Origin of the sequence: Vibrio sp. 10N.261.46.A3, assembly GCF_041472995.1 — a bacterium.
In the GTDB taxonomy this organism is placed as follows: domain Bacteria; phylum Pseudomonadota; class Gammaproteobacteria; order Enterobacterales; family Vibrionaceae; genus Vibrio; species Vibrio coralliirubri.
Genome location: NZ_JBFRRH010000083.1, coordinates 1 through 57,671, shown reverse-complemented (window position 1 = coordinate 57,671; position 57,671 = coordinate 1). Strand labels below are relative to the sequence as shown.

Genomic DNA, 57,671 nt, shown 5'->3' with positions numbered 1-57,671 from the left:
CGAACAAGGCGCGCGGAGCTTTTCACTGTTGCTTTAGTTGGCTACACCAATGCTGGTAAATCTTCGATGATGCGTGCAATGACCGCAACCGAAGTGGTGGGTGAAGATAAACTGTTCGCAACGCTAGACACTACGGTTCGTGCGCTTCAGCCAATCACTCAACCGCGTATTCTGGTTTCGGATACTGTGGGTTTCATCAAGAAACTGCCACACGATCTGGTTGCTTCGTTCCACTCAACACTAGCAGAAGCGCATGATGCTTCATTGCTGCTTTATGTCGTTGATGCTTCTGACGTTTCATTCCGCGCACAACTTGATGTGGTACACGACGTATTAGCTCAAGTGGGCGTTGAAGGCAGCGAAAAACTATTAGTGCTGAATAAGTGCGATAGATTGACTGAAGAGCAGCAATTAGAGCTGATCGAAGAATTCCCAGATGCGATGCTAACGTCAACTCGTGATCCTCTGGATATCACGAAACTGCACAAGTACATCGTTGGTGTTGCTGAAGAAGGCATGATCGAAGAAGAGATCACGATTCCTTATTCTGGCCAAGGCATCATTGGTGAGATTCGCTCAAACATGAGTGTGGTGAAAGAAGAGTACGACTACGAGTGTATTAAGTTGACCGTTCGCTCTAGTGAAATTGACTTAGCTCGACTGAAAAAGCGTATGCAGAAGTCTTAATCTTTTAGCTAGCTTAAGAAGAATGACCAAAAGAAAAGCGACCTGATAAGGTCGCTTTTTTTATTCGTTGAGTTAATTAACTCTGTATTGAAATGACTATGCCATTCTTTGCGTCGGTTTCCATCGTGCTAACTCTGGGTCAAGCTTGATGCCTTGTGAGGTCAGCAGGTTAACACGTGCTAAGTAAGCCGCACCGTGCATCAAATGCTTAGCTAGATCGACTGCATTACGCTGTTGGTAATCATCTAGGTAGCTGTCTTTTGCCCATGCGTTGAATGCGCCTAGTGCAGGGCCTGCCCATACTTGATAATCCATTTCACGACCTTGTTCGCCAGTGTTTGACCAGCGGCTCGAAAGCCCCAAGTACCAACGGAAGATCAGTGCCATTTTACGCTTCGGATTGCCTTCAGCACGTTCGATCTGTTTAGGATCACGCTCGTTAAAGTGCGCGACTGTACCTGCCCAGATGTCATCCAGTGTTGAACGGAATACCTGCTTCTCTAGCTTTTGACGTTCTTCAACTGGAATCGCTTCAATTGAGTCGTAGCGTGTGTAGATCTCGTAAAGCTTGTTTGCACGCATTGGGAACAAAGTACCGCGCTTAACCACTTGCAGCTTCACACCCATCTCGAACATGTCTGCCGCCGGAGCCATAGTCACGTCAGCCATTTCGGTTGTCGAAAGCAGCTTACGTGTGTGCTCGCTCGCGCCAGCCTCAACACACGCTTGGTTGATTGAACCGGTAACAATGTATGCCGCACCCATGTTAAACGTTGCTAGAGCAGCGTCAGGCGTACCTACGCCACCACCACAACCAACACGCAGCGGTGTTTTGAATTGGTACTGAGCTTGGATCTGTTCTTTCAACGCAAGAATCGTTGGTAACAGGGTAACCAGAGGGCGGTTATCGGTGTGGCCACCAGAATCCGCTTCTGCAGTAATGTCATCCGCCATTGGAACCAACTGTGCTAGCTCCATCTGTTCTGCTGTGATTCGACCTTCATCAACCAAGGCTTGCAGCATTTTCACAGGAGCGGGCTGCATGAACTTACTTGCGACTTCAGTACGGCTTACCTTAGCAATAACCTTGTTGCCAATCTGAATCTCACCTTGTGCATCACGGCTAAGGCCAGCGGCACGGTAGTGAACGATTTGTGGTGTTAAACCTAAGAAAGCAGAAGCCTCAACCGTTTTCACTTTGTGCTTCAAAAACAGCTCAACACTGCCGCGTTCTAGCGCGGGTTCGCTTGGGCTGTGAATCAAGTTAAACGCGTAAGGACCGTTTGGCAGTGCAGCTTGAATGCGGTTGATCGCTTGCTCAACGCGAGACGGGATTAAACCCGCCGCGCCAAATGAACAAAGAATGCCAGCTTGGCCAAGCGCAATCACCAACTCTTCAGATGAAATGCCATTTGCCATTGCGCCAGCGTAGTAAGCGTATTTCACGCCGTGGCAGCGACGAAAATCTTCGTCGCCTAGGCTTTGTGTACCAAGAGCGGGAGCAAAGGCGCTAACAGGTTGGCTGTTCGCCGAGCTTGCTGAATCGCCTGATGCAATCTCAGCTTGTTGGCTTACGCCCAAGCCTTTTTCTGGGTGGTTCACTACGTAACAAGCAAGGCTTAAATCTTTCAAGATTGTCGACATTGCTGCGTTATCGAAACGCGTTGTGCTCTCTTCGATCTGCCAAGGCCACGGAGATAGCTTTTCGTTATTGATTGTAGTTTGAGTTGTCATACTAAATTCTTTCCTAGTTCTCTGTCTCTGTCACTAATGGCGGCTTAAGCTCTACCGATAGCAGGGGCTTCTTCGATACAAATTGCGATGTCTTTCACTTCGTAAATACGCAGACCATCTTTGCTCAGGTTTGCGTCGCCAACGATGATGCGTTTGCCGTCTTCATCTTTAATCGCAGTGATATGTACATCCAGAGACATCTGTTTGTTCAGAGGGTTAATCTGACCACGGTATTTCCATTTCACTTCAGATTGGATTTGACCGAACTTCGGATTGCGGAAGCCAGCGCCAAGATCTTTGTTTAGCGCATAGGTTTGCATCAACTCGATGATCGCTTCGACACCTAGAGAACCTGGCATTACTGGGTCTTGATGGAAGTGGAATTGGAAGAACCAATCGCTTGGGTCAATCGTACGCTCTGCATATAGGTAGCCAAGGCCGTCTTTACCACCGTCGCTAGTGATCTGCACGGTATCGATAAAGTTCAAACGACCGCCAGCCAATTTGTAGTGCTCTTGAACTTCACCTGTAGCTGAAACGGGTGCATTGAAGTAACGCGTTGTTTTGTCTAGCAGGTTGATGTTTACATCCGGCGTGCGGTTGTTATCAACGTGCCAAGGATGAGTCACCTTACCGTTGTCCAAACCAAGTTGGTCTTTCAGTGCTGCGCCTTTGAAGTAACCAAATACCGCTGTACCTTGGTAGAAAGGCACGCCGTCAGTGCTCAGCTCGAAGCTAAAGCTCTGTACGATGTTTGTACCCATCATTACGGTTGAAAGCAGGCGAGAATCGTTGGTGATCGTTTTGCCACGCAAGTCGACGTTACGCAGCATTTTGCCGCTGCCGTCTAGGTTACGGAAAAACAGTTCTTCACCTGGGAAGCCTAGTGTGGTGCCCATGTAGCCAGAGATGAAGCCGTTTGGCTGCAGTGAAATCTCCATCAACACCGAATAAGGCATCAAGGTATGGTGGCTGTTTTCATCAAAGTACCATGCATTTTCTGGCACTTCGTATTCAGCGATACACGATGAAGGTTTCTTGAAGTCGCCACGCTTGCCGTCGATCTCAACGACACGAGTGGTTAACTGCAAGTCGCCACACGGAGTACGTGGTGGAATCATCCCACGGTAGATAGAGAAATCAGGGCCGAAACATTTTTCGATGTCGCCAGTCGCGAATTCGAACATGTGGTATGGCGTGAATGGAACCGTATCGGGTGTGCGGTTCGGGTAATCAGGCGTTACCGGAGCTTCAACGTGTTGAAGAGGAATCACGCCTTTATTTGGCGCTGTTTCTAGGTCTTCAATTTGCGCCATCAACGGCGCATTTGCTGAAGCCTGTTGGTTCACTGCTGGTGTATGGCCCAAGTTTTCAATAACAGGGGTCACGACAGCTGTTTCTAAAGACGGTAGGTAACGAGTACATTCGTCGTCTTCTTTGATCATCACACCTAAGTTTTGGAAATCAACAATCACTTTGCCGTTGAGTAAAATATCGATGTTGGCTTTCGCGTATGGGCGAGGGCTTAGACCAATCTCGGTCACTTCCATGCGGTAAGTCAGTTCTGCCGATTGTGGTAGAACTTGACCACGACAGCGTACTTGTTGAGGCGCATTTTCAAGCGGTTGGAAACGACCATTTTGAACAAGCGTGTGCATGCCAAGGTGCATCATGAAGAATTGAAGCAGTTGACCACAACCTTCTGCCATCAAAGAGCCAGCCATTACGGAGTCATCTTTGAAGTGACAAGGGAAGTACCAATGCTCAGGCTCTAGCTGCTTATGACCTTCAATCAGACCAAGTCCCCATGTGCCACCTTGTGGTTCAACACGACTAACCTTTTCGATCATCATGAACTTCTCTGAGCTGAAGCATAAAGAAGGCTGGTGGCTATTGGATTGGTGAGTTGGACCAAAACATTCTGCAATGTTGGCAGTCAGTAGATGACGCAATTCTTGGTGGTTAAACTGAGTTTTAGGGCAGTGCAACATAGGATCGAAGCGTTGCTTAGTTGCAAGCTTACGAGCCTTGATTTCATCTTCAGTGTGAATCACACCCTTGCCATCTGCCAACTCTTCATCGGTGAAGAAGCCCGCACAGCCGTTATCCATTTTCAGGATCATCTTGTCGCCAACGAAACATTCGTACGAGAAGAAGAACAGCAGCGTGTCGCCATTGCGAGCAAAGTTGTTGATTGAGATGTCGTAACGCAGTGTATCGCCACCACGAGGCAAGTCGCCAAGGAAGGTCAGCGTGCAATCAAGCAGGCGATAAACACGCTCACCTTTGTTTTCGAAATCAATACCTAAGTAGCTGATTAGCATTAGGTCACACTGACCAGATTCAACTGCAACAGCCCAAGGGATCTGACCATCAACAAGATACGGCGCATCAACTGGGATGTCGTATTCTGTGGTCATTGTGCTTGGCTTGTACTCGTTAACGGTCGCGTTTAGCTTGGTTACACGAGATACGAGTAGGTAGTCCGTGGTTGGCAAGCGAACGCGACGCGAGTAGCTATCGATGATCGCGTAATCAGGGCCAAATACGTTCGCAATATCGCCTTCAGCGTATTCAACCAGATCATCGTAATCCCAGATACATGGCTTACGGATAGGTTTTACTGGTGCTGGCGTCGCAAGTACGTTGACTGGCGTTGACGAAACCTGAGCCGGTTGAGCTTGAACAGGCTGAGCGGGCGTTTGTTGACCAGTCGTTTGTTGACTATTTGTTTGTTGGCTGGTCGTTTGTTGAATCAGGGCATTGCTATCTAAACCAGATGTCACTGCGTTTAGCTGTGCTTTTAATAACGCATCAGCCATCTGCATGCCTTGGGCACGTGTGTGCAGGAATGCTTTGTGTACCTGTTGAGCCGCTTGCTGGTTTTGAGCAAAAGCTTGGTTTTGGCTTAGATTTTGCGGCTGCTGTGAAGCTGCGTCGATTTGAGACGCGCCATTTTTAGCGGATAGGACATGAGTCATATTGCTGTGGTTACCTGTTAGCTGACTGTGGCGAGTTGGCGCCAGAGTAGGGGATACTGATGTAGGAGTTTCGATGACTGGCTCTATCGCGTTTTGCGCTAATGCATTCTTCTCTAACTCTTTTTGTGCAAGGGCTGCTTGAATGCTTGCTGTCGTTGGAACCGACGCCACTCTTGCTGCTTGTTTACCAGAAGCTTTCTGTTGAATCGTTGCCAAGTTGGTCACTGGGGTTTGGGCAATATGTTGATAGATATCACGACCACCAAGAGTCACTTGCTTAACTAATTGACGTTTAGCATCGCTCGCCAGTTCATTGCTTAAACGAACGGAAAGTGATTGAGATTCAACACTCGATTGGCTTAGTAGCAGCTGTGAACATTGTCCTTCGCTGATGTTGGCAACAATCGCGCTCTTAGAACTGACATTCGGATTCAGAGGTGCAAGGTTCAGGTTGAGCAGACCGTGTAGCAGGCTTGCCATACCAGAAGCAGCAGAGCAATGACCCACACGTTGACTTGCTTGAGTAGTCTTTGTGTTCCCTAAACTTAGAGACGAAAACTGATGAGATGAAGATTCTGGTGCATGGTTAAGCTCAAGCAGAGAAACATCGTTCGAGCTCATACCGACTTGAGTCAGTAACTCATCAACAACGGCGTTGTTATTCTCGCTTGAACCAAAAGCTAAGGCGTTGATGCTGCCGTAAGCCGCATCTTGGTTGCTCGCTACTTGGTTTTCTTCAACAAGAACAATCGCACCTGCACCTTCACCGACATTCCAACTGCCATCTTGCAGCTGTCCGAATTTTGGAGCTAGCGTCACTGGGCTTACGCTGTTCTTCAGAATCACATGTTCTGCACTGCCGCTTAGGTCAACGGCTGCAATTACAACGGCATCCATTGATTCTTGCGACATTAGGTTTTGTGCGACATCGATACAACGAGCAACCGACTGTTCAGCGGATGAAATCGTAAAGGCAGGGCCGTTAAAGTCCCACAATGAAGAGATACGCGAAGCCATGATATTACCGATGAAACTGGTGTATTGGTTCAGCTTGGCTGCGTCCATCACACTGTCCATCGCGATGGTCTCTAGCGCTTGGTATTCGTCTTGTGTTAGCTCAATACCCATGTTGGCAAAGCTATCAGCCAGTTGGCTATGCAGGTTTACGCGTCCACGGAATTGGTGCATCTCAAGCTCTGTTTCCATCGCAACTAAAACCGCAACCTTTTGGCCTGCAACAAGCTTGGCATCTTTGATGGCTTCGTCTGCAACTTTCATCAGTAGCAACTGCTGAGAGATCAAACGGTCATCTTCATTTGGCGGCACTTTGAAGCGCAGGAAATCGAGATCGAATTGATCGATGTACGCGCCATTTGGAATACCGTGTAAACCAAACTGATTCAGTAGTTCTGGATGTTGGTCTAAGCCTTTCCAGCGCTTCTTAGGCAAGGCAATGAAAGCATCGTTGTTGGTCTCAATCGCAGTGCTTAGCGCGTTGATGCTCTGCAGAGAACCAAAGTGAGACGCTAGACCAGTAATGCTTAAATTAGATGGTTGTAGGCTTGGAGACGCTGACTCTTGAGTCGGGTTTACATGACTGGTGTCTGAATACGCTTCAAGCAGTAAGTGAGCGTTACAGCCACCGAAACCAAAGACAGAAACACCCGCACAGCGCTCTGAGTTGCCCGCTTTACTTGGCCAAGATTGAACCTGCGTTGGCAGAGTCTGTGAGCCAAATAAACCTTCTGGCGACGATAGTGGCTTATCCAAGTTAATACTTGGCGGAAGCACACCTTCTTTCATCGCAAAGATCATTTTCATGATCCCTGGCATACCCGCCGCAGTCAGCAAGTGACCGAGGTTGGACTTAGCAGAGCCAATCAATGGCGGGTTCGAACCATTCAATTTGTCAGCAAAGAAACGCTCCATTGAGGTTAACTCAACCTTGTCACCTAATGGTGTACCGGTTGCGTGACACTCAATCACTTCAATGCTGTCTGGTGATAAGTTCGAAGCCTCGTATGCGCGTTCAAAGGCTTGCACTTGTCCTTTGCTGTTTGGACTTAATACGAACTGGCCACGGCCATCGTTCGACAATCCAATGCCGCTAACGACCGCATAAATGTTGTCGCCATCACGCTCTGCATCAGCTAAGCGTTTTAGCACTAACACACCAGCGCCTTCGCCAGCAAACAAGCCTTTACTGTTGCTATCAAACGGAACCGAAACACCGTGGTCTGGGTAAGCGTGGAAAATGGAGAAACCCATGTTGATGAAGAATGGGTCAGCACCGGATACCGCGCCTGCCAACATCATGTCGGCTTTGCCTGTGTTCAAGTAATCACACGCTAGTTTCAATGAATATACTGAACTTGCACATGCCGCATCTAGGCTAAGTTGTACGTTGCCTAGACCTAGCGCATCAGCCACTAACTTAGAGGCGTTATGCGCTGCAGCGCCGTTGATCGGGTTGAGGTCTTGCGCGGTTTCATTGGTTGGTAGCAATGAAAATTGGTCATTAGCCAATTTAGCTTGTAGTGCTTTCTCGACCACCGAGTGATACATCGGCAGAAACAGATCGTTTGAGCGTGTGGTTGGGAACGAAAGGGCACCCATGATCACGCCTGTGCGCTCTAAAACATCGGCATTCAGATCAATGCCTGCGTCGATTAACGCCTTACGACTGGTATCCAGAGCCCATAGGAAACTCTGGTCAACACCGTTGAACGACTCTGCTGTTAAGCGGTAGCCATTGCTGTCGAAATTGAAATTTTCGATGTAGCCGCCTTTATCACAGTAAAAGCGGTCTGACTCACCTTGCACACCCTGATAGCTTTCAGGTTTAGCACCTAACTTTTCAGCGCTTAATGTGGTTCGAGAATCTTTTTTATTCAGCAAGTTTTGCCAAAAGTCTTTTGGCGTATCCGCTTCTGGGTATTGGTTAGCAATACCGACAATCGCGATCTTATTGCACTTCACTTGCTGTTTGTTCTTAGTTTGAGCTTGAGCTTGAGCTTGACATTGAGATGGCTTCGATTGAGAACTCATACTAGCTCTCCTTGATGATTCACTGCGCTGCCTTGAGACACACCACTTAATTGCTTAGCGGTGGTGATCTGTTGTTCTAACCCTTGAATAAGAGGCTCGACAGACAGTGGAATTTGATGAGTAATGAGCTGACCAATGCATTTGATGAGCGTGACAACATCGTCACCGCCTTTGGCATTGGAAGCGATTGTGCAGTACTGGTCAGCTACGTCGTCGCTACGATTGATCTTGTCGATCAATGTGCTGGTTTGACGATCGGCACCTACTTCGACAAACAGGCGCACACCTTGTTGACGAGCACTCTGGATCAGCGCGGTGAAATCCAGCGTTGAACAGAAGGTGTCGGCAATCGAAAGGGCGATGCTGTCGCTATCGATATTGATTGGTGCGCAAGTCGGTAGACCTGCTGCGCTGATAAAGCGGATATGTTTTGGCAACTCGTCAAACAGTGGTTGCGTGTAAAACTCCTGCACTTGGCTATGCTGGCTCAACGCTGGCGTGGTGTGCATTGCAGTAACACGGTTAGCGGCAATGCCACGTTTACCCAGTTTCTTGAGCAGAGCACGACAGGTACTTTCACAACCGGCCAGTACGCAGGTGTCACCTTGGATAATCGCAAGGTAAGCGCGTGGGAACTCTGGTAGCAGAGCCTCAATCGCTTGTGCATCACTGCGAACCACAAAGCTATTCCATTGGATGCTTTCGTCGCTGTTTAGCTGCCAATCTTGACGTACTGCGGTGAGTTCGCCAGAAATAGCCGTGGTGAAGATAGGACTGGTTTGAGTCATCTCAATCAGCGCATGTGGGTTTTTCCAAACATTTAAGCTGGCCCACATGGAAGCTTCACCCTTGGAGTAACCCAAGGCGAAGTCTGGCTGCACTTTGAATTCATCACATAGCAGTTGTGTTAACAGATAACTACTGCCTACACCGGCAATTGCCAATTCACTGAGCGACATTTCTTGCGAGTCTTCAGCGTAGGTTTTCTCTGCCTGCAGCATCTCTTTCAAGTTACCTTCACGTTCTAAACGAGCAAATAACTGTGGGAAATGGTGGTGAAAATCGCGCAACATACCGGGATAAACCGTGCCAACACCAGGGTAAACAAATGCAACGCCACCTTTGCTTTGAGGCTTCGGTGAGAAACAACTGCCTGCTGGCGTTTTGTAGTGGCTATTGTCAGCCATTACTTTTGGCAACGCATTTTCTAGCGCTGTGATCTCTTGTAGTGCAGCATCAATTGAAGCTGCCTGAATCACGATATTCGCACCAAGGCCAATATTGTGTTGAGCGCTTTGGAAATGGCTTAGGTTTGAATGCATCAAGCTGGCGATAGCAAGTTCGCTGTCTGCCGCTTCGTTAACGCATTGAAGCTCCACTCTTAACGAGGTTAACTGAGAAACCAATTCGGCTTGGTCGTAGCCAGAAACCACAAACATCAAACGCTCGCTCGATAGCAGTGGCTTTGGTTCTTGCAAACCGGTCGCTTGAGTCAATATCAGGCTGGTGGCTTTTTGGCTATCGTCACTGAAAGTTAACGCAGCAACACGTGCTTTGTTCGGCTCAGTGAACCAATAATGGCTCGGTAATGAATAGCTCGGCAATGAACGGCTCGATATCGCCTCAATCATATTCAACAACTCATTAAACTGCTGCGAAGCAGATAGGGTTGAGTATTGTTGTTGATGGCTTAAATCTGAAGCGGGGCGGCGTGACATCTCTAGAGCAAGCGGAACGCTATCTCCATTATCTAGATCGAGAGTTTCGGCAAAGCCCGCTAAATTCGCGTGTGGGTGAATCTTATTCTGAGCAGCATTCAGCGCACTCAACATCAACAATGATGGTGAGTGAGAATCCAAACAGAGTTTAACAGCAGTGCCTTGATTTACAGTCTCAATCGCACGGCTAAGTGCTTGATTAAAATTGCCATCAACCACAACAGTTATCATATCTGGGAACGAGAGGAATAAGCCGGCAGAAAGCTCAGCCGCGTTTGCTGGCTGAGCTAAAAGAGCGATGCGCAATGGCATCGCTTTATTAGAAGGAACAGTCACTATGACAATTGCTCCTTTTCTGCGTTCTTAGTCGCCTCTTTCTTCGATACTGCTGAGCTAGATTTCGGCAAAAATGCGTCATTTAAACTCTTGCTGATGGTGACTTTTGCACCTTTCATTACCGCGCTTAAACGACCATCTTGGTGGTAAAGCGAGATATCAGCCTGCAGTGAACGAGCCGTGCTTTTTATTACGCTGAGCTCTAGCCAACCTTGATCACCATTGAGCATTGGTGCGTAACAAACAAACTCACCGATTGCCGACGGTAGGCTTGCCGCGCCGTATTTCAATCGAGCCCATACCAGCATGGCTTGCAACAGATAATCTTCAGCAAATGGCTGGCTATCGCCAAAACCTTGCTTAGGAATAAATGAGCCGCAGTCGCTATTTTCAATCTGAGGCAACTGGCATTGAGCCAATAAGCCTAAGTCGTCAAAGCGTTCGACTGAGGTAATACCTTGCAGTCTTGGTCCGTGAAACAGAGTGCCGTCACTGTATAGAGCTTGTGCCGTTGTTACAGGTGCTGAAGTGTTGGCTTCAAAGCGCTTTGTCGACGCTTGTTGAACATATTCAGACACTTGCACAGAGGCAACTTGCAACTGAGCTTGATACTGTGGTCGCCCTTGGCAACTGATCAACGCTTTTAGCTGACCTTTTGATTTAGCATCAGAGGAAAGAACCAGTTTCAGCTCTTGCACTTCATCAGTATCAAAAATCACACCTTTCAGCAGTTTGTAGTTGTGAACGCTAACGTTCACCCCTAACAGTTGCTCAGCGACTTCACGCATCCATTGGATGGCACACACTGTCGGTAACACTGGGTTACCGGCAATGCAGTGATCTTGAATGAAAGGCAATGCCTTTGGATCAAGATGACGTGTCACAGTAATGCTTGTATTCAGCGGACTCTCTGCAAGATGCACAGACTCCGCATTAAGCTTTTTTACAGCAGCTTCCTTGTTGTCAGAACCTTGCATGCTCGTGCCAACCAGCAATTGAATGCCAGTTTCGTTCAGTAGTTGAGAACTAAATAGCTCCGCACCTGCCTGAAGAGGAATCACGTAAACACCGCGCTCTGTAAACATACGCTTCAGCGCCGCGTTGACCATGCCGCCGTCCCACGGTCCCCAGTTGAAGCTCATCACTTTCGCTTGAGGGTTACGCGCAGACAGTTGCAGAGCCGCTTTGTTTAGGATCTCGTTAGACATTGAGTAATCACTTTGGCCTGTGTTTCCGTAGAAACCCGCCGCCGAAGAGAACATCGCAATCAGTTTTAGCTTGCTGCTATCAAGACCACCAAGAACTGCTTCTAATCCGCCCACTTTCGTGCCGTAAACCATGTTCAGTTCATCAAGCGTTTTGTCTTGAATGTGTTTGTCAGCCAGTACACCTGCACCGTGGATAAGACCTGTGATGCCTTCGAAATTCGCCAGCGTTTTTGCTACTGACTCATGGTTCGATACATCTAGGCTTAGGTATTCAGCGCTCGCGCCAATCTCGTTGAAGGCGGCAAGTGCTGCGTTGATTTCAAGGCTGCTCAATACAGGTTTTAGCAAGGCATCAACTTTCTTCGGCGTTGGTTTGTCACCTGTTGCTTGTAGGTGAGCGATAGCCGCTGGTTTTAGCTCTTTCTCTTGCTTGTCTTGAGCCCATTGAGGTAGCTCTTGTGATGTAATGTGTTTGCTACGACCTGCAAGAATGAAGTGAGACTTACATTGCTTAGCAAGTGTTAGTGCACATTCAAACGTCACGCCTTTAGCGCCACCCGTCACCAGAACTTTGTCGCTCTTGGTGAGTTGAGCGCCTGCGTTTTTGGTTTGTGCTGCACCTGGTGTTGCAGCAATCAATGTTGCACGACCAGATTCACCGTTCTCCGAATGGCTAAGGCCGATTTCAACCGTGTTGGTATCGATATCGAACAGTTCGCCAGTGATAGCTTCAGCTAGGTGACGAGCATCAATAGAAGCGTCAGCATCCAATGCTCGGCAGAATACGTTTGACCATTCATGGCTCAGTGTCTTAGTGAGACCAGACAACGCTGCTTGGTTGAGTTCTGCATTCGCTAGTTGCTTAGTATCTAGGTAACCAAAGCCACCATCGATACGGCTTAGTGTGAAGAACACACTGCGACCAGAAACGGCATTTAGTTGGCCATTTAGGTGCTTGGCGAATAAGAACGCTGTCGTCAATGAAGTTCTTGAGTCTGCATTCAAGTTAACCGCTCGCTCGTTGCTTTGTTTTGCATCAACGATAGCTTGTAGGTGAATGAAGCCTGCAATCACTTTGTTCGACGTTTTAAGGTCTGCTTCGATGTCGTTAATAACCGAAGTCACACCAGCATCGTCAACGCTGTTGAGTGTGTAGCTTGCGATTTCACTGTTTAAAGGTGATGCGGCAGAAAGAGCACTACGCACTACAGCAACTTGGATGCCGTTAGCGGTCAACTTTTCTGCTAGAACACCAGCGTTGTGACCATCATCTGTGATCACGACACAAGCGTCTTTTGAGAAACAATCGACGAGTTTATCTGCCGCTGGTAGCTTTTTTAGCGCTACCTCATTGTGTGGAGGAAGTTCCGCTGTCGCTGTTTCTGCGATAGGCGTTACTGATTCAGCTTTTGGAGTCGCTACGGGTGCAGCTGCAGATAGCTTGCTTTGCATGTAGGTAACGATTTCACCAAGCGTACGACACTCAGCTAAGTCTTCAGGGTTTAGCTCTGGCAGCGTTGGTAGCTGGTCTTGAACTGTACCTAGAATTTCAACGCGTTTGATAGAGTCGATGCCAAGGTCAGCTTCCATATCCATCGCTAGGTCGAGCATTTCTGCTGGGTAACCTGTTTTGTCGGCAACCACTTCCATCATTGTTGATTGAACATGAGCAGGGTTTAGGTCGTTGCTCGTGCTTTCTGCATTTGCTGCAGCGACTTCTGTACTCGTAGTAGCAGTAGCGCCTAGCTTACTATTCATGTAGTCAACGATTTCACCCAGAGTACGACACTCAGCCAAATCTTCAGGGTTTAGCTCTGGCAGTGTTGGTAGCTGGTCTTGAACTGTACCAAGGATCTCAACACGTTTGATTGAGTCGATGCCAAGGTCTGCTTCCATGTCCATTGCTAGGTCGAGCATTTCCGTTGGGTAGCCCGTTTTATCAGCCACTACGCTCAGCATTGTGCTTTGAACTTGCTCTGCGTTTAAACCGTTTGAAACTGCTTGCGCTGGTGCAGATACTTGAGCCGCTACTGGAGCCGAAGCTGGAAGCTTACTGTTCATGTAGTCAACAATTTCACCTAGAGTACGACACTCAGCGAGATCTTCAGGGTTTAGCTCTGGAAGAGTCGGTAGCTCGTCTTGAACTGTACCTAGAATTTCAACACGCTTGATTGAGTCGATACCAAGGTCGGCTTCCATATCCATTGCTAGGTCGAGCATTTCAGTCGGGTAGCCCGTTTTCTCTGCGACTACTTCTAACATGGTTTTTTGAACGACAGCCGCATCTAGTCCGTTGTTAGCTGCTGCTGGCGCCACTAGTTCCGTTTGTGCTGCAACTGGTGCAGAAGTCGGAAGCTTGCTGTTCATGTAGTCAACAATTTCGCCAAGAGTACGACACTCAGCTAAGTCTTCAGGGTTGAGCTCTGGAAGAGTCGGCAGTTCATCTTGAACCGTACCAAGAATCTCAACACGCTTAATTGAGTCGATACCAAGGTCTGCTTCCATATCCATTTCTAGATCAAGCATTTCCGTTGGGTAACCTGTCTTCTCAGCAACCACTTCTAGCATGGTTTGTTGAACGACTTTTGCATCAAGACCGTTAGCTTCAGCAACTGCTTGAACTGGTGCGGCTTCATTAGCTGAAACTCCAGAAGGCATCTTGCTGTTCATGTAAGTAACGATTTCACCAAGAGTACGACACTCAGCCAAATCTTCAGGATTCAGCTCAGGTAGGTTTGGCATTTCGTCTTGAACGGTACCAAGGATCTCTACGCGCTTGATTGAGTCGATACCAAGGTCTGCTTCCATGTCCATTTCTAGATCAAGCATTTCCGTTGGGTAGCCCGTTTTCTCAGCAACTACTTCTAGCATCACTTTTTCAGCATCGGCTGTTTGTACTGCTACTGGTGCAGCCACAGGAGCCGGTTGCGCTTTAACTAGCACAGGTTGAGCTGCAACAGGTGCTGCTGCTTGAGCCACTACTTGTGGTGCAGGAGTGGCTTTCTGTACTGGAGCTTGTTGAGCTGCTGTCTTTTGAAGCGGTGCAGCTTGAACTGGCGCCGCTTGTACAGGAGCAGTTTGTACTTGAGCCACAGGCTGTTGGACGATAGCTGCTGGAGTCGCTGGAGCCTGAATCGCTGGTTGAGCATTTGCTGGCGCAATGAAGGTTGGTTGTGCCGTTTGTACTGAACCTTGCGTCAGCATATTAAGTGCTGAGTTGTTGCTGTGCGCTTGCATTTCTAGGTAATGAGCGTGAGCTTTTAGCGTTTCAGCTTGGTGCTGGTGAAACATCTCCATAGAACGTTGCAGGTTCTCAGGAATTGCTACGCCTGCTGTTGCCATTTTCGCTTGCTCAGACATTAGGGTATTGAATGTGTCACCGTATTGCTGAGGAATCGCAAGGAACTGCTGATGTACTTCTGCTGCTTGTTGTTGAGCATTGAAGAATGATTGCAGTGAAGACTCATCAACCGTTACTGAAGCTGCTGGCTGAATAGTCGCTGGTGCCGGTTGTGACACTTGTGGCTGCTGAGTTGCTGTCGCTACTACTTGTGCGCTTGGTGCAGCTGACTGTTGTACATTTGAAGCTTGAGGAGCAGCCACAGGTACTTCAACGATTTCTGTTTTAATCACTTCTTTTTCCACGATTTTCTCGACTTCAACTTTCACTTCAACAATCTCAGTCTTTTCGGTGACGTTGCCTGAAGCCAATGATTGATCCATTTTCTTACGAGTAGCTGGGCTGATGTAGTTGGTTGCATTCAGCTTGATGTTCATTGGTGATGCCTTTGCCGGTTCATCGATGTCAGCTTGGTAAGGGTCAATGTTGTCTAATGAAACACCAGCCACGCAAAGTTGAACCGCAGCTAAGCGAAGTTGTTGGTCACTGTCGCCTTTAGGGCTTGGGTTGATGCTGATTGCGTAAAGTTCTTCGTTCTTATCAGCCAGTGTTTTTTCAACCAGCTTTTGAAGAATGTTCTTTGGACCGAACTCAACGAATACACGAGCACCTGCTTGATACATCGCTTCAATTTGCTCGCTGAAACGAACCGATTGCAGCATGTGTTGCTTGAACGCTTTCTTGATAGCTTTAGCGTCTTTGCTGTGTAGCTTGCCCGTTGCGTTTGAGTAAAGCGGCAGCGTTGGAGCGCTGAATGAAGCTTTATCAATTGCAGCAGCAAATGGTTTTTGAGCGTGAGCAACAAGCGGTGTGTGGAAAGCACCAGACACTGGCAGAGCAATTGCTTTGAAGCCTTGTTCAGTTAGCGCTTGTGCTGCTTGTTGAACCGTCGCAGTTGGACCTGCAATAACCAGTTGAGTCGGAGCGTTGTAGTTGGCAATACTCACGCCTTCGAATTGGCTGATGCAGCTTTCAACGGCTGGAAGCTTGTCTGCGTCTAGGATGACCGCAAACATAGTACCGCTGTCGCCTTGTTCAGGTGTCGCAGCCATCGCATCGCCACGAGCGAAAGCTAGCTGGTAGTAATCGTCTTGCGAGATAACACCCGAAGCACATAGTGCGCTTAGTTCACCAAAGCTGTGGCCTGCGACCATGTCGGCTTTGAAGCCAGCTTGAGTCATGATGTCGAACTGACCCATAGACACAGTGCCAATCGCACTTTGCGCATTGGCCGTGTTGGTTAACACCGCTTCTTGAGCTTTGGTTGCTTCTGGTGTGAAGGTTGGAATTGGGAACAGAATTTGCGATAGAGCCGTTTTCTTGTGCTGACCAAATACTTGATCCGCTTGAGCAAGCTGTTGGCGCATCTCTGGGTAATGACAAGCAAGCTCGCGACCCATGTTTAGGTATTGTGAACCTTGACCCGCAAACAGAGCTGCTACTTTACCAGTGCCGTTTTCAGCAATCAGTGCTGACTCACGGTAGCTAGTACCGTTTGGCATCTGCCAATGTGTTTTGGTTTGGCTCTCAAGCATAGAAACCGCTTGAGTCAGTTGAGCTTGAAGGTCTGCTTGGTCAGTGACAACTAAACCAAGACGAGCGTGTTTAGCGTCAATTTCGCGTAGAGCGTGTTGTTCTGCAAGCGCTTCCAGTTTGAACGCAGCATCGGTAGCTTGAGTTGAAACCTGCTTCAATTCACTGATCAATGCTTGACGAGATTCTGCGCTGAATAATAGAGTTTGTGGCACTTGGCGTTGACGGTATTTGTCACCGCGAGCGTGCTCTGGCGTGTACTCTTCCAATACAACGTGGAAGTTAGTGCCACCAAAACCAAATGAGCTAATACCTGCACGGCGTGGTGTGCCGTCGACACGTTTCATCCAAGGACGAGTTTGTGTGTTTAGGTAGAACGGAGAGTTTTCGATATCCAATTTAGGATTTGGAGCCGATACGTTGATCGTTGGCGGCAGTACCTTATGGTGCAGTGCCAGTGCAGCTTTGATTAAACCTGCGGTACCCGCAGTTGATTTGGTGTGGCCAATCTGAGATTTCACAGAGCCTAACGCAATGTGTTGCTTCTCTTCATTGTTCTCGCTGAATACCGAGTTCAAGCCACCGAATTCAGCAACGTCACCCGCTGCTGTACCTGTGCCGTGCGCTTCTAAAAGGCCAAGCGTGTGCGGTGCGAAACCAGCATCGTCGTAAGCACGTTTGAGTGCTTTTGCTTGTCCTTCAGGGCGAGGTGCGTAAATACTCTTGAACTTACCATCCGAAGAAGAACCGACACCTTTAATCACTGAGTAGATACGGTCGCCGTCTCGTTCAGCATCTTCAAGACGCTTCAGAGCAACCATGCCGATGCCTTCACCAATCATCATGCCTTTTGAGTCGATATCGAAAGGTTGAATGGTTTCATTGGTGGTAAATGCTGGGGTTTTAGAGAAGCTCATGTACATGGTTGGTGAGTTATCAGTACAAACACCACCTGTGATCATCATTTCACTGCGGCCTTCAACCAGCTCGCTTAGGGCCATGCGCATTGCGGCTAGAGAACCTGCACACGCAGCGTCTACCACACAGTTAATGCCACCAAGGTCAAAGCGGTTAGCAATACGACCTGAAATTACGTTACCCAATGAACCAGGGAATGAGTTTTCTTCCCAGTGGATGTATTGGTCTTGGAATTTTTTGATCAGCATTTCGCTGTCTTCGTCGTTGATGCCACTGCTCTTGAAGACTTTTTTCAAAACAGGGTATTGGAGACGAGCATTCAAGCTTTGAGCGATCTTCTGACCACCGCCTACACCGAGTGTAATACCGATCTTATCGCGATCGTAACCTTCAGGAAGTTTCGCATCTTCAAGTACTTCTTTTGCCACGATCAGAGAAAGTAGCTGTGACGTATCAGTCAGTTCTAGGATATTTGGCGGAAGACCGAATTCCATAGGGTTGAAGTCAACTTCTGGGATGAAACCGCCGCGCTTACAGTAAGACTTGTCTGGCGTAGTACGATCTGAATCGTAGTAATCTTCTGGGCGCCAGTGTGTATCAGGCACTTCGGTAATTGCATCGATCTTTTCGCTGATCAAATCCCAGAATTTGTTTAGGTAGCGAGAGTTCGCAAACATGCTTGCCATACCAACGATAGCAATTGGCATGTCTTTAAGGCGTTTATTAAGTCGAGTGTCGTCGACTGATTCCGGTGTATTTTTTTCGGGTTGGCTCATTATGAGTCTCCACTTGAAATCACTGAGGGCGATGTCGTGTTTTGAGGCTGCGCTTTTAAATAAATCGAAAATAAATCTGAGACAGATTTGGGCAAACGCAGCTGAAGAGTAAGGCTACCGAAAGTCGGCCACCTGACTGAAATAGGGGGTGCGAAGTACAGTGACTTGCAGGGGTTGATTACGTTTTTCATGCGAGAAGAGGGCATTCGAATGTGAGGTTAATGTCCATTTAAATCCTGTCCAAAGTACTGCTTTATGCAAAGCAGGTATCCGCAATAAAAACGTGTGATTTTGTTTAATGGTTGAGCAGGCTACCCGAGGTGAGTGGCCGATACAATGCTCCCAGAGGCCACTATGATCTGTTCAGACCAGATGATTTTACTGAACTTTTGTTTTTTGTATTTTTAATGTAATTAACTTATTGATAATTAATGGGTATAAGTGGTTTTTTAGTGTTTATGCTCTATTTTTTGACTTGGTGAGATCTATGTCAGATTTTTGTAAGTAACATTTAATAGATGTCTGTTCCGTAAGGTGGAGTGTGATCTGTGTTTTAATTTGTTATTATTTTAAAAGTTAGTTTTAAGTCCCTATATGAAGGGTGTTTCCTGCGCAAATTCTCTATGTTTATCTCAAATCATAGGTGACTTAAATTTGTTCGTTTTGATGGTTTTTTGATAAGTGGTTTGAAGAAGTGAGCGTGAGTAAATTGAAAAATCCAATCGTTGATTTGTGGCTATGTTCTTTGAGTGATTTGCGTGATGATGTAGGCAGTAAGTCACACCTCAAACAGACACTCACAGCTGATGAAATAGCGAAAGTTGAGCGGTATCGAATGCCCTCATCTCAAGTTCAAGCCCTGTATGTTCGCAACTACCTAAGAAAGGTGTTGTCTAGCTATTCTGATTTAATGCCCGAAGCGTGGCGCTTTGAATATGGTGAGAAAGGAAAGCCCAGTTTAGTCGCCGAACAGCAACTCAAGACGGGGTTAAATTTCAATATCAGTCATAGCAAAGAACATTTGTTGATTGCAGTTTGCCAACGAGAAGGGAAGCCAGTTCAATTGGGTGTCGATATCGAATATGCAAGAAGCTCGACCAATATCGATTCGATCATGAAGCACTATTTTTCAAATAAAGAATTAGCGGATTTACTTGAACTTAGTAAAGAGCTGCAGAGAGAGCGTTTTTTCGATCTGTGGGCGCTGAAGGAGTCGTACATCAAAGCGACGGGCAAGGGGCTAGCCACATCGTTGCGAAGCTTCTCGTTCGATTTCTCTAATTTGACCAAGCGAACATTTTTGACCAAGCAAGCATTGGAACTCAGTTCGTCAGGCTTTCAATCAGGCTTGTATAACGAAATCAGGCTACATAGCGGGATTGGGTTGAATTTGGATTCTGCTCAACAAGACGATAGTTCTACAGATTGGCAGTGTTGCTTAGGGCGGCTGGATGAACAGTATCGCTTTGCGGTGACGCTTGGCGGAAATTTGCTACCCATGCATATAGAGATGAGAACCTTTTCGTCGTCTCATCTCTTTACGTCTATGTAGATAAAATAAACCTAGCTCGACTCGCCAAGCATCGCTTTTAATACTTCAGCAGGCACTGGCTGCAGTTGCTTGTCTTTATCAAGGCAGACCATTTCAATATCACCAATCACGGCAGGCTTAGTCGCATCTTTACGCCACACCTCTTGTCGCCATAAGGTTTTGTATTTTCCATCGAGTTCAAAAGAGGTTCGGATGTCGCAGATCTCAGCGAACTCAACCCCATCTTGAAAAGTCATGTTGGCTTTATAGACCGCAAAACCTAGTCCGTGCTCATTCCACAATTCCGCCAGTTTATCGCTGCCCAAGACATGTTCGCGCGCACGCTCAAAGTACTTTAGAAAGTTAGGGTGATAAACCACACCTGAGTGATCGGTATCTTCATAGTAAATTTGTACTGGGTGATGGTAGATCTGACTCATTGGTATCAACTCTTATTAAGTGTAAATCTGACTAAGTTGTGCAGCACTCTACAGGATAGGTCGAAATTACTTCAAGACATCATCGGTAATGTGGCTTTTGGTCAGACCTCATTCGGCCTTATTCATTACTAATACATTGGTCAGCTTCCACCCATTTACAAATATTCTATGTGTCATTTTCCACCCATTAATTTATGCGGCGAGTTGGCGACGACTATTGGTAGAGCTGATGAAGCCTTGTGGTTAAAGGCTTGTTAATGAGTTGTGTTAATGTGGCGCGCTAATTGCCTTAGTGAAAGCACGCAGTTCCCATTGAAGGGCTGCTTTGTTTACTAAGGAGAATAATAATGTTTAAGCCTCTTACCCTGCTGTCTGTATCTGCTCTGGCGCTCACAAGTTTTAATGCTGCTGCAAACTGTGACCCTGGTGAAATCGTGATTAAATTCAGTCATGTAACCAATACCGATAAGCACCCGAAAGGCATCGCCGCTTCTTTACTGGAAGAGCGAGTAAACACAGAAATGAATGGAAAAGCTTGTATGCAAGTTTTCCCTAACTCAACACTTTACGATGATAATAAGGTACTGGAAGCCCTGTTAAATGGTGATGTTCAAATGGCGGCGCCATCGCTGTCAAAATTTGAGAAGTTCACTAAGAAATACCGCATTTTTGACCTTCCTTTCCTATTTGAAGACGTAGAAGCCATTGACCGTTTCCAAAACTCAGAATCTGGTGAAAAGCTGAAGAACGCGATGAAGCGTCGTGGCCTGCAAGGTCTTGCGTTTTGGCACAATGGCATGAAACAGATGTCGGCGAACAAACCTCTTATCAGCCCTGAAGATGCAAAAGGTTTGAAATTCCGTGTTCAAGCATCGGATGTATTGGTGGCTCAGTTTGAACAACTAGGCGCTAACCCACAGAAGATGTCTTTCAAAGAAGTGTACGGTGGCCTGCAAACTAAGGTTATCGATGGCCAAGAGAACACATGGTCAAACATCTACGGTAAGAAGTTCTTTGAAGTACAAGACGGCGTGACTGAAACCAATCACGGTATCTTGGATTACCTAGTGGTAACGTCAAACGACTTCTGGAAAGACCTACCTGAAGATGTACGCACACAGCTTGGCACTATCGTTCAAGAAGTGTCTGAGACGCGTAATGCAGAATCTTCAAAAGTTAACCTAGCGAACAAAAACAACATCATCGAAGCGGGTGGTGAGGTTCGTACACTTACGCCTGAACAGCGTGAAGCATGGGTAGCTGCACTTCAACCAGTATGGAAGAAGTTTGAAAAAGACATCGGTTCAGACCTTATCGATGCAGCGTTAGCTTCAAACCAATAACACCGCTAAGGGAGTGGCGAGTATTCGTCACTCCTTATTAAAACAATTATAAGCGGAGTCAATTATGGAAAAGCCTCAAATGGAACAACCAAATTCTAGCGAATCAGCACTGGAAACCTCTCTTTTTTCCAAAGTCGGAAGCGTTACGGATGTGATTGAAGAGTCATTAATCGCATTTTTTCTTGGCGCAATGACGTTACTTACTTTTGCCAACGTGGTATTTCGATACGCATTCAATGACAACATCTTATGGGCCCTGGAACTGACTGTGTTCATGTTTGCTTGGATGGTGTTAGTGGGCGCATCTTATGGCGTTAAAAAACATTTCCACATCGGTGTAGATGTGATCATTAACCTTGCCCCAGAAAAGCTACGCAAAGTGTATGCGCTAATCGCTGTGACAAGCTGCCTAGCATTTTCAATCTTACTTCTTATCGGCTCTTGGAATTATTGGTACCCATTCGCGACCGATCGCGCATGGTATGAGACCGACGATATTCCAATGCCAGAGATGCTTCAGTTTCTTGCTGACTGGCTAAATGAAGGCGAGCGATACGAGAAACTACCACGTTTTATTCCTTATATGGCGCTGCCGATTGGCATGGCAATGCTGACGTTCCGTTTTACTCAAGTTGCTTACCAAGTCGTAACAGGCAAGCTTGACCGCATGATTGCAGGACACGAAGCCGAAGAAGAGCTGGATGCGTTGAAAGCGGATGTGCTAGCGGGCTCTGACGACGACGCAACAGCGGTATTGAATTCGACTCCGCAGAACAAAGCGAATGAGTCGAGTACAAAATCTAACGGTAAGGAAGACTAATCATGGCAATGTTATTTCTATTTTTAATGGTAATTGCTTTCATGTTGGTCGGTGTGCCAATTGCAATTTCCCTCGGTTTATCGAGCGTAATATTTTTATTGATGCATTCAGATGCGTCATTAGCTTCAGTCGCACAAACGCTGTTTAATGCTTTTGCAGGCCACTACACACTCTTAGCGATTCCTTTCTTTATCTTGGCCTCTAGCTTCATGTCTACTGGTGGCGTGGCGAAACGTATTATCCGTTTTGCTATCGCGATGGTGGGTTGGTTTCGCGGCGGCTTGGCGATGGCGTCGGTTGTGGCATGTATGATGTTCGCAGCCCTTTCTGGTTCATCTCCTGCAACGGTAGTGGCGATCGGTAGTATCGTTATCGCAGGTATGATCAAAAACGGTTATTCAAAAGAGTTCGCGGCAGGGGTTATCTGTAACGCAGGTACGTTGGGTATCTTGATTCCACCGTCCATCGTGATGGTGGTATACGCGGCGGCGACCGATGTATCGGTAGGTCGTATGTTCTTAGGTGGCGTTATTCCTGGCCTGTTAGCGGGTGTGATGCTGATGATTGCTATCTACATTGCAGCACGTATTAAGAAGATTCCGGCGCAGCCATTTGTGGGTTGGGGCGAGATGTTCGCAGCTGCGAAAGATGCGAGTTGGGGCTTGCTGCTGATTGTCATCATTCTAGGTGGTATCTACGGCGGTATCTTTACTCCGACAGAAGCGGCGGCAGTAGCTGCGGTGTATGCCTTCTTTATCGCCAACTTTATCTATAAAGATATGGGGCCGTTTGCGGACAAGAACAATACAAAGCCTGCTTTGGTAAAAGTGTTCCAAACTTTCTTCCATAAAGACACCAAAGACACGCTTTACGATGCAGGTAAGCTGACGATTATGCTGCTGTTTATCATTGCCAACGCTCTGATTCTTAAGCATGTACTGACCGAAGAACGCATTCCTCAAATGATCACTGAGTCTATGCTCTCTGCAGGCTTAGGGCCGATCACCTTCTTGATTGTAGTGAACGTTTTACTCTTGATTGGTGGTCAGTTCATGGAGCCATCAGGCTTGCTGATCATCGTTGCGCCATTGGTATTCCCAATCGCTATTGCACTCGGTATCGACCCAATCCACTTAGGTATCATGATGGTAGTGAACATGGAGATAGGGATGATAACGCCGCCTGTTGGGCTCAATTTGTTTGTGACCGCAGGGGTCGCGAAGATGTCGATGATGAACGTGGTAAAAGCAGCGTTGCCGTGGGTTGGCGTGATGTTCTTATTCCTGATTATCGTCACTTACGTGCCGTGGGTATCAACATGGTTACCGACTACATTGATGGGACCGGAAATCATAACCAAGTAGTGGGCGGTTTAGTTACACGGCTAGTGTAACTAACGGTTTTATTATCAATGTAAATAACGGCGATAGATGAAGAGTTACACCTTTTCATCTATCGCTTTATTTTTCCCGCGCCTTATTGTGCCGCTTAAACGCCTGTCATAACCTTTCCAGCGTACTTTTTTCTTTCTTCGCTCGCGCCCAGATCTTCTTTCTACTTCATAATGGTCATCAATCAGCACTGTATCTACAATGACAGGGATGGTCGTTTTTTCATTCATATGCAACTTATCCTTGAAGTCGACATATAAATTATGGAAGATGAACCTTATCTCTGCCAGTTTCGATATACATTCAGATTAAGTTACGCTTTGCGTTTTATTTCGTGTTTGATTCTTTTATCCCACAGCTTAATTATTCACTTCGAAATCTATTGTTTTACTTAAAATTATCTTTGTCGATTTGATAACGCTGCATTTTGTCGTAAAGCGTTTTTCTTGGGACATTTAATTGAGACATAGTTAATTTTATACTCCCTTCATTCTCAATCAACGCGCGTTCGATCACCGCTTTTTCGAACTCTGCCACTTGGTCCGATAGGCTAATGCTAGCGTCAGAGTGGATCTCTGAGTTCGCACCATCACCCAGTTGAGCTAATTTTCCGAGTAAAATGAAGCGTTCAGCGCTGTTACGTAATTCTCGAACATTTCCCGGCCAGTCATGAGCCAAAAGCGCGTGCAGCTCCTTTTGTGGAAGGGCAGGGGCTGTCTTGCCATAACGCGCCGCAGCGACCAGTAAGAAGTGGTGGAAGAGTGCTGGGATATCTTCTTGTCGGCTTCTTAGCGGAGGTAAATCTAAGGTCACAACATTGAGTCGGTAATAGAGATCTTGGCGGAAAGTGCCTTCTTCTGCGGCTTTCTTTAGGTCGACTTTAGTTGCCGCAATCACTCGAATGTCTAGAGGGACTAAACCATTAGACCCAACTCTTTCGATGACGCGTTCTTGCAATACACGCAATAGGCGAATTTGTGCCTGCATCGGCATGGATTCGATTTCATCTAAGAATAGAGTTCCGCCTTGAGCAAATTCAAATTTACCCACTCGCTTGCTTTCAGCGCCAGTGAATGCGCCTTTTTCATGGCCGTAAAGTTCACTCTCAATCAGGTTTTCAGGGACCGCGCCGCAATTGACCGCGACGAAGTTTTGTTCTCGCCTACTGCTTTGTTCATGTAGAGAGCGTGCAACTAATTCTTTGCCTGTACCTGTCTCGCCAAATAGCAATATGTCGGCATTAGTGTCGGCCACGTGAGTGATGATAGACCGCAGCTCCGTCATTGATTGCGTGTCACCAATGATCCTTGGGCCAAGTGCTTGGCTGGCCTTAAGTGAACGTTTTAACTCAAGATTCTCAAGGGTGAGCTGACGTTTTTCTATCGCTCGCTTAGTGGTTTCGATTAGGCGTTCATTAGCGAAAGGTTTTTCAATGAAGTCATAGGCGCCGTATTGGATGGCTTGAACGGCCATTGAAATATCGCCGTGACCAGTAATCATAATTACGGGGATCTCTTTGTCTTTGTACATCACGGTGTTGAGCAGATCATGCCCGGATAGACCCGGTAAACAGATATCAGTGATGATCACGTGAGGTAAGCCGTTTTCTTGAATCGCGAGCAGAGCAGACTCCGCATCGGGAAAGAATTCGGCATCAATGTCGGCGAGCTCGAAGCTCTGTTCAATCGCCATTCTTAGATCGGATTCATCATCAATGAAATAGACGTGACACATAGTGATTCCTTTACTTCTTTGTATTCTGGTTATTGCTGAGTTCTTACTTGCTGTTCTTGTTCAACAAGGGGCAACTCTATGCTGAATCGAGCACCACCTTGGGGACTGCTACCGGTAACGAGCTTGCCATTTATTCCGCTGATTATTTGTTGAGAAATCGATAGCCCAAGTCCAAGTCCGTTTTTCTTGGTGGTATGGAAGGGTTCAAAAAAGTTTCCGTTCGAAGGGGAGGTGAAGCCGGGGCCGTTATCATCGACATGAATCAGCAAGGTATTGGCTTGTTGATGGTCGGACTCTCTAATCTCTAACAGAATAGCTAATTGTTTGTCATCTTGTTGCTCCATCGCCTGAATCGCGTTAGTCAGCAGGTTAATGATCACCTGTTCCAGTTGAATGGCGTTGGCGAGCACGCAAGCATCAAAGGTTTCCGGGAGTTCGTTGACTTTAACTCGCTCGCTCTTGAGTTGTGGCTTCATCAGCTCTTTCGATGAATGTAAAACTGGAAGTATTTGTAATGTGTGTAGCTCTTCCGCGGTGGATTTCTTGGCGAAGGAGCGAAGCTGGTGGCTGATTTTCGCCATACGATCAGTAAGCGCTGAGATTCGAGATAGGTTGTCGTCGACTCGATCGGTTTTATCTTTGGCCAGAAACAGTCGGCCGTTGTCGGCATAACTGCGAATCGCGGCAAGCGGGTTATTCAGTTCGTGACTGATGCTAGCTGACATCTGCCCTAGCACTGCCAGTTTGGCGGCTTGGATGAGCTCGTCTTGAGTTTGCCTCAGCACATGCTCGGTTTCGATACGGTGTTTGATCTCGACATGCAACTCCGATGTACGCTCAAGCACTTGAAACTCAAGCTTTTGTTTAGCTTCGGATTGCAGTCTATCGATCTGAGCGCGTCTTTGTTGTCGATGGTGGTTGAGCTGCATCGTTAGATAAATAATCGCAAAGATAAGGCTCAGAACCACAAGGTAAGCAACTAAGTCCCACCAAACTAAGTGGGTTGGAGAAAATACTCGGATTGTGAGTTTTGGTTCGGCTAGGAAACGCGAAGAGCTAAAGAACTGCTCTTGGACGAGTTTGTGTGGCGACTCAATACGACTGGTGGCACTGTCTAAATCGCCAGAGAAGTGCAGGCTTTCTATTTTTGTATCGAGATACTGCCTGCTTTCTTGAATTCGAGTGTGTTGCGCTTCGCTTAGCGGCTGAAGGCTTTTGAATAGCCACTCAGGGTTACTCGACATAAATACGATCTGGTCTTTATCGTCAGCAACAAAAAAACTCTGTTTGCCTTTCCAACTTGCTTCAATCAGCGATAAATCCATCTTTACGACAATGACGCCAATAATCTCGGCGGCATAGGAGACAGGATAAGAATAATAATAGCCTCGCTTTCCTGAGGTTGAACCTAGCGCAAAATATTGATTTTCATTGCCAATAATCGCTTCTTGAAAGTAAGGACGGAAAGCAAAATTACGGCGAATAAAAGAACGCGGTTGATTCCAGTTACTGGCTGCAATGGTGGTGCCGATACTGTCTAGTAGATAGGTGTCGGATGCTTGAATCACCGAGTTTACGTGCTCTAGATAGCGATTAGTGAGTTCGATTTGCGCAGAGTTACTTGGAGAGTGCAGGGCATCGACCAGCTCTTTGTCTTTTGAAAGTAGCTCGGGTATGTGCGCGAATTTGTCCAATTGACTTGAAATATGAACCGAAAAGCGGTCCAGCTTAGATTGATGATCATTTAACAAACTTTCATGGCTTGTGCTCCACACCCAATGACCGCCAAACACCATCAGTAAACTGTATGTGGCCATTAATAGTATTGGGATTCTAAAAGCTTGAAACATGAAGGCTCTCCGCTAATTTCTTTGGTAAACAATCAAGCCTGTCTTCTCTCGTTTATGGTAGCAAATAGCGGTAGTTTTTGCTGAAAGCAGAGAGTGAACAGATGGGTGTAGGTTAAGGGTTTGTAACGGGGATTGTTGAAAAAGTTATCGACTCTGAGGGGTAAAACAAGAGCAAGATCTCTTTTTAAGGTTTTTAGCAAAAAAAGCCCTCGATTCCCTTGAAAAAGTCGCTATTGTCCCCATTTCTGTTGTGCTAAGTGATGATTTGATCGTTTTTGTATCACTTAGTTGGACGAATTTAGAGCATTCATCATCATGCAGAGGTGAACGGCTCGACAGAGATTAAACAGATCGCTAGAATGTCGCGTCTAAAATTTCTGTCCTGAGGCTAATCGGAGATACCTTTCTTGTTTCTGAAAACAAGCTTTATTGCGTTTTAATCGACGTGTGAAGAACGAAGATATCGCTGATTAGTCTGGTGTTTGGTTGAATAATCAATTCAGACATCAATGCTCGATTTTAAATTAGGTGTTCGGATAGAGCACTACACAAGGATGCAGCCAACAACGTCTGCTTTTGAATTAAAGCTAAGTTACGGCTCATATGCTCAGATTACTGAGCCAGTTTTGAGGTTTATATAATGCAAGTTACTGTTGAAACGCTAGAAGGCCTAGAGCGCCGTCTTAATATTACTGTTCCTGCTGCTAACATCGAAGATGCAGTTACAGCTGAACTACGCAACATCGCGAAAAACCGTCGTTTCGATGGTTTCCGTAAAGGCAAAGTGCCAATGAAGATGGTTGCTAAAATGTACGGCAAAGCAGTACGTCAAGACGTGATGGGCGAAGTAATGCAACGTCACTTCATCGAAGCGATCGTTAAAGAGAAAATCAACCCAGCTGGCGCACCTACTTTCGCACCAGTTGAAAACAACGAAGGCGCTGACCTAGTATTCAACGCAACTTTTGAAGTTTACCCAGAAGTTGAGCTGAAAGGTCTAGAAAACATCACTGTTGAGAAACCAGCAGTAGAAGTTAAAGAAGCTGACGTTGAAGAGATGATCGAAACTCTACGTAAGCAACAAGCAACTTGGACTGAAGTTGAAGCTGCTGCTGACGCTGGTTCTCGTGCAACTATCGACTTCGTTGGTTCTATCGACGGTGAAGAGTTTGAAGGCGGCAAAGCTGAGAACTTCCCACTAGAGATGGGCGCTGGTCGCATGATTCCTGGCTTCGAAGACGGTATCGTTGGTAAAACAGCAGGTATGGAATTCGAAATCGACGTAAACTTCCCAGAAGATTACCACGCTGAAAACCTAAAAGGTAAAGCTGCTAAGTTCTCTATCAAGCTGAACAAAGTTGAAGCTCGTGAACTTCCAGAACTAAACGAAGAATTCGTTTCTAAGTTCGGCGCTGCTGACGGCGTTGAAGGTCTTAAAGCTGAAGTTCGTAAGAACATGGAGCGTGAGCTTAAGCAAGCTGTTAAGAACCGCATCAAAGAGCAAGCTATCGACGGTCTAGTTAACGAAAACAACATCGACGTACCTTCTGCTCTTATCGATCAAGAGATCGGTGTTCTACGTCAACAAGCTGCTCAACGTTTCGGTGGCAACACTGAAGCTGCTGACCAACTTCCACGTGAGCTGTTCGAAGAGCAAGCTAAACGTCGCGTAGTTGTAGGTCTTCTTCTTGGTGAAGTAATCAAGACTGAAGAGCTAAAAGCTGACGACGAGAAAGTTAAAGCTATCATCGAAGAGATGGCTACAGCATACGAAGATCCAACAGAAGTTATTGCTTACTACGAGCAAAACGAGCAAATGATGAACAACATGCGCAATGTTGCTCTAGAAGAGCAAGCTATTGATGCAATCATCGCTAAAGCTCAAGTTTCTGATAAAGAAGTTAGCTTCAACGAGCTAATGAATCAGCAACCTGCTTAATATAGTAATATCTGACGTAGAAGGTTGACGTACGGTCAACAATTCTGCTAACAATGGTCCGTATGATTTAATCATTCGGGCCATTTATTTTAGGGACATAAGAATATGAGCTACCAAGAAAAAAATACAATGCCATCGATTATGGACGCACTAGTTCCTATGGTGGTTGAACAGACTTCCCGTGGTGAACGTTCTTACGATATTTATTCTCGTCTATTAAAAGAACGTATCATTTTCTTAACAGGTCAAGTGGAAGACCACATGGCAAATCTTGTCGTGGCTCAACTGCTTTTCTTGGAATCAGAAAACCCAGACAAAGATATCTATCTTTACATCAACTCACCTGGCGGTAGCGTAACAGCAGGCATGTCTATCTACGACACAATGCAGTTCATCAAGCCAAACGTGAGCACAGTATGTATGGGTCAAGCTTGCTCTATGGGTGCATTCTTACTAGCGGGTGGTACGCCTGGTAAGCGTCACGTGCTTCCAAACTCACGTGTAATGATTCACCAGCCACTTGGCGGCTTCCAAGGCCAAGCGTCTGATATTCAAATTCACGCGCAAGAGATCCTAACGATCAAACAAAAGCTAAACAAACTATTGGCAGAGCATACAGGTCAGCCTCTAGAAGTTGTTGAGCGCGATACAGATCGTGATAACTTCATGTCTGCTGATCAAGCAGTAGAATACGGCTTAGTGGATTCAGTTCTTAATCACCGCGGTCAATAATTGCAGGGCAATTGTTTAACGCAAAGTGATTCAAATTGATATACACTCAAGCATAGAGAGTTAAGGCTAAGAGGTTAGCGAATGACAGATAAAAGCAAAGAGGGTGGTAGCGGTAAACTGCTTTACTGCTCTTTCTGTGGCAAAAGCCAACACGAAGTTCGCAAGTTAATCGCAGGTCCTTCTGTTTACATTTGTGATGAATGTGTCGATCTTTGTAACGACATTATTCGTGAAGAAATTAAAGATGTTCTTCCTAAGAAAGAATCGGAATCGCTGCCAACGCCGCGTGAGATTCGTGAGCATCTTGACGACTATGTAATCGGTCAAGAATACGCGAAGAAAGTGCTAGCAGTTGCAGTTTATAACCACTACAAGCGTTTACGTAATGGTGATACGACAGCTGAAGGCGTAGAGCTAGGTAAGAGTAACATTCTTCTTATCGGTCCTACTGGTAGTGGTAAAACACTACTGGCTGAAACACTGGCTCGTTTCCTAGACGTTCCTTTCACAATGGCAGACGCAACAACACTAACCGAAGCAGGTTACGTGGGCGAAGATGTTGAAAACATCATCCAGAAGTTGCTTCAGAAATGTGATTACGACGTAGCGAAAGCGGAACGCGGCATTGTTTACATCGATGAAATCGACAAGATTTCTCGTAAAGCTGAAAACCCATCAATCACGCGTGACGTGTCTGGTGAAGGTGTACAGCAAGCTCTACTAAAACTTGTTGAAGGTACAGTTGCTTCAGTTCCACCTCAAGGTGGTCGTAAGCATCCACAGCAAGAGTTCTTGCAAGTGGACACGTCTAAGATCCTATTTATCTGTGGTGGTGCGTTTGCAGGCCTAGATAAAGTGATTGAACAGCGTGTAGAAACAGGTTCAGGTATCGGCTTTGGCGCAGAAGTGCGTTCAAAAGACGAAACCAAAACGATTGGTGAATTGTTCACTCAAGTAGAACCTGAAGATCTAGTGAAATATGGTCTGATTCCAGAATTCATTGGTCGTCTACCTGTGACAACAACACTGACAGAGCTTGATGAAGAAGCGCTAATCCAAATCCTATGTGAGCCAAAGAATGCACTGACAAAACAGTACGCAGCATTATTTGAGCTTGAGGATACAGAGTTAGAATTCCGTGAAGACGCCCTACGCGCAATTGCTAAGAAAGCAATGAACCGTAAAACAGGTGCTCGTGGTCTACGCTCTATCTTGGAGGGTGTTCTACTAGAAACTATGTACGAACTGCCATCTTCAACTGATGTAAGCAAGGTTGTGATTGATGAGTCTGTAATTAATGGTGAGTCAGAACCACTGTTGATTTACAGCAACTCAGATAACCAAGCAGCTGTTGCAGAGTAGGTCTTTTTTAGACAAGTCACTCAAATTGAAAAAGGAGGTAAGCAATTACCTCCTTTTTTTTATTCTTCCATTGAATCCAGTCGTTTAAGCCCCATATACTGCTTTATAAGTTAAAGCGGAAGAGAGAAATATATGAACTTGGAACGTTCCGAGCGTATCGAAATCCCCGTGCTACCTCTACGTGATGTAGTGGTTTACCCACACATGGTTATTCCATTGTTTGTCGGTCGTGAAAAATCGATTACATGCCTTGAATCGGCAATGGAAGCTAACAAACAAGTACTACTTGTAGCGCAGAAAGAAGCGGACACTGATGAGCCTTCAATCGACGACCTATTTAACGTAGGTACAGTCGCTACTATTCTTCAGTTACTAAAGCTCCCTGATGGTACGGTTAAAGTACTTGTTGAAGGTCAGCAGCGTGCAAAAATTCACCAATTCAAAGAAAGTGAATTCTTCTTAGCGGATGCCGAGTACGTTGTTACCTCAGAACTTGACGAAAAAGAACAAGAAGTGGTTGTTCGCAGTGCGATCAATCAATTCGAAGGCTTTATTAAGCTGAACAAAAAGATTCCACCAGAGGTTCTAACGTCTCTGAACGGTATTGATGAGGCAGCTCGCCTTGCTGATACGATTGCTGCGCACATGCCACTTAAGTTGGTAGACAAGCAGCACGTTCTAGAAATCTTAGATGTAACTGAACGTCTGGAATTCTTGATGGGCCAAATGGAGTCAGAAATTGACATCCTGCAAGTTGAAAAACGCATCCGTGGCCGCGTTAAGAAACAAATGGAAAAATCTCAGCGTGAGTACTACCTGAATGAGCAAATGAAAGCGATTCAGAAAGAACTTGGCGAGATGGACGACGCACCTGATGAATTCGAGACTCTGAAGAAGAAGATCGAAGATTCTAAGATGCCTCAAGAAGCTCGTGAGAAAACTGAGCAAGAACTGCAAAAACTGAAAATGATGTCGCCAATGTCTGCTGAAGCAACAGTAGTACGTAGCTATATTGATTGGATGGTTGGTGTTCCTTGGGCTAAGCGTTCAAAAGTGAAAAAGAATTTAGCGAAAGCGGAAGAGATCTTAAACGAAGATCACTACGGCTTAGAGCGTGTTAAAGAACGTATTCTTGAGTACTTGGCAGTACAAAACCGTATCAACAAGCTAAAAGGTCCAATCCTTTGTCTTGTCGGTCCTCCTGGTGTGGGTAAAACCTCGCTAGGTCGTTCGATTGCTGCGGCAACGGGTCGTAAGTACACACGTATGGCACTAGGTGGCGTTCGTGATGAAGCTGAGATTCGTGGTCACCGTCGTACGTACATCGGCTCACTTCCGGGTAAATTAATCCAGAAGATGTCTAAAGTTGGCGTTAAGAACCCACTGTTCCTATTAGATGAAATCGATAAGATGTCTTCTGATATGCGTGGCGACCCATCTTCAGCGCTTCTAGAAGTTCTAGACCCTGAGCAAAACAATGCATTCAACGATCACTATCTAGAAGTCGATTACGATCTGTCTGATGTGATGTTCGTGGCAACGTCTAACTCGATGGACATTCCTGGCCCACTACTGGACCGTATGGAAGTGATTCGCCTGTCTGGTTACACAGAAGATGAAAAGCTGAACATTGCTAAGAGCCACCTATTGGACAAGCAAGTTCAACGCAACGGTCTTAAGCCTCATGAGATTGAGATTGAAGACTCTGCAATCATCGGCATCATTCGTTACTACACACGTGAAGCGGGTGTACGTAGCCTAGAGCGTGAAATCTCTAAGATCTGTCGTAAAGCAGTGAAGAACATCTTGCTAGACAGCGACCTTAAGTCTGTAACGGTTAACATTGATAACCTGAAAGAGTACTTAGGCGTTCAACGTCATGACTTCGGTAAAGCGGATGAAAGCAACCGTATTGGTCAAGTGACTGGTTTAGCTTGGACTCAAGTGGGTGGTGATCTACTGACTATCGAGACTGAAGCAATGCCGGGTAAAGGTAAGCTAACGCAAACCGGTTCACTTGGCGATGTGATGAAAGAATCGATCCAAGCGGCAATGACCGTGGTTCGTTCTCGTGCAGAAAAACTGGGTATTAACTCAGATTTCTACGAAAAGCGCGATATTCACGTTCACGTACCAGAAGGTGCTACACCGAAAGATGGCCCGAGTGCGGGTATCGCAATGTGTACTGCACTAGTGTCTAGCTTGACGGGTAACCCTGTTAAAGCTGAGGTCGGTATGACAGGTGAAATTACCCTTCGTGGTGAAGTTTTACCTATCGGTGGCTTGAAAGAAAAACTGCTTGCAGCACACCGTGGCGGCATTAAAACTGTACTGATTCCTAAAGACAATGAGCGTGATTTGGAAGAGATTCCAGACAACGTAATCGCTGACTTGAAGGTGATCCCGGTTCAGTGGATTGATGAAGTACTCAAAGTCGCGCTAGAACGAGATCCGTCAGGGGTCGAGTTTGACGTGAAAAAATAGTGATGCATAGCAAAAATAAGTAAAGAATTACGCTGATAGGCCCGAAAAGGCTTGTCAGCGTTTTTTTTGGACGCTAAGTTATTGATCAAAGCGGCAGCCCTTTTGCAATAAGGCTTGCGGCTAAATTAAAACCAAAATGGAACGTACAGTCATCAGAAGTAGTCACAGATGACACATAGGGGAAAAACAGTGAATAAAACACAACTAGTAGAATCAATCGCAGAAAACGCAGACATCTCTAAAGCTTCAGCTGGCCGCGCTCTAGACGCATTCATCGAAGCAGTTGGCACAACGCTACAATCAGGCGACCAAGTTGCACTTGTTGGCTTTGGTACTTTCAGTGTTCGTACTCGTGCTGCTCGTACAGGTCGTAACCCAAAAACTGGTGAAGAGATCCAAATCGCAGAAGCTAAAGTACCTGGCTTCAAAGCGGGTAAAGCACTTAAAGACGCATGTAACTAATTTTCACTGCTGAAACCTCCATTTAAGAGGGGAAGGCAGTAAAATGCGTTTACTGTTTGAAAAATGATGTTTCATTCTTAAACAGTATGTGTACAAAGCACATTGAACTTATTTAAATTATGCGCATCCTACTGATGCGCATTTCTTTTTCTGATAATATCGCGTGAATAGATTTTTATTTTGAAGCCAATGCTTCATATCCGGAGAGCACTTAAATTATGATGGATCGATTACGCGAAGGCGTGAATAGCATCGCGGTAAAAATTATCCTTGGGTTGATTATCCTGTCATTCGTATTCGCAGGTGTAGGCAGCTACATCACCGGTGGCGGTAACAACGCAGCAGCTAAAGTTGGCAACACAGAAATTGCTCGTGGTGAGTTCGAACAGGCTTACCAAAACGAACGTAACCGTATGCAGTCTCAACTTGGCGATTACTTCGCTCAAATGCTTGCAGACCCTGCTTACGTAGAGTCTTTCCGTAAATCAGTACTTGATCGCATGATCAATGATGTACTGCTTGAGCAGCAAGCTGAGTCTCTAGGCCTACGAATCAGTGATTCTCAAATCCGTACCATGATTCTAGAAATGCCTCAGTTCCAAACGGCTGGTCAATTCGACCAAGAAGTTTACCAAGCAGCACTACGTCGTGCAGGTTTCAGCGCAGAGAGCTTCGCTGAATACATGCGTCGTGACCTAATGCGCAACCAGCTTGTGACTGCACTTCAAGGCAGTGAATTCGTTCTTCAGGGCGAAATCGATACTCAGAGCAAGCTTATCGCACAGACTCGTGATATTCGCACAGTGACACTGTCTGTTGCTGACCTTGCAAAAGGCATCGAGTTAACTGACGAGCAAATCGAACAGTACTACCAAGAGAACCCAGCAGCTTACACTCGTCCAGAGCAAGCTAAGGTATCTTACATTGAACTTTCTGCTGAAGCGCTTAAGTCTCAGCTTGAAGTAAGCGATGAAGAAGCACAGAAATACTACCAAGAGCACCTAGACAAGTACTCAACTGAAGAGCAACGTAAAGTTAGCCACATCCTAGTTCAAGGCGACGACGAAGCGAAAGCTCAGTCAATCCTAGACGAGCTAAATGCAGGTGCTGATTTTGCTACGCTAGCGGAAGAGAAATCTGACGACTTCGGTAGTGCAGATGTTGGTGGTGATTTAGGTTGGATTGAACGCGACGTTATGGACCCAGCATTCGAAGACGCGGCTTTCGCTCTTGAGAATATTGGCGATACGACTGGCCTAGTTAAATCTGATTTCGGCTACCACATCATCAAGCTAGACGAACTAAAAGCGTCTCAAGCTCAGCCTTACACTGAAGTAGCGGCAGAGATTAAGACAGAGCTTCTAGACCAACACGCAGTTGATCAGTTCTACGAGCAACAAACCGAGCTAGAAAAAGTAGCGTTTGAATTCCCAGATTCTCTAGATGATTCTGCAGAAGCTATCAACGCGAAGATCACAACAACAGATTTCATCTCTCAAGTTGACGCTCCAGAAGTTCTGATGACGCCTGCAGTTATGCAAGCTATCTTGAGCCCTGAAGTGAAAGAAGACGGTCTAAACTCTGAAGTTATCGAAGTTGCACCTGAGCACGTAATTGTTGTTCGTGTAGAAGAGACTCGTGACGAGACAGTTCTTCCTCTAGCTGAAGTGAAAGATCAAGTTGTTGCTGCATTGTCTGCTGTACAAGCAGAGCAGCAAGCGGTTGAGCTAGGTGTTTCTCTAGTGAACGAACTTGAGCAAGGCAATGAAGCAGTGCTAGCGGACAACAACCTTGAGTTTACTGAACTTGAAACGATTGACCGTAACTCGCCATTAGCGGCATCTGTATTCGCTCTAGCGAAACCAGAAGCACGTCAAGCTGTGTTTGGTCAATCTAAAGACCAAGACGGTAACATCGTTGTTGTTGAGCTTTCTAAAGTGACTGCTGAAATCAACCCAGCTTACAGCACTCAAATTGGTGCACAGTTGGAGCGAGTTGGTAACCAGCAAGACCTGACTAACGTACTAAACGTACTTCGTAAAAACGCAGACGTTGAATACTATGTAGTAGGTCAAGGTCAGTAAGCGTTTGAATACCTCGGTAGTAAGCTCAAGTTAGAGTTGACTACCGAGAATCAACATATGATTGTTAAGCTCCAATTCAGATTTGTGAGCCAACAAACAAGCTGATGAAAATAAGATGTATAACGAAGCGGGTCACCTAGGTGACCCGCTTTATTTTTATCTGGTGATTGTGTTATCTAGCGCGGCAAATGCATAAGTTACGTTTTTTGAACAAAGGAACGATTTATGCGCACGATATATTCAACACTAATTCTTTCATTTCTGATGCTCTTAAGCCCTGCCGTGTTTGCAGACAGCCCAACTAAGGCTGAGCTTTACGATGGCATTGAGATTACGGTCAACATCAATACCGCGACAGCAGAAGAACTTTCAGCACTATTGGTTGGCGTGGGTGATAAGAAAGCCAAACAGATCGTCGATTACAGAGATCAGAACGGGGCATTTACGACTGCTGATGATTTGGTGAGTGTCAAAGGAATAGGTGAAGCGACGGTTGAAAAGAATCGCGAAAGAATTCAGCTTTGATCGGTTTTTTTATTCATTAGAAATGAAACGACAGCTATGAAGCCTCCAGCCAGTGCACCTGCTAGGTGGGCTTCAATTGCTACGCGAGCGTTAATCAGTTCGCCAGTCGTACTAGAAGGACCAATAAGCTGCTCCCAAGCGATTTTAGCGACCAATCCGAACACTAACAGCCAACTAGATTTCCTGCCGTTTAAAGCCTCTCTGAGCGCGAACAAGCCAAATAACCCATGCAAAGTGCCCGATAGGCCAACGTAGATCTGAATGCTTGAAAATAACAGAGAGACGCCGGTCACTAAACTGATCACAAGCAAAGCAACAACAAGCTGTTTTTTACTCGGTTGAAACAGGTAGCTGATGATCCACAAGCCTGCTAGGTTCATCAGAAGATGCGAGTAGTTGGTATGTGAAAAGTTTCCTGTTAGGATTCGCCACCATTGCCCTTCGGCAATCGCATTACTATCCCAAACGACCCAAGCTTGTATTGGCTCAAATTGGAATAAGACGCATAAAAGTGAAGTGAAAATTAAAACAGGGTACACATTAAATCCATGTCTCGTTATTGCCCCCAATGCAGCAAGGCTTTGAAAGCTTGTATTTGTCAGTGGGTTACACCACTCGAATCGAATGTTGAGCTTATCATTCTTCAGCACCCATCAGAAGAGCATCGTCCGATGGGAACGGCGCGTATTCTCTCGTTATCTCTAAATAACAGCGTGACGTTTGTCGGCGAAGACTTTTCAGACAATGAACAACTCAACGCATTGCTGGCAGATGAACAGTACCAACATGTGATTTTATACCCAAGCGAAAATTCTGCTTCAGTTGAGTCTGCGACATGTCCTAATAAGAAGCTGCGTGTGATTTTATTGGATGGTACGTGGAAAAAGGCATTCAAGATGTGGCAAGTATCGAGTAACTTGCATGCGTTGAACACGGTTCACTTGCCCAAAGATCTCAAGGGTAACTACCGAATTCGCAAAGCACCCAGTGAAAATAGCCTTTCAACCGTTGAAGCTGGCTATCATTTGCTTAGCTTGTTAGAGAGTGATGGCGACTTTAGCCCTTTGCTAACGGCATTTGACCAAATGATTCAATTTCAAATCAATCAAATGCCGCCGGGCGTGTTTGAGAAAAACTACTTAGATTAAGCCGTTTTAGTAAAGTGAGTCAGGAATTAAAACTCGGTATGAGCCGAGAACAGTTGCTGATGCATTTTCTGCGCAAGATCATCAGTCATCGATGAAATGTAATCGGCTATCACGCGCATCTTTCTTGATTCATCTTGATGTTGCAGCCACTGCTTCTTGATGGGCAGTGGCAGCAAGCGTTCAGGATCAGCGCTGAATGCTTCAAACATATCCATGATGATCTGTTGGCCTTTGTATTCGATGACCTGAACCTGAGGCACTTGAATCACAAACTCGCTGACAAAGTGTTTCAGCTTATCGAGTGTGCCATCCATGCTCGGTTCAAGCACCGCATTGTAAGCCAAAAGCACATTCTCAAAGTTAGCATCCACTCGCTTAATCGAGATACTGGTTAGCAGGGCGTTGACTATCCCACCAATCGCATCCTTTCGACGATACTGTTCACCAGAGAAAAGCATCTCTGTAATAGAATCTAGGTGTTCACAAATCCATGGGTCGGCCATCTCTTTCAGTTGAGGATAAGCCGATTCGACCCACTGAGCTTTGGTCACAGAGCCAAGCACAATCGCATCTTCTAAATCATGCACGCCATACGCGATGTCATCAGCCAATTCCATAATCGAACAATCCAGCGACTTATATTTGGTCTTGTTATGTTCAAGTGGCTCGGTGTGTGATTTTCTTTTCTGTTTTAGGAGTTGTTGGTCGCTGCTTGAAAGCGGTTCAAGCACCCAGTTAAACAATTCTTCATCATGATCGTAGATGCCTTTTGCTGGCATCCAATCTTTAGCTCGGAGCTGTCGTTGATGCTTAACGGGTTCAGACTGCAATTTAGCTTGAACCTCACTCAGTAGCGAAGGGTACTTAATTAGACCTAACAAAGTGCGTCGAGATAGGTTCATCCCGTGATGTTCAGTGTAAGGTTCTAGCTGTGTGACAATGCGAAACGTTTGAGCGTTACCTTCAAAGCCGCCGTGGTCGCGCATCATGTAGTTAAGTGCAACTTCGCCGCCATGTCCATAAGGTGGATGACCAATGTCGTGAGCCAAACACAGTGAATCAATCAAGCTGTCTGAGGGTAGTAGGTCTCGAAATTCGGGCTGCTTTTTCTTTAGTTGAGCGACGATACCGGTGCCAAGCTGAGCTGCCTCAAGAGAGTGAGTAAGGCGTGTTCGGTGAAAGTCGTTGACCGTGGTGCCATGGATCTGCGTTTTCGCTTGTAAGCGACGGAAGGCAGCAGAGTGAAGCACGCGCGCACGGTCACGCTGATACGGGCTGCGGTGATCATCACGTCTTATTTTGTGTTCATCGTCATTTCGATGCTGCCATTCTTGTTCGAGTACAAAGGGTGGTTCGAGTAGAGAATTCAAAATAGCACCTATCAAATTGATTTTATTTAGCTAATTAAAAACAACTTATACCCAGCTAGCTTATCTCGTCTAGTGATAATTCAAAGCTCGGCGCAAATGTGGTGAGAAAATAGTCCATTTCTGGGCTTTTGCGTTGTTCGAGTGTCTCTTCCAGTCGGCGCTTGGCTTGTTCGTATTCATGGTTGCCCGCACTGAGCTCTTCCAAGCATTTCAAATAAGCACAGATAGTATCTGCTTGCTTGACGATGCTTTGCTCTTCTTTACTCGCAGTACCAGATATTAAGAAGGGGGCGAAGTCGTCTCGGAACTCTTCTGGCAACATCGAAAGCAGTCTTTGTTCTGCTGCGGCTTCTATCTTCTTATACTCTTGTGCAATGTCTGGATTGTAGTATTTAACCGGCGTTGGTAGATCTCCAGTCAGTACCTCACTGGTGTCATGGTACATACCAAGCAGGGCTATGTGCTCTGGATTGAGTTTGCCATCAAATTTCTTGTTTTTGATAAGTGCCAAGGCATGGGCGACGAAAGCGACCTGTAGGCTGTGTTCTGAAATGTTCTCGCTTGAGACTGAGCGCATCAAAGGCCAGCGTTGGATAAGCTTCATGCGTGCGAGGTGGGCGAAGAAATGGCTCTGTTTCATAAATGTCCTATCTAGAGAGTGCTCCACTCGTATTTTGTGTTTGCGCAGGTATACGAGACAGCGGATACAAAAAAGGCTCCTAAACAGGAGCCTTTTAAGCATAGAAGTGAATGAATACAAGTTAAAGTCTTTTAAAACAGCAAATTGTAGCCATCTTTCTTTGTGCTCATTAACCTTCGATGAGGTCGTCTTGGCTGTAGGTCTGCAAGAAGCGCTCTAGACGACCAATCGCGATTTCTAGATCTTCGATGTGCGGCAGAGTCACGATGCGGAAGTGATCCGGTTTCGGCCAGTTGAAGCCAGTACCTTGAACCAATAACACCTTCTCTTGCTTAAGGAAGTCGAGTACAAACTTCTGATCGTCTTTGATGTTGTACATGTTGGTGTCGATCTTAGGGAACAAGTACATTGCGCCTTTCGGTTTCACACAAGAAACGCCAGGGATCTTGTTGATCAGTTCCCATGCACGGTCACGCTGTTCAAGCAGTCGACCGCCTGGAAGAATCAGCTCGTTGATACTCTGATAGCCCCCGAGTGCGGTTTGGATTGCGTGTTGCATCGGAACGTTGGCGCACAAGCGCATGGAGGCCAGCATTTCTAGCCCTTCAACGTAGCCTTTGGCTAGGTGTTTAGGACCTGTTAAGAACATCCAACCACCACGGAAACCACATACACGGTAAGCTTTAGATAGGCCGTTGAACGTGACCATTAGAACGTCTTCAGCAAGCGTTGCCACTGAAGTGTGTACCGCACCGTCGTAAAGTACTTTGTCGTAGATTTCATCGGCGAAGATGATCAAACCGTGCTCACGAGCAATCTCAACCACTTGTAATAGGAAATCACGGCTGTAAACCGCGCCTGTTGGGTTGTTCGGGTTGATAAGAACGATGCCGCGCGTCTTCGGTGAGATCTTCGCGCGCATGTCGTCTAAATCTGGATACCAATCAGCATCTTCATCACACATGTAGTGAACCGGTGTACCACCAGAAAGCGCAACAGACGCTGTCCATAGTGGGTAGTCCGGAGCGGGAACTAAGATTTCATCACCATTATCCAGTAGCGCCTGCATAGACATAACGATAAGCTCTGATGCGCCGTTACCAATGTAAACGTCTTCTACATCAAGGTTACGTAGGCCTTTTTTCTGGTAGTGTTGAACAACCGCTTTACGGGCTGAATAGATACCTTTTGAGTCGCAGTAACCTTGAGATGTCGGTAGGTTACGGATTACGTCAACAAGGATTTCATCAGGGGCGTCAAAACCAAATGGGGCGGGGTTACCAATATTAAGCTTCAGTATTTTATGCCCTTCTTCTTCCATGCGCTTAGCATGTTTGAGTACAGGCCCCCTGATTTCGTAGCATACGCTGTTGAGTTTTGACGACATCCCGATATTTTGCATTGCCGATTTCCTGAAATTAATTTAAATACTTTATTAAAGTACCGCAAAATGGCGTTTGATAGAATAAAAATCTGATGAATGTCGCATTTCAGTGTCACGTTTAGCCTTTTTGTTGTCACTCTTTTCTAAATTTTAATTAATCGCTTTCTTGGTTATTGGCTAAGATGAATAAAAGGGCGGGATCGCTTAAAATCACAGGAATGTTGAAAAGATATAGTACATTCTTGATCTAAGTGGGTACTGCCCATAAAGTATCAAACTAATATAATAATAATTTAGATGTGAACGAGGTCGATTTGTCACATTTCCAGCAAACTATCTCCGCTTTGATTGAGCGAGTACAAAATGCCCAAGCAAGCGAAGTTCGTTGTGTTGAAGTTCTAACGCAAAAACCATCGTTTGCATTTATAGAATGGCTTCATGCTCAACCGCTCTTTCCTAAGTTCTACTGGCAGTCACGCGACACTCGTGAAGAGGTTGTTGCGCTCGGACAGTTACATACGTTTTCAGATCCTGCACCTGCGTACGCGATTCTTGGCGAAGACCAACGAATCTGGGGTGGACGCTCGTTTGACGGGCACACCGCAAAGAACCGTCGTTGCATGGAGTCGTTTTTCTTCCTTCCTCAGGTTGAATTGATTCGCTTTGACAATACGTGGTCGCTAGCGGTTAACTTGTCCCCTGATCGCGTTTCTTCTATTAATGCTTTGAATAAGCTTTCTGTAGAAGCCGCGATATTGGCGCCTTTGTCTGCCCATATTGAACAAATTAATCACGTTCCAGAAAGAGAGCAGTGGGGCAACCTTGTCGATAAAGTGCTGCAAGGCATTAGCGATGAAGAGTACAAAAAAGTCGTTTTAGCGCGTAAAACCACACTGCAGCTCGATGCGCCAATCTGCGCAGCTCAATTACTTAAAGCCAGCTACCTGCAAAATCACCACAGTTTCCACTTTATGTTGGTGCTAGATTCTAAACACAGTTTCATTGGCTCGACGCCTGAGCGCTTATATAGCCGACATGGTACAGAGCTTGATACCGAAGCGCTTGCTGGAACCATTGGTCGCGGAGAGAACGCAACTGAGGATATGGAACTGGCTAACTGGCTTTCTCAAGACAGCAAAAACCTCAACGAGAACCAGTATGTGGTCGACGACATTATTGAGCGTCTCACTCCTCATTCGCAAACGGTACACGTTGAAAAAGAGGCGCGTCTAGTGCGTTTGCGTAAAGTGCAGCATTTGAAGCGCAATATCCATGCTCAGCTCAACAATGGCATTAATGGTGTGCAGTTGCTTGCTGCATTACAGCCAACTGCGGCGGTAGCGGGTTTGCCGCGTAAAGAGGCGATGGATTTCATTCTTGAACACGAACCGTTTGCTCGAGGTTGGTATGCAGGGTCTGTAGGCTATATCAGTCATCAGCGAGCGGAATTCTGCGTAGCGATTCGCAGCGCCTTGATTGTAAACGATCAAGTACAACTGTTTGCTGGCGCGGGGATCGTGCCGGGATCGGTTGCCGAACATGAATGGCAAGAGCTGAACAAGAAGATGTCTACTCTGCTCAGTCTCATTTCTGATCACCCTCCATTGGGTGTCGCGTCATGAATCACGACCAAGCCGTATTAAACAGAGTTTGGTGTCACACGTTACTTGAAGAGCTTGCACGCAATGGCGTTGAACATGTTTGTGTTGCGCCGGGCTCTCGCTCAACGCCGCTAACTCTCGAAGCTGAAGCCAACTCCAAGTTAACCTTACACACGCACTTTGATGAGCGTGGTCTTGGATTTTTAGCGTTAGGCTTAGCAAAAGCAAGTGATAAGCCAGTTGCAGTGATTGTGACATCGGGAACCGCTGTGGCGAATTTGCTTCCTGCGACGGCTGAATCTGGGCTGACACGAGAGAAGCTGATCTTACTGACCTCTGATAGACCCATCGACTTGGTCGACTGTGGTGCCAATCAAGCGATTCAGCAGCATGGTATCTTTTCTTCCCATGTAGAAAGTGCTTTAAACCTGCCAAGCCCAACCACACAAATTTCATTGAATTGGCTTCTAACATCGGTTGATAGCACGCTTGCGAAACAACGCAATGTGGGCGGTGCGATTCATATCAATTGTCCGTTCCCAGAGCCGCTCTATTCTAAGAACAGTGCTGAAATGTATGCTGACTACACTAACAGTATCGTTGGGTGGAGCTCGTCAACAAGCCCGTATTCCAATACCTGTTTACCCAACCATTTGACTGTACAGCCGATAGCGCCGGGCGATTACCTAGAGCGTAAAGGTGCGGTGATTATTGGTTCGATTGATAAAGAAGCGGCGACAAAAGCGAAGCAGTTTGCTTCGGCTTTGGGCTGGCCAATTTTCTGTGATCCTCAATCGGGCGTGAGCAGTGATTGGAAGCATTATGATCTGTGGTTACAGAGTGACTCAGTTAAAGAGCAACTCAACCAGTGTGATTTCATTCTTCAGTTTGGTGAGCGCATTGTTTCTAAGCGATTAAACCATTGGGTTAAGTCACAAGCAGCTTGGTTCGATTGCACGCAATATGTTGTGGTTTCGGCTGATGCGCACCGTATAAATCAAGACCATCTGCCTCAAACTCATATTGTTGCCAATATTGAGTCGTGGATAACCGATCAACACCTGCCAACGTTGTTGGGCAAACACTCGGGTTGGGCGACACCTTTAATCGAGGTGGCAAATACCGTTCAGCAACTTGCATTCGCGCAAATATCCAATAATGACCAACTGACCGAGTTGAGTGTTGCGGTTGACTTGTCGTCTAGACTTAAAGATAGAGAGTTGTTTGTGGGAAACAGCTTGATGGTAAGGCTGGTGGATATGTTGTCGTCAATATCTGCGAATCAAGTTTACAGCAATCGCGGTGCATCGGGCATTGATGGCTTGGTGGCAACGGCTGCGGGTGTAGTGAAAGCCAACCAGAATCCTTTGTTGATGTTGATTGGTGATACCTCGCTGCTTTACGACCTCAACTCACTGGCTCTGCTGACTCATAATTTAACGCCGATGGTTATTGTTGTGACCAATAATGATGGTGGTGCGATCTTTGATTTATTGCCGGTACCAGAACAGCAGAAACAGTCACTTTATCAAATGCCTCATGGTTTCAGTTTTGAACACGCAGCTGCGCAATTCCAGTTGGGGTACGCTGCGCCAGAAACCTTGAACTGCTATCAAAACATTATCGAACAACATTTCGAACAGGGTCAGGGTACCTTGCTCGTGGAAGTTAAGACGCCTCCCGAACAAGCGTCTACTTTGCTGAAACAATTCAGTTCAATGCTCACTGAGGCATTAGCCTAAGGACTTTACATGCTTTACTCCGATTATTACCCAGCTGTACAAGATTCTTCTGACAAACCTTTGCTTGTTTTCTTACATGGTTTACTCGGAAGCGGGGATGATTGGAGTGCATGTCATCCATTCCTCGAGGATTTTCCTCTCCTTTGCATAGATTTACCCGGACACGGACAAAGTCGCTTTATCGATCCGGTAGGGTTTGATCATTGCTGCAAGAAAATTGTCCAGTGCATCACATCCCAACTGGCTCTCAACGATCTTCCTGCCGATTACCCTATCGTAGTGATTGGGTATTCTATGGGCGGAAGGCTTGCTATGTATGGGGTGACAAGCCCTTGCTTTGAGGCACTCAACCTCGAGAAAGTCATCATTGAAGGTGGCAACTTTGGCTTGGAATGTGATGAAGAAAGAGCACAAAGGTTAGTACACGATACACAATGGGCTGTTCGCTTTGCACAGCAGTCGATTGAAGATGTTTTAGACGATTGGTATCAACAAAGCGTCTTTTCTTCACTAAATCATGAGCAAAGACAAACTTTGGTCATAAAGCGTAGTGGTAACCTTGGAGTATCCGTAGCAAATATGTTGTTATCTACTTCGTTAGCTAAGCAACCGGATTTACGTGCCACATTGAAATCTCATGAGCATTTATTGCATTATGTATGTGGAGAAAAAGATCGTAAATTCATGGAGCTAGCTGAGAATAGCGGCTTTGAATATAGTCAGGTGGATTACGCTGGTCATAATGTTCATTTTGAGCAACCCGAGCTGTTTTCCAACCTGATAATCCAATGTATCGCCAGTCGTCGTTAATCTGACTGAGCGATTCTCTCGTATCAAGCACTATCAAAAGCAGAGCAACACCGTCACGACTACTCGTTAGTCGTGGTCTCTAATAGAACAATGGGAATCACCATGGCTAAAACAGTAGGCATCACAGAAGAAGAACTTTACGCGGCAGTTAACTGGAGCGATGAAAGCAGTCAATACGAAGATATTCAGTACCACAAATCTGACGATGGTATTGCAAAAATCACGATTGCGCGTCCTCAAGTCCACAATGCGTTCCGTCCACAAACCGTAAAAGAGATGATCAACGCACTGGCTGACGCTCGTTACGACGAGAAAGTAGGCGTGATCATTTTGACGGGTCTTGGTGAGAAGGCGTTCTGTTCTGGTGGTGACCAAAGTATTCGTGGTGACTACGGCGGCTACCAAGATGATTCAGGTACACACCACCTGAACGTACTTGATTTCCAACGTCAAATTCGTACTTGTCCAAAACCAGTTATCGCAGCGGTATCGGGTTGGGCAGTAGGCGGCGGTCATGTACTTCACATGATGGCGGACCTTACTATTGCTGCTGAAAACGCGCAGTTCGGTCAGACGGGTCCTAAAGTGGGTTCTTTCGATGGCGGTTGGGGTGCTTCTTACATGGCTCGTATCGTTGGTCAAAAGAAAGCGCGTGAAATCTGGTTCTTGTGCCGCTTCTACGATGCACAAGAAGCACTGGACATGGGCCTTGTAAATACCGTTGTTCCTGTCGCTGACCTAGAAAAAGAGACCGTTCGTTGGTGTCGTGAAGTGCTTCAACACAGCCCAATGGCACTGCGTTGCTTGAAAGCGGCTCTGAACGCGGACTGTGATGGTCAAGCCGGTCTACAAGAGTTGGCGGGTAACGCAACCATGATGTTTTACATGACAGAGGAAGGCCAAGAAGGCCGCAACGCATTCAACGAGAAACGTCGACCGGACTTCGACAAGTTCCCGCGTAATCCATAGTCTTTCTCTTCTTCGAAATGAGTCGCTAATAGCGGCTCGTTTTGTTTTGATGTTCCCCGTTTTTTAGGAAACTTTATGAACTCAGTGAATTCTCAGCGCCACGCTAAACTCTACCGTTATCAATTACCTATGGATAGTGGCGTGGTTCTTCGTGACAATAAGTTGAACGAACGCGTTGGCTATATCATCCAACTTGAGTGTGATGGTAAAACTGGTTTTGGCGAAGTTGCGCCTTTGCCCGGTTTTAGCCAAGAAGATGCCGAACAAGCTGGCATTCAGCTTCAACACGAATTAGAGCTTTGGAGCCACAATAAGCCTCAAACGCCTTTCGACGAGCTGTATCCTTCTGTCGCGTTTGGCTTTTCAATGGCGATGATGGAATTGCGAGGCGATCTTAACGCTCAAGGTAACTACCAAGCTGCGCCTTTGTGTACAGGCGATCCTGATGAACTGATTCCTGTACTTAATGAGATGCAAGGCGAGAAGGTCGCGAAAGTGAAAGTCGGCCTCTACGAAGCGATTCGCGATGGCATGCTGGTTAGTTTATTCCTTGAGTCGATCCCTGATTTGACCCTAAGACTTGATGCCAACCGTGCGTGGAAGCCAGAGAAAGCGAAGCAGTTTATTAAATACATTTCGCCGTCACTGCGTCAGCGCATTAGCTTTATTGAAGAGCCTTGCCAAAAGCCAGAAGACAGCTTGGCCTTTGCCATCGACCATGGTGTCGCGATTGCGTGGGACGAGACACTGCAAGAAGCGGTGCGAAGCCCAGAATTTGATCTTAGCGACCTTACTGGTGTTAAAGCTGTCGTGATCAAGCCAACTCTTATTGGTTCTGTCGAGCGTTGTGTGGCAATCATTGAGCGTGCACAGAAGCTTGGAATGAAACCTGTATTGAGCTCAAGCATTGAGTCGAGCCTAGGTCTGACTCAGATTGCTCGTCTGGCGCAGCAATATTTGCCAAATGAAGTGCCGGGGCTGGATACGATTGGCTTGTTCAAGCAGCAGCTGGAGGTTTCTTGGCCGGGCTGTCAGTTGCCTGTCTCTACACTTGAACAGCAACAATTGATTTGGTCTTCTTAGGCCGATCTATTTGAATGGCTATTTAGTTAGCTTAACAAGTTCTTAATCTATTTTTGGTTATCATATGATGCGCCCACAATCTAATCATCACCCGCTCTGGGTACAGTGGGCGCAGCAAAACCCACTTCAACCAGCGTTAGTGACCACTCACCGCACTTATACTTGGCAGCAAGTGTTTGTGTTGGTTAGTGAGTACCAACAACAGCTATCTCATCAAGGCCTATCTGAAGGTGATGTACTAACGATTGTTGGTAAGAATCAAGCTGAAGTGATCCCGGTTTACCTTGCCGCACTCAATTTGGGTGTGGTTTGTGCGTTTACGATGCCTCAGCCTAGTTTACGCCTCAAGCAAAAGCTCGATTCCTTATATCAAGCAGATCAACAAAGCTACCTTTGGCTTTTGGGCAATAGCGGGATAGAGCAATCAGAGACTGCTGATTTGAATACTCAGTTGGTGACCTTACCTTGTTTAAATGAAGTGAAGGTCGATGGTGATGACAGTTGGATAACGACATCTCAAGAGTCCAACTTCAATCCGCAAAATCTAGCGAGTATCGTATTCACTTCAGGTTCTACCGGAAACCCCAAAGCGGTCGCCCACACACTTGAGCAGCATTTATGTTCTGCGGTCGGCTTGCTTGAGGTGTTTCGTTATCAACAAGGTGACACGTGGTTGCTAAGTTTACCTATGTACCATGTGTCGGGGCTGGCGATAGTTCATCGTTGGCTGGCGGCTGGTGGTTGCATCAAAATAGGCACAGGTCAGCTTGAAACTGATATAGAAGAATGCAGTCATGCTTCATTGGTCGCTACTCAACTACATCGATTACTAAAGAGTAAGCAAGCACTTACTTTAACGCATGTACTTTTAGGTGGTAGTCATATACCTGAAGCACTTGGGCTCGAAGCTCAACAAATGGGCATCGAAACATGGCTTGGATACGGCATGACCGAAGCGGCTTCAACTGTGACCGCGAAGCCCGTTGATGCCAGCAGCACCGCTGGTTTTGTCCTTAACCATCGCCAGCTAAAAATTGAAGAACAACGTATCTTTATTGGCGGCGAGACGCTCGCTTCTGGGTATTACTATCAAGGTAAATTAACGCCATTAGTTGATAAGAGCGGTTGGTTTGATAGCAAAGATCTTGGTGAGTGGGTTGGCGAACAAGTGTCGATTATTGGCCGTGCCGACAATCAGTTTATTTCTGGTGGTGAGAACATTCATTGCGAAGAAATTGAGCGAGTACTCAATCAATTGTCTGAGGTTAATCAGGCTTTTATTGTTCCCATTGAAGATGATGAGTTCGGATTCCGACCTGCAGCGATTGTCGATTGTGCTGAGTTGCCAACCAAAGAATGGTTTATTGAGCAGTTAACTGGTCGTCTTGAACGGTTCAAATTTCCTGTTGAGTATTACCGAATGCCTCAGCAGGAACAACAGGGTATTAAGGTTTCGCGCGCTGGATTGGCGCAGTGGTTACAGCAGACTCGTTCTAAATAGAGCGAAGAGTAATAAAATGAAGCGCAATACACGGTGACTAGTCGTAATTGCGCTTCAGGGGGTTGTGACGGTGGTGAAGCCGTCACAAATTCTTAGTATCTTATCGTGTCATTCAAGATTTGGCGTTAAGCGAGTGCCTTCTTCATTTGCTCAGCGACTTTATCTACCTTACCTAGGCCAATGATAACTTGTAGGCCACCTTTACCAACCGGTACCACACCTGCCGCACCGAGTTTCTTCAGTTTATCGCTGTCTGCTGCACCTGAGTCTTTCACAGTTAAGCGTAGACGAGTAATACAGTTATCGACTTCTAGAATGTTGTCTGCACCGCCAACCGCTTCAATGTAGCTATTGGTTAGGTTAGCCAATGCTTCTGGCGTTTCAGTTTCTTTCTCTGCTTCCATCTCTTCACCACGACCTGGAGTACGTAGGTTGAACTTGATGATAGCGAAGCGGAAAATACCGTAGTAAAGCGCGAAGAACACCACACCTTGAACCAGTAGCATGTACCAGTTAACCGCTAGTGGGTTTTGGCTTGATAGTACTAGGTCAACGAAACCAGCAGAGAAGCCGAAGCCTGCCATCCATTCCATGCTTGCTGCAATGTAAAGCGATAGGCCTGTTAATACTGCGTGCAGTAGGAACAACACGGGTGCTAGGAACATGAAGCTGAACTCTAGCGGCTCTGTAATACCTGTGAAGAATGAAGCCATAGCTGCCGCAAGCATGATTGCGAATACTTGGTTTTTGTTTTTCGCATCAGAACAGTGGTACATCGCCAGTGCTGCTGCTGGTAGGCCAAACATCATGATAGGGAAGAAGCCCGCTTGGTACATGCCTGTTTTACCCGGAATACCCGTACCGTTAGCGATAGATTGCGCGCCGCCTAGGAAGTTTGGAATGTCGTTAATACCAACAACGTCGAACCAGAACACAGGGTAAAGAGCGTGGTGCATACCAACTGATAGGAACAAACGGTTGAAGAAACCAAACAGACCGGCACCCACTGCGCCCATGCTTTCTAGTTTAATACCCAGAACGATCAGAGCGTCGTAAACAGCTGGCCAGATGTAAAGTAGAGCAAAAGAGAGAGCCATACCTGCGATTGAGGTCAGGATAGGAACCAAACGCTTACCGCTGAAGAATGCTAAAGCTTGAGGAAGTTCAACGGTTGAGTAGCGGTTGTAGATCTCAGCAGAGATGATACCCACAATGATACCTACGAATTGGTTGCTGATTTTGCCAAATGCCGCTGGCACTTCACTGAGTTCAACATCCATTAATTGAGCAACAGAGCCCGGAGCAAGTAGCGTGGTGACAACGAGGAACATCACAAAACCAGACAGTGCCGCAGAACCATTCTTATCACGGCTCAAACCAAATGCGACACCCACCGCGAACAGAACCGCCATGTTGTCGATGATCGCGCCACCAGATTTGATCAAGAATGCGGCTAAGATACTTTCTGAACCCCAACCAACAGGATCCAACCAATAGCCGATCCCCATAAGGATTGCTGCAGCTGGCAGTGTGGCTACGGGAACCATCAATGCCTTACCTACTTTTTGCATATACCCGAGTATATTCATATGTGCCCCTAAGTTTGTAATTAATTTTTTTAATGTTTCTGCTCGTCAATGCATGGAGTCAAAGATTGATCGAGGCAGGATTTTAAGTAACTGCGGCTATTAAAAACTTATTTCTTAATGCAAACAAACGAAACGGGTAGTAGTATGAATTAAAATTTTTAATGCATGAGTTCGTATGGCTAACCATCAATCTTTACTTAGAAATCTTCATACTTTTAATGTTGCTGCCGAGAAAATGAGCTTTACGCTAGCGGCGAAAAAGTTGCATTTGACTCAGGGAGCCGTTAGCCATCGAATCAAAGTGTTAGAAGGTGAACTCGGGTTTAACTTGTTTGTGCGAGGGACTCGTAAACTGGAACTAACGGAAGAAGGCCAGCGCTTTCAACGAACGTTATCCAAGTCGTTAAGCTCTATTTTTGGTGAGATCGAAGACATTACCAACACAGACTTGTATGGACAGATCAATATCGGTACCAGTCCTGCATTTGCCAACAGTTGGTTACTACCAAGACTGGCTGATTTTAAAAAGCGATACCCTAAGTTTAATCTCAATATTTTCTCGCAAGAAGAGCAGGATTTTCATCAAAATCATCTCGATGTCGCCATTTACTATGGTGCTGAAGATCTCAAAGACATGCATCGACAGCGCCTGTTTGGTGAAAAGTATATTCCGGTGTGTACACCGAGTTACGCGGCTGAGCACGACATCTTTGATGATGGCTTAGAATCGCTGCACCGGATTAATTTCATTCATGCACTAGGATCAGATGTATGGCAGCGTTGGATTAAACACCACGGCTTGGATGTGAACTTGTTTGAGCAATTTTACTGCGTGAGCCACCGGGATATGGGCGTAAGAAGTGCCCTCAGCAATATCGGTGTCGCGATGGGACGCTATCATTTTGTTAAGCAGTATGTTCAGACTGGTGAGCTCATAACACCTTATCCGAGCATGGATACAGACCAAGGGTATGACTTAATCTGCCCGCTAGGCACGGAAAAACGTCCTAAGGTAAGAACCTTTATTAAGTGGTTAGAAGGGCAGTTACGCTAGGTTAGTTAATTTAGCAATTAGATAGTTCAAAACAGAATTTATTATCTTTATAACCATCCATCATAATAAGCCATATAAATAACGGATTATAGAATAAGGTCTTATTATGAAAATTGCCCTCATCATTGCGGTTTTACTGCAGATAGGCCAAGCGGTCATCTCGTCAGGGTTGACTCGTTCGTTGGCTGAGCTCACCGCATTTGTGTTGGTTGTGGTACTTGTTTTAATGAAAAGAGAGAGTAAGAAGAGTGATAAGCCCCTGTTTGATTCGTGATTGTTGCAACAAAGAATACCCTTACCACAAACGATAAAGGCAAAGCCCATTGGAGCTTTGCCTTTTTGTTTTGTCGCTCGCTAACCCGAGTGTCTAGGTAACCGAACAACCATCTAAAGCATTTCTATGCAGGCTAGGCGAGAGTTAACCACGCTAATGAACCCGTTGAGATCATGACCCACATCGTAATACCAAACATCAGTGGTTTCGGCCCTGCCGCTTTTAACTTCTCAACTGAAATACCACAGCCAATTAAGAACAGACACACTACCAGTGCTCGCTTAGACACATCAAAGATTCCTTGATAGACCATCTCAAATTGTGGCAGTAAGTCACTCACCGCGATAGCGGCGCAATAGAAGAAAATGAAGTAGGGAACCGTAATTTTCTTTTGATCGTTCTTGAAGATCATCGCACTGATTAAAGCGATTGGGATGATCCAAAGTGCACGAGCGAGCTTCAATGTTGTCGCTGTCGTCAGTGCTTCTTCGCCATACGCTGAAGCTGCACCTACTACAGAAGACGTATCGTGAATCGCGATGGCTGCCCAAGTCCCAAATGTTTGTTGGCTGAGTTCAAGCGCGTGACCAATCATCGGGAATAAGAATAGAGCAACCGAGTTCAACACAAATACAGTGGCTAACGCCAAGCCAATCTGTTCATCGTCTGCTTTGATCGCAGGTGCCACTGCTGCTATCGCGCTACCACCACAAATCGCAGTACCAGAAGAGATAAGGTAGCCTGTAGTGCGGTCTAGCCCCATTCGTTTAGCCAAGAACCAACCAATGACTAATGTACCGATAATCGTCGTTACAATGAGCCCAATACCATCGCCTGTTACTGCTAATGCTTTTTCAAACTGAATACCAAAACCCAAGCCAACAATAGAGTAGGCCAGTAGCTTTTTGGTAAGTTTGCCGACTTCCAAGTGTTCAGGGACTAAACCTAAACTCGCAAGCAGGAAACCGATAACCAGGGCAGTCGGTGAGCTAACCCAAGGCGTTAAGCAAAACAGTGCAGCAAGATAAAATGGAACGGACTTTTTTAGGTTCATTGTATTTAGAGTCTTGTTTTGTTGTGGCGTTATTGTGATGAGACCACTATACGTTCAATAAAATGATAAGTAAGTCTAAATGAATTGAACAAACGTTAAGGAAAACTTAACGCTTGTTCAACTGATATGAATAAAGGGCTGGTTAACTAGCGTAGTGATCCGCGAAGGTCAGAGACTGACTGTCGAAGCGTTTCACAAGAGGCTTGTTTAGGTGAAATCGGTTCGCCAGCTTCTATCTCTAGCTTAGTCCAGAAGCGAGTGGGTAACCCTTTGCAGGCACGGCCTTTGTAACGACTAAAGTAGCTGCCCCATAATCCTTTGAGAGCCATAGGAATCACAGGGACAGGGGAACGTTTGATGATCAGCTCCATTCCACGCATGAACTCAGCCACTTCACCATCAGAGGTGAGCTTTCCTTCTGGGAAAATACACACGATGTGACCTTCATGCAGGGCACGCTCTACTTCTTTGAAAGCGTTTCGAATTGAGTTGCGGTTGGTCGCGGAGATTGGAATCACCCCAGCTCTTTTCAAGAAGCGTCGAATTGGCGGCAACTTGGTGTAATCCTCTTCCATCACAAAACGGATTAAGCGAGGGCAAACCGCACTCAGCAGCAGTGCATCCATATAACTCACATGGTTGCAGACAATCAACGCGCCGCCTTTTTCTGGCAGGTGATGTAAGTTCTTATGTTTAACTCGGTACATGGTGTGAGTGACCACCCACGTAAAGAAGCGGAAAGCGTAGATAGGCACCTGATAAAACAGGTACAGCATCACCAAAGTGTTGCCCACTGCGAGTAAGATAAACAGCTGTGGAATTGAAAGTTCTAGAACACTAAGGCAAACAATACCTAATACCGCACTTCCCACCATGAACAGTGAGTTGTAAATATTGAGCCCGGCAATCACTTGGGCACGCTCGTTGGGCTTCGCACGTAACTGCATCAGTGAATACAGAGGAACGATAAAGATACCGCCAGAGATACCCAGAAGCAGAAGGTAAGCAAACAGTGGCCACAGCTCTGAGTAGGTGACGAATTGATTGAAAGAACTAAAGTCAGGCAAAGACTCCGGGATGGATATCGCCATCAGAAGACCGAAGATCGAGATACCTAAGCTGCCCATTGGCACAATGCCGATTTCAATTCGGTGATTAGATAACTTATCGCAAGCCAAAGAGCCGATTGCAATGCCTACCGAGAACAGTGCCAGTAAAAAGGCGACTGAGCTTTCAGTGCCGTTTAGATGCAGTTTAGTGAAGTTGGGAAACTGAGTTAGGTAAGCCGCACCAAGGAACCAGAACCAGCTGATAGACATCAGAGCTTGAAAGGTCGGGCGATCTTTTTTGGCAATCGCCAGTGTCGCGCGGGTCAGTTTTACAGGTTGCCACTTTACCTTAAGATCTGGAGCATTACTTGGCGCTTGTGGGATAAAGCAGCTTGATACATAGCCAAGCACGGCGAACGAAACAATACACACCGCAGCGATGAGCTTCGCGCCTTCTTCAGATGCAATGATGCCTGCGCCTAGAGTACCAATCAGGATCGCTAAGAATGTACCTGTCTCAACAAGAGCATTACCAGATACCAGTTCTTTTGTTTCTAACTGCTGTGGAAGCAGGGCGTATTTCACCGGGCCAAAGAAAGCACTCTGCGTTCCCATAAGGAACAGAAGCAAGAGTAATATTCCGTAGCTTTCGTAGATGAATCCGATCGCACCCAGTGACATGATCACTACTTCAAGGAGCTTAACTTTACGGATAAACCACGATTTTTCGTATTTGTCAGCCAGTACACCGGCTAAAGCTGAGAATAGGAAGAAGGGCAGAATAAAAAGGCCAGCGGCCAAATTAATGAATAGATTGCTGGAAATAGGCAGCGTGTCTACGCTTGCGAAAGCAACAAACAGTAACAGGACATTTTTGAATATGTTGTCGTTAAAGGCTCCTAGAAATTGGGTAATAAAGTAGGGTAGGAACCTTTTTTGCGTTAACAGCGAAGATTGGCTGCTGTTGTTCATTGTCTTTCCTTGGATGATTACCAGTTGGTTAAGTAGTTTGAGACTAGGTTATTGATCAGCTCTTTACCATCAATGGGCTCAGAGGCGAAAAATTTATCATCAACGCTAAGTAGAGTAATTCCGTGTACTCCAGACCATAATACACGGCTGGCTTTAACGACTTCGCTTTTAGTATGTTCAGGAGCAATCGCTACGAGCAACTGTTCTAGCATGCCTGTCATTCTATCGATGCGATTCGATTGCCATTCAGGAAGGTTTTCACCGTTCATGTTGTGCTCAAAGATAAGCTGCCAACGGTGAGGGTGTCTCTGTGCAAAATCGTGGTAGCAGTAGGCAAGGTTGAATAGAGCTTGTTGAGGGTTGCTCGATTGTTCAACAGCTGCAGCGGATTCTAACGCCAGTTCATCTAATGTTTGAGCGACCACATGCAAAAGCAGTAGGTTGTAGTTACCAAATACATTTACTAAGGTACTCGGAACGTAACCAATCATATTGGCGATTTTACGTAGACTTAGCTCGTGATAAGAGTGCTCTTCTAAGAAGTCGGTTACCGTTTTTAAGGTTAATTGCACTAATTGTTCGCGAGTATGATCGTTTCGTCTTGCCATGGGTACTTTCTATTAAATGAACATCGTTCAATATTTTAATGCTGCCCCTGAGTGCCGTCAATCCCTTCGCTAGTTTAGTAATCAATTAATAGCCGCAATATTATGATACATGTGTAAACACGGTGAATATTTCATTGTTCTTTGTTAACGAGTATGATTAAGGTGTCGAAAGATAAAAAACCTATAAAGGATAATAATGAAACGATTTTTCTCACTAGTCGCGATCCTGTTGGTAACAGTCGCGGTGACGCCAATCGCGGAAGCGAAAAAGTTTGGTGGTGGTAAGTCATTTGGCAAAAGCTTTAAAACGGCTCCAGCACCAAAACAACAAAACACGAATTCGATCCGTCAAGATCAAACGGGTAAGAACACAGCAGCTAACTCAAGCAAGAAAGGCCTTATGGGCGGTCTGCTAGGTGGTTTACTTGCTGGTGGTCTTTTAGCTGCATTCTTTGGTGGCGCATTTGAAGGTATCCAGTTCATGGATATTCTGATTATGGGTCTGATTGCTTTCCTAGCGTTTAAATTCCTACGCGGAATGTTGGGCGCGAAGCAGGGCTCAATGAATCAGCAGAATGCACGTGGCCAACAGCCAGCATTCGGCGGCATGGGTCAGAACAAGTTTGAACAACCTAAGCAACAACCAAATGTTCATAACTTCGAGCAAGCACAACCTCAATCACAAGGCGCTGCTGGTGGTTTCGGTTTTGGTGCACAAAGCGATGTTCCACATAACTACCCACCGGGCTTTGATCAAGCGGCATTCATCAACGGTTCTCGTGAGCACTACCGTACACTGCAAGGTGCATGGAATCACAACGAGCTAAACACGATTGAAGAATACGTATCTCCAAGCCTATTTGAAGACCTAAAAGCTGAGCGTAATAAGCTAGACGGTGATCAGCACACAGACGTAATGTACGTTGATGCTGAAATCGTTCGCGCAGACCACGATGGTAGCAAAGCACAGCTAAGCCTTCAGTTTAGCGGTCGTTACCGTGACACAGCGGATGGCGTTGAAGAAGATATCACTGATATCTGGCACCTAGAACGTGACCTAACAACTAACAATGCACCTTGGTTAATTGTTGGTATTCAAGGTTAATTTCCAGGATTTAACTTAACATCAATAGGATGTAGTTATTCGGAATGACACCAAATAATAGAAAGCCCCTGCTGAGAAATCAGCAGGGGCTTTTTTGCGTCTAATGATATGTATCTGCAAGTCGCAGCAGGGAAATTGGCTTTGAGCTTGTTTTTTGGGGAGGGGGGAAGGGTTTCAGATTCAAGGCCCAATGCCAATATGACGAAAACGTGCAGAACAGACAAAGAACATGAGTAGCGGAAGTGTGTCATCACGACAAATATTAAGAGATGTAACTGATCCAAAGATTGGATTAACCTGAGACTAACTAACTGATTTTATTTGGATTTGTTGAATAATGACCAAGTTCGTTGAACCCGTATTGGAGTCTGAGATTACTTTGCAAAAGAAACAGAGAATTGCGAATGAATGCGAAGAACATGTATCGACCAATTGTTTAGGCTGCGCTGCTTATCTGGTTTGTGAGCGTCATGCTGAAGTATGGGATCACTGATGTTTGAATGATTTAGCTCGATTAGTTATTTGTAGTAGCGGGTTAGTGTTTAGGAAGTTGAGGGTTGTTTTAGAAAGACACGTTTACAAAAATACGTTTAGAAAGAGATAAAGCTCAGAAACGAAAAAAGCCAACTCAATGAGTTGGCTTTTCGATTTTCCAATTAAGGAGAATATGGTGGAGGGAGAC

39 protein-coding genes and 1 pseudogene (1 of these 40 running past the window's edge) are annotated in these 57,671 nt (G+C 46.0%); 24 read left to right on the top strand and 16 right to left on the bottom strand.

Going from position 1 to position 57,671, the window contains the following annotated elements; genetic code table 11:
* On the top strand, positions 1–687 hold the 3' portion of the coding sequence (gene hflX / locus AB4484_RS19460) for a GTPase HflX (protein WP_017056924.1). The gene continues 681 nt to the left of window position 1, outside the view; only the last 687 of its 1,368 coding nucleotides appear in the window; the start codon falls outside the window, past its left edge; its stop codon occupies positions 685–687.
* A gap of 96 nt (positions 688–783) precedes the next feature.
* Here the strand turns inward: hflX and pfaD are convergent, their stop codons facing one another.
* From pfaD to AB4484_RS19440, 4 genes are read right to left on the bottom strand one after another with little or no spacing between them, the layout of a single operon-like run.
* A complete protein-coding gene (gene pfaD / locus AB4484_RS19455) occupies positions 784–2,421 on the bottom strand; it encodes an eicosapentaenoate synthase subunit PfaD (RefSeq protein WP_057622911.1) in 1,638 nt (545 codons plus the stop codon).
* 44 nt (positions 2,422–2,465) lie between these two features.
* Complete coding sequence (locus AB4484_RS19450) at positions 2,466–8,450, bottom strand: beta-ketoacyl synthase N-terminal-like domain-containing protein (protein WP_372079879.1); 5,985 nt, start codon at positions 8,448–8,450, stop codon at positions 2,466–2,468.
* A complete protein-coding gene (locus tag AB4484_RS19445) occupies positions 8,447–10,504 on the bottom strand; it encodes a PfaB family protein (protein ID WP_372079877.1) in 2,058 nt (685 codons plus the stop codon). Before AB4484_RS19445 ends, AB4484_RS19450 begins: the two co-directional genes overlap by 4 nt.
* Positions 10,504–18,339 (bottom strand): phosphopantetheine-binding protein, encoded by a 7,836-nt coding sequence (locus AB4484_RS19440; RefSeq protein WP_372079875.1) that lies wholly within the window; start codon positions 18,337–18,339, stop codon positions 10,504–10,506. The genes AB4484_RS19445 and AB4484_RS19440 overlap by 1 nt, the downstream gene beginning before the upstream one ends.
* A gap of 709 nt (positions 18,340–19,048) precedes the next feature.
* On the opposite strand from AB4484_RS19440, the gene AB4484_RS19435 reads away from it, so the two are divergent.
* The gene (locus AB4484_RS19435) at positions 19,049–19,891 is read left to right on the top strand and encodes a 4'-phosphopantetheinyl transferase superfamily protein (RefSeq protein ID WP_372079908.1); all 843 of its coding nucleotides are present in this window, start codon (positions 19,049–19,051) and stop codon (positions 19,889–19,891) included.
* 11 nt (positions 19,892–19,902) lie between these two features.
* Here the strand turns inward: AB4484_RS19435 and AB4484_RS19430 are convergent, their stop codons facing one another.
* The gene (locus AB4484_RS19430; protein WP_048607892.1) at positions 19,903–20,310 is read right to left on the bottom strand and encodes a thioesterase family protein; all 408 of its coding nucleotides are present in this window, start codon (positions 20,308–20,310) and stop codon (positions 19,903–19,905) included.
* Positions 20,311–20,657: 347 nt separating this feature from the next.
* Here AB4484_RS19430 and AB4484_RS19425 point away from each other — a divergent pair, with 347 nt between their 5' ends.
* The 3 genes from AB4484_RS19425 to AB4484_RS19415 all read left to right on the top strand — a co-directional run bounded on the left by AB4484_RS19425 (position 20,658) and on the right by AB4484_RS19415 (position 23,837).
* Positions 20,658–21,653 carry a TRAP transporter substrate-binding protein gene (locus AB4484_RS19425; protein ID WP_372079873.1) on the top strand — a complete coding sequence of 332 codons (996 nt, stop codon included), beginning with the start codon at positions 20,658–20,660 and terminating at the stop codon, positions 21,651–21,653.
* 64 nt (positions 21,654–21,717) lie between these two features.
* Positions 21,718–22,473, top strand: coding sequence for a TRAP transporter small permease (locus tag AB4484_RS19420; protein ID WP_372079871.1), 756 nt, complete (start codon positions 21,718–21,720; stop codon positions 22,471–22,473).
* Between the two features lie 2 nt (positions 22,474–22,475).
* Positions 22,476–23,837, top strand: coding sequence for a TRAP transporter large permease (locus AB4484_RS19415; protein WP_017060625.1), 1,362 nt, complete (start codon positions 22,476–22,478; stop codon positions 23,835–23,837).
* A gap of 74 nt (positions 23,838–23,911) precedes the next feature.
* On the opposite strand, the gene AB4484_RS19410 is transcribed toward AB4484_RS19415, so the two are convergent.
* The 3 genes from AB4484_RS19410 to AB4484_RS19400 form a co-directional block, all read right to left on the bottom strand.
* Positions 23,912–24,094 (bottom strand): hypothetical protein, encoded by a 183-nt coding sequence (locus tag AB4484_RS19410; RefSeq protein WP_017064086.1) that lies wholly within the window; start codon positions 24,092–24,094, stop codon positions 23,912–23,914.
* A gap of 157 nt (positions 24,095–24,251) precedes the next feature.
* A complete protein-coding gene (locus AB4484_RS19405) occupies positions 24,252–25,598 on the bottom strand; it encodes a sigma-54-dependent transcriptional regulator (protein WP_372079869.1) in 1,347 nt (448 codons plus the stop codon).
* 29 nt (positions 25,599–25,627) lie between these two features.
* Positions 25,628–27,448, bottom strand: a complete 1,821-nt coding sequence (locus tag AB4484_RS19400) for an ATP-binding protein (RefSeq protein WP_372079867.1) — start codon at positions 27,446–27,448, stop codon at positions 25,628–25,630.
* 163 nt (positions 27,449–27,611) lie between these two features.
* Between AB4484_RS19400 and AB4484_RS19395 the strand changes: the two are divergent.
* The 8 genes and pseudogenes from AB4484_RS19395 to AB4484_RS19360 form a co-directional block, all read left to right on the top strand.
* Positions 27,612–27,794: pseudogene (locus tag AB4484_RS19395) on the top strand (hypothetical protein); the annotation flags it as partial.
* A 294-nt stretch (positions 27,795–28,088) separates the two neighbouring features.
* A complete protein-coding gene (gene tig / locus AB4484_RS19390) occupies positions 28,089–29,387 on the top strand; it encodes a trigger factor (RefSeq protein WP_017106221.1) in 1,299 nt (432 codons plus the stop codon).
* A 105-nt stretch (positions 29,388–29,492) separates the two neighbouring features.
* Positions 29,493–30,119 (top strand): ATP-dependent Clp endopeptidase proteolytic subunit ClpP, encoded by a 627-nt coding sequence (clpP, locus tag AB4484_RS19385; protein WP_004736080.1) that lies wholly within the window; start codon positions 29,493–29,495, stop codon positions 30,117–30,119.
* An 81-nt stretch (positions 30,120–30,200) separates the two neighbouring features.
* Complete coding sequence (gene clpX / locus AB4484_RS19380) at positions 30,201–31,481, top strand: ATP-dependent protease ATP-binding subunit ClpX (RefSeq protein ID WP_009847283.1); 1,281 nt, start codon at positions 30,201–30,203, stop codon at positions 31,479–31,481.
* 132 nt (positions 31,482–31,613) lie between these two features.
* Positions 31,614–33,965 (top strand): endopeptidase La, encoded by a 2,352-nt coding sequence (lon, locus tag AB4484_RS19375; RefSeq protein WP_019824784.1) that lies wholly within the window; start codon positions 31,614–31,616, stop codon positions 33,963–33,965.
* Positions 33,966–34,133: 168 nt separating this feature from the next.
* The gene (locus tag AB4484_RS19370; protein ID WP_012604504.1) at positions 34,134–34,427 is read left to right on the top strand and encodes an HU family DNA-binding protein; all 294 of its coding nucleotides are present in this window, start codon (positions 34,134–34,136) and stop codon (positions 34,425–34,427) included.
* Between the two features lie 218 nt (positions 34,428–34,645).
* The gene (ppiD, locus tag AB4484_RS19365) at positions 34,646–36,511 is read left to right on the top strand and encodes a peptidylprolyl isomerase (protein WP_372079865.1); all 1,866 of its coding nucleotides are present in this window, start codon (positions 34,646–34,648) and stop codon (positions 36,509–36,511) included.
* Between the two features lie 225 nt (positions 36,512–36,736).
* The gene (locus tag AB4484_RS19360; protein WP_372079863.1) at positions 36,737–37,036 is read left to right on the top strand and encodes a ComEA family DNA-binding protein; all 300 of its coding nucleotides are present in this window, start codon (positions 36,737–36,739) and stop codon (positions 37,034–37,036) included.
* Here the strand turns inward: AB4484_RS19360 and rrtA are convergent.
* Positions 37,027–37,575: a rhombosortase gene (rrtA, locus tag AB4484_RS19355; protein WP_061039305.1), complete on the bottom strand. Its 549-nt coding sequence runs from the start codon at positions 37,573–37,575 to the stop codon at positions 37,027–37,029. The two genes, AB4484_RS19360 and rrtA, sit on opposite strands and share 10 nt — an antisense overlap.
* A 9-nt stretch (positions 37,576–37,584) precedes the next feature.
* Between rrtA and AB4484_RS19350 the strand changes: the two genes are divergently transcribed.
* Positions 37,585–38,184, top strand: a complete 600-nt coding sequence (locus tag AB4484_RS19350; protein ID WP_371709062.1) for a tRNA-uridine aminocarboxypropyltransferase — start codon at positions 37,585–37,587, stop codon at positions 38,182–38,184.
* 26 nt (positions 38,185–38,210) lie between these two features.
* On the opposite strand, the gene AB4484_RS19345 is transcribed toward AB4484_RS19350, so the two are convergent.
* From AB4484_RS19345 to AB4484_RS19335, 3 genes are all read right to left on the bottom strand, one after another.
* Entirely contained in the window at positions 38,211–39,554 is a 1,344-nt protein-coding gene (locus tag AB4484_RS19345) for an anti-phage deoxyguanosine triphosphatase (protein ID WP_372079861.1), read from the bottom strand.
* Positions 39,555–39,609: 55 nt separating this feature from the next.
* A complete protein-coding gene (gene yfbR / locus AB4484_RS19340; protein WP_065676676.1) occupies positions 39,610–40,194 on the bottom strand; it encodes a 5'-deoxynucleotidase in 585 nt (194 codons plus the stop codon).
* 169 nt (positions 40,195–40,363) lie between these two features.
* Positions 40,364–41,596 carry a pyridoxal phosphate-dependent aminotransferase gene (locus AB4484_RS19335; RefSeq protein WP_017060166.1) on the bottom strand — a complete coding sequence of 411 codons (1,233 nt, stop codon included), beginning with the start codon at positions 41,594–41,596 and terminating at the stop codon, positions 40,364–40,366.
* A gap of 296 nt (positions 41,597–41,892) precedes the next feature.
* Here AB4484_RS19335 and AB4484_RS19330 point away from each other — a divergent pair, with 296 nt between their 5' ends.
* The 6 genes from AB4484_RS19330 (at position 41,893) to menE (ending at position 49,284) form a co-directional block, all read left to right on the top strand.
* Positions 41,893–43,200, top strand: coding sequence for an isochorismate synthase MenF (locus AB4484_RS19330; protein ID WP_372079859.1), 1,308 nt, complete (start codon positions 41,893–41,895; stop codon positions 43,198–43,200).
* Positions 43,197–44,921, top strand: coding sequence for a 2-succinyl-5-enolpyruvyl-6-hydroxy-3-cyclohexene-1-carboxylic-acid synthase (gene menD, locus AB4484_RS19325; RefSeq protein WP_372079857.1), 1,725 nt, complete (start codon positions 43,197–43,199; stop codon positions 44,919–44,921). Before AB4484_RS19330 ends, menD begins: the two co-directional genes overlap by 4 nt.
* Before the next feature lie 9 nt (positions 44,922–44,930).
* Positions 44,931–45,731 (top strand): 2-succinyl-6-hydroxy-2,4-cyclohexadiene-1-carboxylate synthase, encoded by an 801-nt coding sequence (gene menH, locus AB4484_RS19320; RefSeq protein ID WP_017060169.1) that lies wholly within the window; start codon positions 44,931–44,933, stop codon positions 45,729–45,731.
* A 102-nt stretch (positions 45,732–45,833) separates the two neighbouring features.
* Entirely contained in the window at positions 45,834–46,700 is an 867-nt protein-coding gene (gene menB / locus AB4484_RS19315; protein WP_017060170.1) for a 1,4-dihydroxy-2-naphthoyl-CoA synthase, read from the top strand.
* A gap of 75 nt (positions 46,701–46,775) precedes the next feature.
* Positions 46,776–47,783, top strand: coding sequence for an o-succinylbenzoate synthase (gene menC, locus AB4484_RS19310; protein WP_372079854.1), 1,008 nt, complete (start codon positions 46,776–46,778; stop codon positions 47,781–47,783).
* Between the two features lie 64 nt (positions 47,784–47,847).
* A complete protein-coding gene (gene menE / locus AB4484_RS19305) occupies positions 47,848–49,284 on the top strand; it encodes an o-succinylbenzoate--CoA ligase (RefSeq protein ID WP_372079852.1) in 1,437 nt (478 codons plus the stop codon).
* A 125-nt stretch (positions 49,285–49,409) separates the two neighbouring features.
* Here the strand turns inward: menE and nagE are convergent, their stop codons facing one another.
* Positions 49,410–50,855 carry an N-acetylglucosamine-specific PTS transporter subunit IIBC gene (nagE, locus tag AB4484_RS19300; RefSeq protein ID WP_170930211.1) on the bottom strand — a complete coding sequence of 482 codons (1,446 nt, stop codon included), beginning with the start codon at positions 50,853–50,855 and terminating at the stop codon, positions 49,410–49,412.
* Between the two features lie 193 nt (positions 50,856–51,048).
* On the opposite strand from nagE, the gene AB4484_RS19295 reads away from it, so the two are divergent.
* Both AB4484_RS19295 and AB4484_RS19290 read left to right on the top strand, forming a co-directional pair.
* The gene (locus tag AB4484_RS19295; RefSeq protein ID WP_048613079.1) at positions 51,049–51,927 is read left to right on the top strand and encodes a LysR substrate-binding domain-containing protein; all 879 of its coding nucleotides are present in this window, start codon (positions 51,049–51,051) and stop codon (positions 51,925–51,927) included.
* 106 nt (positions 51,928–52,033) lie between these two features.
* Positions 52,034–52,201, top strand: a complete 168-nt coding sequence (locus AB4484_RS19290) for a hypothetical protein (protein ID WP_017056955.1) — start codon at positions 52,034–52,036, stop codon at positions 52,199–52,201.
* Positions 52,202–52,334: 133 nt separating this feature from the next.
* On the opposite strand, the gene AB4484_RS19285 is transcribed toward AB4484_RS19290, so the two are convergent.
* The 3 genes from AB4484_RS19285 to AB4484_RS19275 form a co-directional block, all read right to left on the bottom strand.
* The gene (locus tag AB4484_RS19285; protein ID WP_048613077.1) at positions 52,335–53,255 is read right to left on the bottom strand and encodes a YeiH family protein; all 921 of its coding nucleotides are present in this window, start codon (positions 53,253–53,255) and stop codon (positions 52,335–52,337) included.
* 146 nt (positions 53,256–53,401) lie between these two features.
* On the bottom strand, positions 53,402–55,276 hold the full coding sequence (locus AB4484_RS19280) for an MFS transporter (RefSeq protein WP_372079850.1): 1,875 nt from the start codon (positions 55,274–55,276) through the stop codon (positions 53,402–53,404).
* Between the two features lie 17 nt (positions 55,277–55,293).
* Entirely contained in the window at positions 55,294–55,884 is a 591-nt protein-coding gene (locus AB4484_RS19275) for a TetR/AcrR family transcriptional regulator (protein ID WP_372079848.1), read from the bottom strand.
* 196 nt (positions 55,885–56,080) lie between these two features.
* Between AB4484_RS19275 and AB4484_RS19270 the strand changes: the two genes are divergently transcribed.
* Positions 56,081–56,989 (top strand): Tim44 domain-containing protein, encoded by a 909-nt coding sequence (locus tag AB4484_RS19270; RefSeq protein WP_004736112.1) that lies wholly within the window; start codon positions 56,081–56,083, stop codon positions 56,987–56,989.
* Positions 56,990–57,326: 337 nt separating this feature from the next.
* Positions 57,327–57,482: a hypothetical protein gene (locus AB4484_RS19265; RefSeq protein ID WP_372079846.1), complete on the top strand. Its 156-nt coding sequence runs from the start codon at positions 57,327–57,329 to the stop codon at positions 57,480–57,482.
* Positions 57,483–57,671 lie beyond the last annotated feature (189 nt).

Coding starts and splice junctions, on each gene's coding strand:
- pfaD (WP_057622911.1), bottom strand. CDS start 2,421: ATGACAACTCAAACTACAATCAATAACGAAAAGCTATCTCCGTGGCCT.
- AB4484_RS19450 (WP_372079879.1), bottom strand. CDS start 8,450: ATGAGTTCTCAATCGAAGCCATCTCAATGTCAAGCTCAAGCTCAAGCT.
- AB4484_RS19440 (WP_372079875.1), bottom strand. CDS start 18,339: ATGAGCCAACCCGAAAAAAATACACCGGAATCAGTCGACGACACTCGA.
- AB4484_RS19430 (WP_048607892.1), bottom strand. CDS start 20,310: ATGAGTCAGATCTACCATCACCCAGTACAAATTTACTATGAAGATACC.
- AB4484_RS19425 (WP_372079873.1), top strand. CDS start 20,658: ATGTTTAAGCCTCTTACCCTGCTGTCTGTATCTGCTCTGGCGCTCACA.
- AB4484_RS19420 (WP_372079871.1), top strand. CDS start 21,718: ATGGAAAAGCCTCAAATGGAACAACCAAATTCTAGCGAATCAGCACTG.
- AB4484_RS19415 (WP_017060625.1), top strand. CDS start 22,476: ATGGCAATGTTATTTCTATTTTTAATGGTAATTGCTTTCATGTTGGTC.
- AB4484_RS19410 (WP_017064086.1), bottom strand. CDS start 24,094: ATGAATGAAAAAACGACCATCCCTGTCATTGTAGATACAGTGCTGATT.
- AB4484_RS19405 (WP_372079869.1), bottom strand. CDS start 25,598: ATGTGTCACGTCTATTTCATTGATGATGAATCCGATCTAAGAATGGCG.
- AB4484_RS19400 (WP_372079867.1), bottom strand. CDS start 27,448: ATGTTTCAAGCTTTTAGAATCCCAATACTATTAATGGCCACATACAGT.
- tig (WP_017106221.1), top strand. CDS start 28,089: ATGCAAGTTACTGTTGAAACGCTAGAAGGCCTAGAGCGCCGTCTTAAT.
- clpP (WP_004736080.1), top strand. CDS start 29,493: ATGAGCTACCAAGAAAAAAATACAATGCCATCGATTATGGACGCACTA.
- clpX (WP_009847283.1), top strand. CDS start 30,201: ATGACAGATAAAAGCAAAGAGGGTGGTAGCGGTAAACTGCTTTACTGC.
- lon (WP_019824784.1), top strand. CDS start 31,614: ATGAACTTGGAACGTTCCGAGCGTATCGAAATCCCCGTGCTACCTCTA.
- AB4484_RS19370 (WP_012604504.1), top strand. CDS start 34,134: ATGACACATAGGGGAAAAACAGTGAATAAAACACAACTAGTAGAATCA.
- ppiD (WP_372079865.1), top strand. CDS start 34,646: ATGATGGATCGATTACGCGAAGGCGTGAATAGCATCGCGGTAAAAATT.
- AB4484_RS19360 (WP_372079863.1), top strand. CDS start 36,737: ATGCGCACGATATATTCAACACTAATTCTTTCATTTCTGATGCTCTTA.
- AB4484_RS19350 (WP_371709062.1), top strand. CDS start 37,585: ATGTCTCGTTATTGCCCCCAATGCAGCAAGGCTTTGAAAGCTTGTATT.
- yfbR (WP_065676676.1), bottom strand. CDS start 40,194: ATGAAACAGAGCCATTTCTTCGCCCACCTCGCACGCATGAAGCTTATC.
- AB4484_RS19335 (WP_017060166.1), bottom strand. CDS start 41,596: ATGCAAAATATCGGGATGTCGTCAAAACTCAACAGCGTATGCTACGAA.
- menD (WP_372079857.1), top strand. CDS start 43,197: ATGAATCACGACCAAGCCGTATTAAACAGAGTTTGGTGTCACACGTTA.
- menH (WP_017060169.1), top strand. CDS start 44,931: ATGCTTTACTCCGATTATTACCCAGCTGTACAAGATTCTTCTGACAAA.
- menB (WP_017060170.1), top strand. CDS start 45,834: ATGGCTAAAACAGTAGGCATCACAGAAGAAGAACTTTACGCGGCAGTT.
- menC (WP_372079854.1), top strand. CDS start 46,776: ATGAACTCAGTGAATTCTCAGCGCCACGCTAAACTCTACCGTTATCAA.
- menE (WP_372079852.1), top strand. CDS start 47,848: ATGATGCGCCCACAATCTAATCATCACCCGCTCTGGGTACAGTGGGCG.
- nagE (WP_170930211.1), bottom strand. CDS start 50,855: ATGCAAAAAGTAGGTAAGGCATTGATGGTTCCCGTAGCCACACTGCCA.
- AB4484_RS19295 (WP_048613079.1), top strand. CDS start 51,049: ATGGCTAACCATCAATCTTTACTTAGAAATCTTCATACTTTTAATGTT.
- AB4484_RS19290 (WP_017056955.1), top strand. CDS start 52,034: ATGAAAATTGCCCTCATCATTGCGGTTTTACTGCAGATAGGCCAAGCG.
- AB4484_RS19285 (WP_048613077.1), bottom strand. CDS start 53,255: ATGAACCTAAAAAAGTCCGTTCCATTTTATCTTGCTGCACTGTTTTGC.
- AB4484_RS19280 (WP_372079850.1), bottom strand. CDS start 55,276: ATGAACAACAGCAGCCAATCTTCGCTGTTAACGCAAAAAAGGTTCCTA.
- AB4484_RS19275 (WP_372079848.1), bottom strand. CDS start 55,884: ATGGCAAGACGAAACGATCATACTCGCGAACAATTAGTGCAATTAACC.
- AB4484_RS19270 (WP_004736112.1), top strand. CDS start 56,081: ATGAAACGATTTTTCTCACTAGTCGCGATCCTGTTGGTAACAGTCGCG.
- AB4484_RS19265 (WP_372079846.1), top strand. CDS start 57,327: ATGACCAAGTTCGTTGAACCCGTATTGGAGTCTGAGATTACTTTGCAA.